This window comes from Endozoicomonas sp. 2B-B, assembly GCF_053470045.1.
Map to the genome: position 1 here is coordinate 2,914,647 of NZ_JBLZMU010000001.1, position 57,671 is coordinate 2,972,317.

Consider the following 57,671-nt stretch of genomic DNA (forward strand, 5'->3'; position numbering starts at 1 on the left):
CCCTTATCTTTATCGCGTTGAGTCTGGCTTCCGGGCTAAAGGACAGTTCAATAGTTTTGTTGTCATCTGACATTTTGGCCCCTATCATGGCCAGTGCCTTCAGAAAATAGTAATAACCTGTTCCCAGCTTGTTTGTTGAGTTATTGCTATTTTTTACCAGAGCCTTTCTGAATGCGGTAATGCGGTCTTCTACCTGTTGCAAAAATCTTTTCGGGTTTTCCTGCATAAATCTGACTTCCTGAATAATGTTGTTATCCAGCTGAAATAAATACTGGTTATGTAGTTGTTCATTGAATAGTCCTTTTGATGGTTGAATGCCTGGCTTCAGTTCTGTTGACTGTCTGGCTGCATTTACGGTTCTTTTTGCTTTTTCAGAGTTTGTAGCTGTTCCAGATGATAGCTGCGTTAAAGTGGATGGAGTGGGTGAAGCCTGAACCTTTTTGATTTGGATAAAATCTCTTGAAAGCAGAAAAGATCGGGCAAGAATCCAGTCTTTTATTAAATTGGATCTGGACTTTTTAATCGCTTTATTGCTTATTTTTTCATGATGCCGGTCAAATCTTTCCTTTTCTGTCTTGCTGTCTTTGCTTAACGAAGTTTTGAGATAGCTTTCCCAAAAACCCACTTTCCAAAAGGCTATGAATCTGGGTTGATGATTTTTGAGCAATTGTCCGGTGCGCTCAGTATCCATGAATGCCTTCAGGTCAGTCATGGCCAGCACATATGGGAAACACGATATATCAATGACCTGAGATTTTTTTTTCAAGGCTCCCTTGATTTGCAGGGCGTTGAGGCTGTACGACCAAAGTTCATTATGAATCTGACCGACTGCGGGTTCTTTTTTTTTCTCAAGTATCAGTATCAGTGACCCGATGGTTTGTTGCAGCTCCCGAGTCCTGGGATGAACTGCTTTCAGGGCTGTTAATATAGAGGGGGTATCCGGTTGTCTCAGGGCATTGACAATGTGCTTCACTTCTCTGCCTTTGTCTGAGAGTTCTGACTCTTTGGCTAAGCCTTGCTCAATCCTGGTCAGGGTGGTGACGTCTGTATCCTGATAGAGCTGCTCCAGAAATCCACCACTCAACAGGCCTTCAACCTTCACCTGATTGATGCTGGTTTGTCTGGAAGCCATGCTGCGTAACAGCCGGTTTACAGGTTCTATCTGGGGCCAGCCTGCCGGATGTTGGTTGTGTAATTGCATCGCGATTAATAATTGGTAGGCAAGCGGTATACCGGCAAGGGCCGCCGGTAACAGCAGCTCGAAAGCATTTTCATAGATCTGAAGTGCTTCCGGTTTTCCGGATGGGATTTTTTGGTTCAGAATGAACAACGCCTGAATCAGTTGTGCATAGGGAAAGTGGTTTTCATAAGCAGCCTGTTCTAACCCTGAGCGCTGTTGACTGTCCGGGGTATTTGCCATATTGATGGTGATGACCGGTTGCTCACCGGATGTATCTGCAGAAGCCCCTGAACAAGACAGTATTTGCAGGGTTTTTGTTTTTCCTTCCTTAAGTTGATTTTGCAGTGTATTGAATTCTATATCGGACGCAGGGTTTTCTTTAGAGGCTTCGTTTTCTTCAAAGCCTTCGCAATCTTGTGCCTTTGTTGCCCTATTCAGCTCACTCGGGAAGTTATAATCCATCTCCTTAAGCCAGTTTGATATTTCTATGGACTGAGACAAAGCCGTTTCGAAATCGATCGTATCGGAAATTGACTTTTTGGCGGAGGTTTCGTTTTTTTTCTTTTTTGAATGTTCAGCCAGGACTGGTGCCACTGGCTTACTGTCATGAGCTACTGTAGAGTGTTCATCGCTCGCATCATTTTCTGTCTTATTCTCTACATTAATAGTGCTTTCCTGTTCGTTGTCAGGTTGTGGCTTGATATAAGGCATCAGAAATTCGGGTAACCTGGATGATTTTGAGTAGCTGCTGAACACTGACTGCTGAATAATCTCCTCAACCTGTCGTTGAGTGTCACTTGCGAGCAAGATCTTTAATACATTTTGAGCATTTTGCGCCTGTCGCTTTGTTGCATTACTACCCGGGTAAGTTTGATCAAGTTGCGTGTCCTGAAGTAGTTTTTCAACTATAGCGGGCAGGCTTGGCATAAGCAGTTTGGAACCCTTGGCAAAAGGTTCTACACGGATGAAATCGAAGTACCCGTCAGGACCGGCAGAAATATTGATTGATATGATTCGCCACTCTTTTGCTTTGCAACGGCTCAACCCCATGGCCTTTTCATTGTTTTTATCAGGATAGCCGTTGATCTTTACGGTGTTCCTTAGCCGTCTGCGCTGCGATTTTTTTGGGTTTAAAACCATAGTGTGAATATTGCTGCGCCTAACGATGGTACCAGACAGATCGCTTCTTAGTTTACTCTCTATAGACTCCGAAATGGTTTCCAGATTTTTGATATCCCTGACTGCCAATTCAATATCATTGGTAACAGGTATCTTGCCAATTTCGGTGGGTTTAACCACTGATGAAAGATGTTGCGACCTGGCTAAACCCCCATAAACAAGAGCATCTCCAGTATCGGATAAAACACTTTCGATTTCTGCATAGGTTTTTTTAAAAACAGGTGCGAGCACCAACAGTGCAGGAATTACATAGCGGATATCCTGTTTTTTTACTAAAAATGCGCCCTCGAAACAGGCTTTTAAATGATTATCCAAAGATTTCATTTTGTTGTTTATCGTTGATGCCGAGAGATCTGGAGCTATAAAGGCGATATAGTTACTGGCAGAGTTTTCCCAGAAAAAAATCACGGCTCCAAGCAGGTTTTTGCTAATGTAAAAAGTTTCATCGATAGTCTCTGTATCATCGAACAGGTAACAAACAAGGCGTAATTTATTGTAAAAACTGAGTAGGTTATGTCCGTGTTCTCCCTCTATGAATCTATCGGGTGCAGTAAACGCTTGTTTTAGCTGTTTGCTGGCCGATTTTATGGACGCCTCTTTTAGCTGATCGCTGGTAGATTTTATGGCGTTGCAATGAAGACTTTCCCGGCATAATAAAATGTCTTTTTGCCATTGTGGAAACAACTCCCACAAAGCATTTTCAAACTCACTGTCTTGCAGCCATTGGTTTTCCTCTTCGTTTAATTGGGATCGGATCAGGAAGTGAGTGAACCACAGGTTGCTGTCACTGTGATGAAACAGTCTTACAGCGTGATTCTCGTGAAACAGGAACGTATGACAATCTTCAAGCCCTTTCAGAGGTTGTTGAGGCATGTGATCATGTTTTATATCATGGCTATAACAGCGATATTTCTGACCGTCAGGAACGATGGCCAGTATAGAGTTTTGCAGGGCTTTTGATGCCAGCACCAGGTGTTGTTGGTTTTTTGGATCAAAACCCCGGAGCATCTGGTTATATAATGCTTCACTTTCACTGTCAGGTGGTTGGCATTGACGGGCCAGGGTTTCAAAATTTTCACTGGTTGTGATATCGAGGTGCTCTGGAAGAAAATCCGAGCCATGGATTACTCTTCCAGGCCAAAGTCCGCAGTGTCTGTAAAAATGCAATAGATGTTTAAGCAAGGATGTTGAGTGCACTGCGTCTGCTGGTGTGACCGGATGGTTACCGCCCGGTGGTGGCTCGTTGTCGTCAATATTGTTCCTGCCGTCAGGGCTCGCAGTTCGTCTACTTTTGTTGCCACTTTGTTCGGCTTTTTGTGCAGAGGGATTACTCGGGCAGGACTGAGATTCAGGCGGTCCATTATTTCCCTGGACACCAGAAGCAGTCATTATGCCTGATACAAACCCTGTAGAAGAGAGTGACATATCTGGCTGATGAGGGATGGCAGGAGGATTAAAGCCGTCGAACACGTTGCTTGTTTCGGGCACCAAAGCCAATGGGTTTCCGTTTGTTTGATGGCTAAAAAAAGGTGATACACGACCGGAAAAGTATGAGTGGACAGGGTGGCCCGGAAACTCACGGTTTAAATAGGTCAATACATTGTTCAGTAACTCAGGCTGCCGTTTAACAAACTGGTAAAGTGAACCAGGGTCGCTCAGAATCTGCTCCCTTACCAGGGCACTGAGGCTTTTCGGGATGGGTGATGTGAACCCTGAGAGAATTCCCCGCCACTGATAGAGATTAAAGGGCGTATTGGTCACCGTGCTCATAAGCAGGGCAGCCAGGTTGAGATGCTCACTTTCTACCAGGGTGCCAATCTCTGGTCCATCCCAACCGGCGTAATGATCCTCGACATTATAAGGGGCATCAGCGAACCGCATCAGCAGCACCGGGTCACCTGCTCCCCAGAAATGGTATTTCCGATGTCTGTCGTTGCGGGCGATGAACAAAGAAGATCCCGACCAGGCCGGGTAGGTATCATTGCCGGGCGATACCTTTTCCAGTGCCCAGAGGTTAAAGTACTTCCCGGTCATGAGTGTCGGGCCAGGGTTTATTGCAGTCTCGGGAATGCCAGGTTGATAAACCCAGTTTTGATCTGACCACTGATAAAGCCAGTGATTATTTTGGCAAGCGTGTATTTTTTCTTTGTCAGCTGGCTTGCTTTTATTGGGTTCTCCAAACAACTTATCGTGGGAAGAGAGGCAGTGAATAGCCTGATTGACCCGCTTGATATAACTACTGTCCAAAGCGGTTTGCCCGTCAGCGCTGATACTGTCTTTTCCAGCCAGTTCGGGCAATAGCCAGGGTTTTGCGTGATTCAGCGGGAAATCAATAAGAACGCTCTGACACTTTTTATGTTCTGTAAGCGGATTGGTCTGGCAGATAATAGCCTGCAGGCGATTCTGCTGACTTTCTCGCCAGGGACGCAGGAAAAGGGTACTGGTATGGGTGTCGTTTAGTAGTTTCCAAAGCGACAGCCAGGCAGACAGAGAATCACCCTCGACGGCCTGAGTCTCTGACGATGATGTCGAGGGTGAGGCCGTAATCTGCCAGACAGGATGATTTTCGATACAAGTGGTTTGAATTGACAGTTGGCCTTTCAGCAAAGAGTGATCGATCATCACCGGATGAGGGTTGCAATCGGGGGCATCACCAAAAGCCCGGGACAGTGAGGGAAATCCGCGACTGAAAGAAGGGTAGGGTACGGTTGAAGGAGGAAGCAGCTTTGCTAACAGAAACCCGGGCAGATGACTCAACCATTGATTCTGGAAAAAAAGGGACAGCTTTTTGGGGCTGCCAACGTCGTGTATTACGTGATAATGGTTACCCAGCTTGAGGTGGAAATTATTGGCTTTAAATCCGGCGTAGAGACCCAAAAAGCGGATTTCTGGTGCCTTGTACCCGGGTTCGTTCTGGTGGCCGGAGGCATGACCTGTTTGTACGTTCATTGCAATCATGAACAGCAGCGAAACAATGAGAAGTTTTAACAGTCTTCTGTGACAAACAAGCATAGAATTGCCGTAGATCCCATTTGATAATTATTAATTTGTCAATCAGAGTTGACCTGTTAAATAACAGTTTTTATTAATACTGATTGAATGAATTGTTCTGGTCTCTATGGAGACTGAGGAAAAATAGCAGTGGGTTCATGATGTAGCAAGAATGGTCCCGCGTTCGGTTTGGCTGCTGGTTTCGAATCTTGTGATAACGTTTTTATGTTGCTGCTGAAGGTAGCGGCTCTGTTTCCGGAGGTGAGGCTGGCAACTTCGGGTTAAAGCAGCAGACTCAATAATTATACGACAAAAATCTATTTGCTAAATTGATATACGATTGAGAATCGTACGTCAGTTTGTTTCATGTTCATTGATGAATTCTTTTGGGCCGTCGAAGTTGAAATGAGTGGCAACCGTAGGGTGCCTAACACTAATATTTTTCAGAAGGTTTTCATCCTTTAAGGCGTTTATAGCTTTGGTGACAACAACAGGCGAATAGCTTCAGCCAATTAAACTGAGTTGGAACGCAGAGGGATGGAAAAAGTTGGTATTCAGATAGATGAGAATAAGGGGGCTGTTACTTAATGACTTAATATTCTGTCAAGGCTCTAAAATGCTCGAGATAATGGTGATCTTTCTTTAGGTCGTCTCCCAGAAAAGAGGCGATTTCAGCCGATATACAGTGAAATAAAGACAACCAGGAATTAAGATCTTTTTTGTATTTTTTAAATGCGGTGCACATAGCCTCCCGGTTATCATCGTACATAGCCGTTAGATCAGCGGTTGCAAGAAGTGCGAAAAAAGCCTTTTTTATTGGTTCATTTTCTTCAATCTTCTGTGTCATTATCCTATTCCAGAACGAATACCGTTCGTTGTTACGACTATCATTGAGGATCTCGTAAGCCCATAAATAATAGTGAATCAGGGCTGACTTTGTGCGATGTTTTTTCAAAAGAGCATTACTGATAGCCTCGTAATTTGGGTGAGACTCCAGTCTGGGCAGGTTATAAACGAATTCATCGAAACCGGTTTCAGGTTGTGGTGTTTCCTGTAGTTCTTCCAACAATGCTGTATAGTCAAGTCGGCGTAGCTTATAGCTTGCAGTACTCTCTGATAATTGATCACTATCAGAAACTGTTGCCGGTGTTTCCAGCAGATCTGATTTATCTAATAAAAAAGCTTTGACAAGGCTTAAATACTTTTTAATACTTTCTGGCCTGTCGCCATTTTCGATTTCACTGTCCAGCCAAATACCATATTGTTCTGGTCTTTTTTCAGTGGCAAATTGCCTGGTTCTCTCCATTGGTTCCAGAAGTATTCTTTCAATACTGTCAGGATCACTTATCCTTGGAAATAACGCTTCTTCAACTTCAGTGACATCATTGTTGAAGACAAACTGTAAGCTATGGTTTACGGGGAGAATTAAAAAGTGCTTTGCGATCAGTGTCGGCCAACCAGCTTGAGGCATCTGCAGAAGATTAAACCGTTCATTAGTAAAGATTCTGATGGCTGCTTCAACGGCAAAACGTACACCATATAGAGAGCTTGATAATAGCCCGGGCAAGATGTCCGTGACAATTTTACCCGCGTCTATAAAGATCTTATCCCCTGGTTTTTTGATCGATGCGTATTGAATAACAGGCTTATTGGTCAGATCTCTTTGCCAGGCTTCTGATGTCTCGTTCTGGTAATACTGGTAGTTGTCTAGCCGCATGTCCACCAGTGATTTCAGATAACCTCCATAGGGGAAGCCGAGATGACGTGCTTTTGCGAAATGCTCATGAGCAATGGTCAGTACTTTTTTGCGACCGGTCAATATTACCCGCTGGTCATCAGAACTTGTTTGTGCCTTCAGAAGCGTCAATCCAGCCAGGCAATGAAGCCAGCCTGACATCGCTGTAGATTGAGAATCCACTTTTCCCTCATATTTGTTTAACTGCTGTTTTAATTTTTGATAGCCAATTTTTCTGGCTTGCTCAATAGCAACAAGAAAAGTATTTTCGTCTCCATCTGTGAAATTTTTTACGCTGTCGCTGTTAAAGACAACATGGTCTATGACTTTTGATTGCATATTATGTGCAACAGCCTTGACTGGCTTATGCCATACATAGTTCCTAAAACATGTATGTAGTGTTTGCCAACCATCTGAGTCAACCTGAAGTTTTTTTGCCTTTTCTGCATTCCCACCGATAAGCTCGAGAATATACTGGTGAACCAGCAAAAGAATGTTGTAAATATACAATTTGGTATCTTGGGTAACCAGTTCGCGAGAAAAACCGATTAATTTTGTCAGAAGTTGTAAGTCATGACCGAAATGCATTGCGGTTAAAAGGGCCTGGGCATTGAAGGGTTGGGCTTTAAGACAAGAAAGGGTCGGCTCTGTTTCTGATGATACACTAACCAGATGAAAAGCAAGTTCTATAATATCTGCCATCATCTGATCATCAAAATTAGTATCTTTAGAGAGCTGCCTATGAGCCTTTTTCAGGTACTCGAAGAGTCCCGAGTGTGATTCAGAGCCAATTATAGAAAAAACAATGGTCAATGTGGATAAATCCAGGTAAACAAAATCAATCAATTCCGTTCGACCAGTAGCGAAGTACAGTACCAATCTTAATGTTGCTGCTCTACTCTCTGCCGTTTCCTTTACTGCTACCTTAACCGTCTCGTTTACCGTTTCGTCTATCGTTTCCTTAATTGCTTTCGCTTTCGCTTCCTTTAACCTTTCCAGAACCGTGATCGCTGCCGCTTTACCTGTCTCTGCCGCTTTATCTAACGCTGCCACTACCGCTGTCGTTTTATCTAACGCTGTCGCGTTCGAGTTCGTTTCTGCTGTCACTTTCTCTGTCGCTTCCGCCAGGGCTATCGCTTTCGCTTTGACGTTTGCTTTCGATTCCGCTATTGCTTCCGCTAACACTATAGCGTTTTCTGTTGAGTTCGAGTTCGAACACGAGCACGAGCTCGAGCACAAGTGCGAGTTTGCTTCTGCTATCGCTACCTCTATGGCTAATTCAGCTATGGCATCTGCTGCACTTGTCGTAGCTGCTTCTGCTGACACGGACTCAGTCGCTTTCGCTTGTTCATGCTGTACGTTTTGCAGATGCCGGGTATTGGTAAATTGCTGACCCATTCGATTCAAAACAACATCAACTGCGCCATCAGAGCCTTTTACCGGAAGCTGCTCCAGAAACTCTCTGAGTAGACGAATGGAAGGTGTTACCCTGCCCGGAATATTGACTTGCGGGTTTTTCAGGTAAGTCTCTGCATCAAAGGCCAGTTTCAGTTCGAAAGTCTTTGGAATCAGTATCAGCCACTTGAGTAACAGTCCGGACAGAACCGGTGCATATGTTTGCAATTCTAATAAAATCTCAATGGACTGTGACACCCCGGAGAATGCAGAGTAGAGGGCCTGCTTTGGTGTTTTAAGCTTTTCTTCCATACCATGTTCAAAAAACAGAGAGAGCATTGGAGCATAGGGGAAGTAATACTCTTTAGAGATTAAAATAGACTCTTTTATCTTTTTCGCGTTAAGTTTGACTCCCGGTCCAAAGGACAACTCAATAGTTTTGTTGTCATCTGACATTTTGGCCCCTATCAAGGCCAGTGCCTTCAAAAAGTGGTAATAACCTATTCCCAGCTTGTTTGTTGAATCATTGCCATTTTGTACCTGAGCTACGCTGAATGCTGTGATGTGCTCTTCTACCTGTTGCAAAAATAATTTCGGGCTTTTCTGCATAAATCTGACTTCCTGAATAATATTGTTATCCAGTTGAAGTAAATACCCGGTATGTACTTGTTCATTGTGTGGTCCTGTTGATGGTCGGATAACAGGCTTCATTTTTTTTGACTGCCTGGCCGCATTTACGGTTCTTTTTGCTTTTTCAGAATGTGTACCTGTTTTAGACGTTAGTTGCGCCGGAGTGGGGCAGGCAGGAGCCTCTTTGATTTGAATAAAGTCTCTTGAAAGCAGCAAAGAGCGGGCAAGAATCCAGTCTTCTATTAAATCGAGTCTGGACTTTTTAATCGCCTTGTTATTTATTTGGTTATGATGCTCGTCAAATATTTCCCTTTCAGTCTTGCTGTCTTTGCTTAACGAAGCCTTGAGATAGCTTTCCCAAAAACCCATTTTCCAAAAGGCTATGAATCTGGGTTGATGATATTTGAGCAGTTGTCCGGTTTGCTCAGTATCCATGAAGGCTTTCAGGTCAGTCATGGCCAGTACCTGTGGGAAATAAGATATATCCATGTGCTGAGGTTTTTTTTTCGAGGCGCCCTTAATTTGCAGGGCGTTGAGACTGTAAGACCAAAGTTCATTGTGAATCTGACCGACTGCGGGTTCTTTTTTTCTCTCCAGTATCAGTATCAGTGAGCCGATGGTTTGTTGCAGCTCCCGAGCCCTGGGTCGAACTGTTTTCAGGGCTGTTAATATGGACGCAGTATTTGGTTCTCTCAGGGCACTGACAATGTGCTTCACCTCTCTGCCTCTGTCTGAGAGGTCTGACTCTTTGGCTAACCCCTGCTCAATCCTGGTCAGGGTGATGGCGTCTGTATCCTGATAGAGCTGCTCTAGAAATCCACCGCTCAACAGGCCTTCAACCTTTATCCGGGTTAAGCTTGTCGCTCTGGAAGCCATGCTGCGTAGCAGCCGGTTGACAGGTTCCAGCTGGGGCCAGCCTGCCGGATGTTGGTTGCGCAATTGCATTCCGATTAATAATTGGTAGGCAAGCGGTATACCGGCAATGGCTGACGGTAACAGTAGCTCGAAAGCCTTCTCATAGATCTGCAGTATTTCTGATTTTCCAGATGGGCATTTCTGGTTCAGAATGAACAACGCCTGAACCAGTTGCGCATAGGGGAAGTGGTTCTCATAAGCCGCCTGCTCTAAGTCTTTGCGCGGTTGACTGCCCAGGGTATTGGCCAGGTTGATGGTGATGACCGGTTGGTCTGTGGATGTATCAGCAGATGCTCCGGAACAGGCCAGTATTTTCAGGGTTTTTGTTTTTCCGTCCTGCAGTTGTTTTTGCAGTGTATCGAATTCTGTATCGGGCGCAGGGTTTTCTGCAGGGGCTTTGCAATCTTGCGTCTTTATTGCCCTGTTCAGCTCGTCCGCAAAGCGATGATCCATCTCCTTAAGCCAGTTTGATATTTCTACGGACTGAGATAAGGCTGTTTCGAAATTGATCGTATTCGAGATTGACTTTTGGGCTGCGGTTTTATTCTTTCCTTTATTTGAGTGCTCAGCAGTATCAGGTGCCACTGCCTCGCTAATATGAGCAACTGTAGAGCGTTGATCATCAGGGCTTGCTTCTACTGTGATATCGTTTTTTTCCGGCACAGTGGCAATGTCGCTTATTTCTTGTTGTTTCTGTTCCTTCTCATGGGAATTGAAAGAAGAATCTTTTGTTATCGCCTCTGCACCTTCGGCATAATTAGCAGTAGAAACTGTTGCCTGTTCGTCAATATCACTATTGCTATCCAGTGCCTTGTCAGGTTCGGGCTTGATATAAGGAAGCAGAAATTCCGGTAACCCGGATGATTCTGAAGATCGGCTGAGCAGTGACTGTTGAATAATCGCCTGAACCTGTTGCCCAGTGTCACTCGCGAGTAAGATTTTTAATGCATTTTGAGCATTATGCATCCGTCGATTTGCATTAATACCCGGGTAGGTTTGATCAGGTTGCGTGTCCTGAAGCAGTTTTTCAACCAAAGCGGGCAGGCTTGGCATAAGCAGTTTGGAACCCCTGGCAAAAGGTTCTACTCGGGTGAAATCGAAATAGCCTTCAGGACCAGCAGAAATATCGATCGAGAAGATTCGCCATTTTTTTGCTTTGCAAGTGACGAACCCCATTGCCTTTTCATTGTTTTTACAGGGAGTGCAGCTGATCTTTACGTTATGCAGTAGCCGACTGTGCTGCAATTCTTTGGGGTTAGCTAAAATCATAGTATGAATGTAGCTGCGTGTTACGACGGTGCCAGCCAGTGCGCTGCTTAGCTGTTCCTCTAAAAAGGCCGAAATGGTTTCCAGACTTTTGATATTATCGACTGCCAAATCAATATTATTGGTAACAGGTAACTTGCCAAGTTCGGTAGGGCCAACCAATGACGAAAGATGTTGCCATCGTGCTAAACCACCATAAACAAGAACATTTCCAATATCGGATATAACTCTATCGACTTCTGTATAGGTTTTTCTAAAAACAGGTGCGAGCACCAATAGTGCAGGAATTACGTAGCGGATATCCTGTTTTTTTACTAAAAATGCGCTCTCGTAATAAGCTTTTACATGAATATCCAAAGATTGCATTTCGTTGTTTATTGCTGATGTGGAGAGATCGGGCGCTATAAAAGCGATATATTTACTGGCAGATTCTTCCCAGAAGAAAATCACCGCGCCAAGCACGTTTCTACTAATGTAAAACGTTCCATCGGGTTTCTCTGTAGCGTCGAACGGGTAACAAACCAAACCTAATTTATTATAAAACCTGAACAGGTTCTGTCCCTGTTTTCCCTGCATGAATTTATCGGGTGCAGTAAATGCCTGTTTTAGCACTCGGCTGGCAGATTTTATGGACCTCTCTTTTGGCTGTTCGCTGGTAGATTTTATGGCGTTGCACTGAAGACTTTCCCGGCATAACAAAATGTCTTTTTGCCATTGTGGAAACAGTTCCCATAATGCATTCTCAAAATCACTGTCTTGCAGCCATTCGTTTTCCTGCTTATTCAAGCAGGAGCTGATCAGGAAGTGGGTGAACCACAGGTTGTTGTCACTGAGATGAGACAGTTTTACAGCGTGATTTTCGTGAAACAGAAACGTAACGACATCTTCAAACTTGTCCAGTTGTTGAGGCGTACGATCATGGTAGTTGTGGGAGTGATATCCCTGACCATCAGAAACAAAAATCCGTATAGAATTTTCCAGTGCTTTTGATGCCAGAATCATGTGTCGTTGATTATTCGGATCAAAACGCCAGAACATCTGATTATATAATGTTTCACTATCGCAATCGGGTATTTGGCATTGATGGAACAGGGTTTCAAATTTTTTATTGGATGTGATACCAAGCTGTTCCGGAAGAAAATCCGATATATCACCTATTTTTTCAGGCCGGAGTCCAGCGCACCCGTAGAAATACAATAGATGGTTAAGCAAGGATTCTGAGGTTACTGCGTCTGCCAGTGTGACCGGGTGGCTGTCGTCCGGTGGTGGCGGCTCATTATCGTCAATATTATTCCTGCCGTCAGGGCTCGCAGTTCGTCTACTTTTGTTGCCACTTTGTTCCGCTTTTTGTGCAGAGTGATAACTCGGGCAGGATTGAGATTCAGGCGGTCCATTATTCCCCTGGACACCAGAAGCAGTCATTATGCCTGATACAAACCCTGTAGAGGGGAGTGACATATCTGGCTGATGAGGGATGGCAGGAGGATTAAAGCCGTCGAACGCGTTGCTTGTTTCGGGCACCAAAGCCAATGGGTTTCCGTTTGCTTGATGGCTAAAAAAAGGTGATACACGACCGGAAAAGTATGAGTGGACAGGGTGGCCCGGAAACTCACGGTTTAAATAGGTCAACACATTGTTCAGTAACTCAGGCCGCCGTTTAACAAACTGGTAAAGTGAACCAGGGTCGCTCAGAATCTGCTCCCTTACCAGGGCACTGAGGCTTTTCGGGATGGGTGATGTGAACCCTGAGAGAATTCCCCGCCACTGATAGAGATTAAAGGGCGTATTGGTCACCGTGCTCATAAGCAGGGCAGCCAGGTTGAGATGCTCACTTTCTACCAGGGTGCCAATCTCTGGTCCATCCCAACCGGCGTAATGATCCTCGACATTATAAGGGGCATCAGCGAACCGCATCAGCAGCACCGGGTCACCTGCTCCCCAGAAATGGTATTTCCGATGTCTGTCGTTGCGGGCGATGAACAAAGAAGATCTCGACCAGGCCGGGTAAGTATCATTGCCGGGCGATACCTTTTCCAGTGCCCAGAGGTTAAAGTACTTCCCGGTCATGAGTGTCGGGCCAGGGTTTATTGCAGTCTCGGGAATGCCAGGTTGATAAACCCAGTTTTGATCTGACCACTGATAAAGCCAGTGATTATTTTGGCAAGCGTGTATTTTTTCTTTGTCAGCTGGCTTGCTTTTATTGGGTTCTCCAAACAACTTATCGTGGGAAGAGAGGCAATCAATAGCCTGATTGACCGGCTTAATATAACTACTGTCCAAAGCGGTTTGCCCGTCAGCGCTGATACTGTCTTTTCTAGCCAGTTCGGGCAATAGCCAGGGTTTTGCGTGATTCAGCGGGAAATCAATAAGAACGCTCTGACACTTTTTATGCTCTGTAAGCGGATTGGTCTGGCAGATAATGGCCTGCAGGCGATTCTGCTGACTTTCTCGCCAGGGACGCAGGAAAAGGGTACTGGTATGGGTGTCGTTTAGTAGTTTCCAAAGCGACAGCCAGGCAGACAGAGAATCACCCTCGACGGCCTGAGTCTCTGACGATGATGTCGAGGGTGAAGCCGTAATCTGCCATACAGGATGATTTTCAATGCAAGTGGTTTGCACTGATAAGCGGCTTTTCAGCAAAGAGTGATCGATAATCACCGGATGAGGGTTGCAATCGGGGGCATCACCAAAAGCCCGGGACAGTGAGGGGAAGCCGCGACTGAAAGAAGGGTAGGGTACGGTTGAAGGAGGAAGCAGCTTTGCTAACAGAAACCCGGGCAGATGACTCAACCATTGATTCTGGAAAAAAAGGGACAGCTTTTTGGGGCTGCCAACGTCGTGTATTACGTGATAATGGTTACCCAGCTTGAGGTGGAAATTATTGGCTTTAAATCCGGCGTAGAGACCCAAAAAGCGGATTTCTGGTGCCTTGTGCCCGGGTTCATTCTGGTGGCCGGAGGTATGACCTGATTGTACGTTCATTTCAATTATGAATAGCAGGGCAATTAAGAGAAGTTTTAACAGTCTTCTGTGACAAACAAGCATAGAATTGCCGTAGATCCCATTTGATAATTATTAATTTGTCAATCAAAGTTGACCTGTTAAATAACAGTTTTTATTTTTACCGACTGTATTGTTTTGATATCCATGGAGTCTGAGAAAAAATAGCAGTGGGTTCAGGATGTAGCAAGAATGGTTCCGTGTTCGGATTGGCTGCTGGCTGCGAATCTTGTGATAACTTTTTTATGTTGCTGCAGTGAGCGGCTATGTCTACAGAGGCCAGACTGACAGCATCGGGTCAACGCAGTAAACTCAATCACTATGCGACAGAATCAACGGATCCGGTGCTTAATGATTTTATATTTTTTTGAGACTTCAAAATAAGTGGAATTGAAATCTGTATTTTGCGCCTCTTCCAGAATAGTGGCGATTTGGGCTGACATACAGTGATAAAAAGACAACCAGGAATTAAGGTCTTTTTTGTATGGTTTAAATGTGATGCTCATGGCCTCCCGGTTATCATCGTACATAACCGTCAGATCGGCGGTTGCCAGAAGTGCGAAAAAAGCCTCTCTCATTGGTTCATTTTCTTCAATCGCCTGTTTCATTATCGCGTTCCAGAACAGAACCTGTGCGTTGTAACGGCTATCAGTGATGGTATCGTAAGCCGACAAATAATAGTGAACCAGGGCAGAATTTGTGCGATGTTTTTCCAAAAGAGCATAACTTAAATCCATACAATTCGGGTGGGGTTGGTGCCAGGACAAGTTATAAAAGAATTCATCTAAATTGTTTTCAGAATGTGATGTTTCCTTCAACACTTCAAACAATTTTGTCCGGCTTAGCTTATAGCTGGCAATATCCTCCAACAATTTATCAATATCAGAAGCTGTTTTCCCAGATGATGTAGTCTGCACCTTTGATGTGTCCAATATAAAAGCTTTGACAAGACTTAAATACTTTTTAATATTTTCTGGCCTGTCACTATTTTCGATTTCACTGTCCAGCCAAATACAATATTGTTTTGGTCTTTCTTTAATTGTAAATTCCCTTTTTTTCTCCAGTGGCCTCAAAAGCATTCCTTCAATACTGCCTGGGTCAACTATCCTGGAAAATAACGCTTCTTCAACTTCAGGGCCATCATTGCTGAACACAAATTGGATGTTATGTTCAAAGGGGTTAATCAAAAAAAACTTTGCCATCAGTGCTGGCCAACCAGCCTGAGGAATATGCAGAAGATTAAACCGTTCATTAGTAAAGACTCTGATGGCTGCTTCAGTGGCAAAACGTACACCATGTAGAGAGCTTGCTAATAGCCCGGGCAAAATGTCCGTAACTATCTTACCTGCTTCAATAAAGATCTTTTCCCCGGGTTTTATGATCGATGAGTATTGAATAACAGGCTTATTGGCCAAGTCTGTTTGCCAGGCTTCTGATGTCTCGTCCTGATAATACTGATAGTCGTCTAGCCGCATAGCCACTAATGATTCCAGATAACCACCATAAGGGAAGCCGAGTTGACGTGCTTTCATGAAATGATCATAAGCACTGGCCAGTGCACTTTTGTGACCGGTCAACACAATAGTCTCTTTTAACTTTTTGGCGTTGAGTTTAATTTCCGGGCTAAAGGGCAACTCAATCGTTTCGTAATCCTCTGGTATTTTTGCCCCCATCAGTGTCAGTGCCTTTAGAAAATAGTAATAACCCATTCCCAGCTCGTTTGTCTGATTTTTATTTTTTAGTAAAGCCCTTCTGAATACAGAAATCTGCTTTTCCACCTGCGGCAAAAAAAATGCCGGGTTTTCCTGAATAAATTTGACTTCCAGAATAATCTTGTCATCCAGTTGAAACAAATTCTGGAGATGTTCTTCCCGATTGAATGGTCCTGCCGAGGGTCGGATACCTGGCTTCAGTGCTGTTGGTTGAGCGGCTGCGTTTGCGGTTTTTTTTGCTTTTTCAGGTTTTTTATCTGTTTCAGACGTTAGTTGTGCCGAAGTCGATGGAGTAGGGTGAGGCGGATCTTCTTTGATTTGAATAAAGTCTCTTGAAAGCAGCAAAGATCGGGCAAGAATCCAGTCTTCTATTAAATCGGGTCTGGACTTTTTAATCGCCTTATTATTTATTTGGTCATGATGCTCGTCAAATATTTCCTTTTCAGTCTTGCTGTCTTTGCTTAACGACGCTTTGAGATAGCTTTCCCAAAAGCCCATTTTCCAAAAGGCTATGAATCTGGGTTGATGATATTTGAGCAGTTGTCCGGTTTGCTCAGTATCCATGAATGCTTTCAGGTCAGTCATGGCCAGTACGTTTGGGAAATAAGATATATCCATGAACTGAGGTTTTTTTTTCGAGGCGCCCTTAATTTGCAGGGCGTTGAGGCTGTACGACCAAAGTTCACTGTGAATCTGACCGACTGCGGGTTCTTTTTTTCTCTCCAGTATCAGTATCAGCGACCCGATGGTTTGTTCCAGTTCCCGAGCCCCGAAGTGGATTGTCTTTAGTGCTGTTAGTGTGGAGGGGTTATCCGGTTCTCTCAGGGCATTGACAATGGCCTTTACTTGACTGCCTCTGTCTGAGAGGTCTGACTCTCTGGCTAACCCCTGCTCAATCCTGGTCAGGGTAGTGACGTCAGTATCCTGATAGAGCTGCTCCAGAAATCCACCTTTCAACAGGCCTTCAACCTTTATCTGGTTGAAGCTTGTCGCTCTGGTAGCCATGCTGCGTAACAGCCGGTTGACAGGTTCGATCTGGGGCCAGCCTGCCGGATGTTTGTTGTGTAATTGCATCCCGATTAATAATTGGTACGAAAGCGGTATACCGGCAATGGCTGCCGGTAACAGCAGCTCGAAGGTTTTTTCATAGATCTGAAGTACTTCTGGTTTTCCAGATGGGAGTTTCTGGTTCAAAATGAACAACGCCTGAACCAGTTGTGCATAGGGGAAGTGGCTCTCATAAGCGGCCTGTTCCAAGTCTCTGCGCTGCTGACTGCCCGGGGTATTAGTGAGATTGATGGTGATGACCGGTTGGTCACCGGATTTATCTGCAGAAGCTCCGGAGCAGGCCAGTATTTGCAGGGTTTTTGTTTTTCCGTCTTCCAGCTGATTTTGCAGTGTATTGAGTTCTGTATCTCGCGCAGGGCTTTCTTCAGGGGTTTCGCCTTCTCCTGTGGCATCGCAATGTTGCATCTTTATTGCCTTATTAAGCTCGTCCGGAAAGTTATAATCCATCTCTTTAAGCCAGTCTGATATTTCTACGGACTGTGACAATGCAGATTCGAAATTGATCTTATTCGGGATTGGCTTTTGTGCGGCGGTTTTATTCTTTCCCTTTTTTGACCCTTCAGCAGGATCAGGTGCCACCACCTTACTGTCATGAGCAACTGTAGAGTGTTGATCTCTGGCATCGTTTTCTGCCTTATTCTCTACCTTGATAGTGCTTTCCTGTTCATTGTAAGACTGCGGCTTAATATAAGGATGCAGAAATTCCGGTAACCTGGATAATTCTGAAGAACCGCTGAACACTGACTGTTGAATAATTGTCTGTACCTGTTGCTCAGCGTCACTTGATAGCAATATTTTCAATGCATTTCGGGCATTTTGCACCCGTCGATTTGCAACAATACCCGGGTAGGTTTGATCAGGTTGTGTGTCCTGAAGCAGTTGTTCAACCATAGCGGGCAGGCTTGGCATAAGCAGTTTGGAATTCCTGGCAAAAGGTTCTACACGCGTGAAATCGAAATACCCTTCAGGGCCAGCAGAAATATCGATCGATAAGATTCGCCATTTTTTTGTCTTGTAACGGACGTCCCCCAGTGTCTTTTCATTGTTTTTATCGTGAAGGCAGGTGATCTTTACGTTATGCAGTAGCCGTTTGCGCTGCAATTCTTTTGGGTTGGCTAGAGCCATAGCATGAATGTTGCCGCTTCTAACAATGGGGCCAGACAGGGTACTTTTTAGCTTTTTCTCTAAAGCGGCTGAAATGGTTTTCAGACTTTTGATATCCTCAACTGCCAAATCAATATCATTAATAACAGGGACCTTGCCAAGTTCGGTGGGCTTAACCAACAATGAAAGATGTTGCCACCTGGCTATACCCCCATAAACAAGAGCACCACCAATATCTGATATAACACTCCAGATTTCTGTATAGATGTTTCTAAAAACAGGTGCGAGCACCAATAGTGCAGGAATTACATAGCGGACATCCTGTTTTTTTACTAAAAAGGCGCCCTCGTAATAAGCTTTTACATGAATATCCAAAAATTGCATTTTGTAGTTTATTGTTGATGTCGAGAGATCCGGAGCTATAAGGGCGATATATTTACTGGCAGAATCTTCCCAGAAAAAAATCACTGCTCCAAGCAGGTTTTTGCTGATGTAAAATGTTCCGTCGGGGTTCCCTGTATCGTCGAACGGGTAACAAACAAGGCGTAATTTGTTGTAAAAACTGAATAGGTTGTGTCCGTATTCTCCCTGCATGAATTTATCGGGTGCAGTAAACGCCTGTTTTAGCAGCTTGCTGGCAGATTTTATAGTGTTGCACTGAAGACTTTCCCGGCATAATAAAATATCTTTTTGCCATTGTGGAAACAGCTCCCATAACGCATTTTCAAACTCACTGCCTCGCAGCCATTTGTTTTCCTGTTTGCTTAAGTGGGGGCGGTTCAGGAAGTGATTGAACCACAGGTCGTTGTCACCGTGACGGGACAGTCTTACCGCGTGATTCTCGCTAAAGAGGAACGTATGAATACCTTCAAACTCCTCCAGAGGCTGTTGAGGCGTATGAGCATGGTTTATATCATGGCTGTAGTAGCGATATTTCTGACCACCAGGCACGATGACCTTTATAGAATTTTGCAAGGCTTTTGATGCCAATTCCATGTGTTGTTGGTTTTTCGGATCAAAACCCTGGAGTATCTGGTCATATAATGTTTCACTGTCGCAGTCAGGTGGTTGGCATTCACTGACCAATGTTTCAAATCTTCCACTGGATTTAATATCAAGTTCTTCCTGAAGAAAATCGGACACACCAATCACTCTTCCGGGCCTGAGCTCGAAGCGCCGGTAAAAATACAATAGATGGTTAAGCAAGGATGCCGAAGATACTGCGTTTGCCAATGTGACCCGATGGCTGCCGCCCGGTGGTGGCTCATTGTCGTCAATATTGTTCTCACCATTTGATTTAGCACTTCGTTGACTTCTGTTGCTGCTTTGTTGCGCTTTTTGTTCAGAGGAAAAAGCCGGGCAGGATTGGAATTCAGGCAGTCCATTATTCCCCTGGACACCAGAAGCAGTCATTATGCCTGATGCAAACCCAATATAGGGGAGTGACATATCTGGTTGATGAGGGATGGCAGGAGGATGAAAACCGTCGAATGCGTTGCTTGTTTCGGGCACCAAAGCCAATGGTTTTCCGTTTGTTTGATGGCTAAAAAAAGGTGATACACGACCGGAAAAGTATGAGTGGACAGGGTGGCCCGGAAACTCACGGTTTAAATAGGTCAACACATTGTTCAGTAACTCAGGCCGCCGTTTAACAAACTGGTAAAGTGAACCAGGGTCGCTCAGAATCTGCTCCCTTACCAGGGCACTGAGGCTTTTCGGGATGGGTGATGTGAACCCTGAGAGAATTCCCCGCCACTGATAGAGATTAAAGGGCGTATTGGTCACCGTGCTCATAAGCAGGGCAGCCAGGTTGAGATGCTCACTTTCTACCAGGGTGCCAATCTCTGGTCCATCCCAACCGGCGTAATGATCCTCGACATTATAAGGGGCATCAGCGAACCGCATCAGCAGCACCGGGTCACCTGCTCCCCAGAAATGGTATTTCCGATGTCTGTCGTTGCGGGCGATGAACAAAGAAGATCCCGACCAGGCCGGGTAGGTATCATTGCCGGGCGATACCTTTTCCAGTGCCCAGAGGTTAAAGTACTTCCCGGTCATGAGTGCCGGGCCGGGGTTTATTGCAGTCTCGGGAATGCCAGGTTGATAAACCCAGTTTTGATCTGACCACTGATAAAGCCAGTGATTATTTTGGCAAGCGTGTATTTTTTCTTTGTCAGCTGGCTTGCTTTTATTGGGTTCTCCAAACAACTTATCGTGGGAAGAGAGGCAATCAATAGCCTGATTGACCGGCTTAATATAACTACTGTCCAAAGCGGTTTGCCCGTCAGCGCTGATACTGTCTTTTCTAGCCAGTTCGGGCAATAGCCAGGGTTTTGCGTGATTCAGCGGGAAATCAATAAGAACGCTCTGACACTTTTTATGCTCTGTAAGCGGATTGGTCTGGCAGATAATGGCCTGCAGGCGATTCTGCTGACTTTCTCGCCAGGGACGCAGGAAAAGGGTACTGGTATGGGTGTCGTTTAGTAGTTTCCAAAGCGACAGCCAGGCAGACAGAGAATCACCCTCGACGGCCTGAGTCTCTGACGATGATGTCGAGGGTGAGGCCGTAATCTGCCAGACAGGATGATTTTCGATACAAGTGGTTTGTATTGACAGTTGGCCTTTCAGCAAAGAGTGATCGATCATCACCGGATGAGGGTTGCAATCGGGGGCATCACCAAAAGCCCGGGACAGTGAGGGGAAGCCGCGACTGAAAGAAGGGTAGGGTACGGTTGAAGGTGGAAGCAGTTTTGCTAACAGAAACCCGGGCAGATGACTCAACCATTGATTCTGGAAAAAAAGGGACAGCTTTTTGGGGGTGCCAACGTCGTGTATTACGTGATAATGATTACTCAGCTTGAGGTGAAAGTTATTGGCTTTAAATCCTGCGTAGAGACCTAAAAAGCGGATTTCTGGCGCCTTGTACCCAGGTTCATTCTTGTAGCTGGAGGCATGACCTGAATGTACGTTCATTTCAATCGTGAATAGCAGCGCAATTAAGTGAAGTTTTAACAGTCTTCTGTGACAAACAGGCATAGAGCTGCCGTAGACCCCATTTGATAATTTGTTAATCAGAGTTGACCTGTTAAATAACAGCTTTTATTGATACTGATTGAATAAATTGTTCTGATCTCTACGGAGACTGAGAAAAAATAGCAGTGGGACCAAGATGTAGCAAGAGTGGCTTTGTATCTGCGTGAATAGCTTTTAATGGGGTTTATGTAATTCTGCCGAACGCTGGGTTGTAGATCCCTTATTTGACTGGTTAGAAAACTATCGCCGTTTATAGAAAATAATGAGCGTAAACTGAACCCAAGTCTTCAATTTACACATTTGGTCTTGGCTAAGTTGCTTTTATCTGTTGTTTGAACCAGTGTCCCGCAATTTTTTCAGAAAGCCGTTCACCTGTTAGCTCGGTAGCCTCTGTCAGCACTCGCCGCCAGCCCAGATAATGTTTCAAGTATTTGGTCGCAATCCCGTGAAAAACACCATGAATCCATCCTTTCAAGTGGCTGTCCGTTTTTTTATCATTACCTCCTTGTCTTGCTGGTCTTGGTAGCTCTGATCTCTGCCCTTTGAAGGACTCACGCAAAAATGTTTCATCCAGTTCAACAATATCACCCAGATCATTTCCTTGGTCATCCTCCAGCACGACAAGGAAGCGGTGTCGCCAGCGGAAAGAGGTGCGCAGAGTGACGCCACATTCAGATGCTGCCACTCGCAGGGTTGTGGAGTGGCTCATTCCATTCAGATAAGTCTGCCACTTTTCAGGATGTCGAAGCCGGGCTAACGGGGTTGCTGTTAATGCATTAAATGTTTTGTGGCATGACTTGCAACGGTAGCGCTGCTTGCCATCACTGCTACCCCAGCGTTTTATCTGATCACTTTCACAATGAGGGCACCTCGGGTGCTCAGAGAATTTCTGTTGAATGGTGGTGCTCAGGTTCGGTTGATGCGTCTTGGTCTCAACCTCTGGAGAAAGAGCTTTGTTAAGAATATTCTTCTGATGGCTGGTCAATGTCGAAATGGCATCAAGAAATGACTTGAAGGGAGCATATTGCATAACGGCATCCCTTACAGTAGGAGACCGTTGTATTATAGTTCAAACAACAGATAAGGCTAACTTAGCCTTTGGTCTTTCTGGTAATCTTACGGGTCAGGTACTGAATAAAGTAATATTGCTTTTTGGTTATCATAATGCTTTTGATGGAAATCTGCTTTTTGTGTCTCTCCCAGAATAAAGGCGGAATTGGCCGAGATCCTGTGAAAAAAGGCCAGCCAGGAGGCAAGATCTCTATTATACGTTTGAAATGCAATGTTCATGGCCTCCCGGTTTTTATCGTACATAACCGTTAAGTCGGACGTTGCCAGAACTGCCAGGAAAGCACGTTTCATTGGTTCATTTTCGTCAATCTTCTTTGTCATTATCTCATCCCAGAACAGATCCCGTTCGTTATCAAAGTGATCATTAAGGGTCTCGTAAGCCCATAAGTAATAATGAACCAGGGCTGACTTTGTGCGATGTTTCTTCAAAAGAGCATTACTTATAGCCTCATAATTTGGGTGAGATTCCAGCCGGGGAAGGTTATAAACGAACTCATCGAAATAGGTTTCAGGTTTTGGTGTTTCCCGCAGTACTTCAAACGATGTTGCATAATCATATCGGCTTAGCTCATAGCTTGCAGTATTTTCTGAGAGTTGTTCAACATCAGAAGCTGCTGCCTCTGATGATATATCCAGTGCGTCTGATTCACCCAATACAAAAGATTTGACAAGTCTTAAATACTTTTTAATATTTTCTGACCTGCCACCACTTTTGATTTCACCATCCAGCCAAATACCATAGTGTTTCGGTCTTTTTTTAATGGAAAAATGCTTTATTTTTTCCAGTGGTTTCAGAAGTATTCCTTCAATACTGTCTGGATCAATTATCCTGGGAAATAACGCTTTTTCAACTTCAGTGCCATCATTATTGAACACAAATTGGAGGTTATGGTTTACGGGGGTAATCAAAAATTGCTTTGTGATCAGTGCCGACCAACCAGCCTGAGGAATATGCAGAAGATTAAACCGTTCATTAGTAAATACTCTTATGGCTGCTTCGGCAGCAAAACTCACACCCATTAGAGAGCTTGATAACAATCCGGGCAATGTGTCCGTAACAATTTTGCCCGCTTCAATAAAGAGCTTTTCCCCTGGTTTTATGGTCGATGCGTATTGAATGACAAGCCCATTGGTCGAGTCTTTTTGCAGGGCTTCTGATGTTTCGGTCTGATAATGCTGGTAGTTGTTTAGCCGCATACTCACCAGTGATTCCAGATAACCACCATAAGGGAAGCCAAGTTGACGTGCTTTCCTGAAATGATCATGTGCACTGGGCAGAACTCTTTTGCGACTGGTTAATACTATCGGCTCTTGGAAAGATCTTAATTCTGCCTCCAGAAGCGTCAATCCAGCCAGGCAATGAAGCCAGCCTGACATCTGCAATGATTCGGAATCCATTTTATCTTCATACAGACTTAACTTCTGTTTTAATTTCTGATAGCCAGCTTGTTTGGCTTGTTCAATGGCAAGAAAAAAAGCAATTTCGTCTCCATCTGCGAACCTTTTCAAATTTTCACTGTTAAAGACAAAGTAGTCGATGAATTTTGATTGAACATTACGTGCAACAGCCTTTACTGGCTTATGCCATATAAAGAGCTTAAATATTTTGCGTAATTCTTCCCAATCACCTGAATCAATCTGGAGTTTTCGTGCATTTTCTGCATTTCCACCGATGAGCGTGATGATATGCTGATGTATCAGCGAAAGGGTGTTATAACAATACGACGTGTTATCCTCGGTAACCAGTTCACGAGAAAAACCAATTAACTTTGTCAGATGTTGTACATCATGACCAAAATGAAGGGATGTTAAGCGAGCCTGGTTAACGAAGGGGAGGGCTTTAAGATGGGGGAGAGTCGGCTCTGCTTCTGTTGATGCACCAACCAGATAAAAAGCAAGTTCTATAATATCTGCCAATGCCCGATTATGACGGTCAATATCTTTAGAGAGCGTCCTCTGAGCTTTTCTAAGGAATATGGGAATCTCCGGGTTTGCTTCAGAGCCGAATATAGAAAAGTTAATGATGTACAGGGATAAATCCAGGCAACCAAAATCCAACAGTTCCATTCGACCGGTTGCGAAGTACAATATCAATCTTATTGTTGCTTCCGCCCTCTCTGCCGCTTTCACTTTAGTTACCTCTTCAGCTGCCGCTGCCTCTTCAGCTGCCGCTATCGCTTTCTTTGTCGCTGCCTCTTCAGCTGCCGCTATCGCTTTCTTTGCTGCTGTCAGTTTTGCTTTTGCTTCCTGTGCTGCTTTTTGAGCTGCTTTTTTTGCTGTTAGTACTTGCACTTTCGCTGTTAAATCCACTGCCGATAAGATTTTTGCTTTCACTTCCTCTAACTCTTTCGCTTCCTTGAACGCTCTCGCTTTCGTTTGCTCTTCATTTACGGCTAATTCTGCCGCTGCATTAGCCTCTTTTGCGGCAAGCACAGCTGCAGTTGATTCCGGTTTTACTAACACTCGTTCATACTGTATGTTTGAAAAATGTCGGGTATTTTTAAATTTCTGGCTCATTCGATTCAAAACAAAATCAACTGCTCCATCAGAGCCTTTTATTGAAAGCTGCTCCAGAAACTCTCTGAGTACACTTATGGAAGGTGTTACCCTTCCCGGCATCTGGCTATGGGGGTTTTTCAGGTATGTGTCTGGATCAAAGGCCAGTTTCAGTTCGAAAGTCCTTGGAATCAGCACCAGCCACTTGAGTAACATTCCGGCCTGAACCGCTGAGTCTGAGTCCGATTCGAATAAAATCTCAATAGACTGAGATACCCCCGAGAATGCAGAGAGGTGAGCTTGCGTGACTGCGCTGGGGTTGCCTTCCATACCATGTTCAAAAAATAGCAAGAGTATCGGGGCATAAGGGAAAAAATGACTATTAGACAATACAATAGCCTCTTTTATCTTTTTGGCGTTGAGCTTGACTTCGGGACTAAAGGACAACTCAATAGTTTTGTTGTCATCCGACATTTTGGCCCCTAACATGGCCAGTGCTTTCAGAAAGTAGTAATAACCCATTCCAAGCTTGTTTGTTGTATGGTCATGATTTCTTAATAAAACTTTTCTGAATGCAGTAATGTGCTTTTCCACCTGTTGCAAAAAAACTTCCGGGTTCTCATGAATACATTTGACTTCCTGAATAATATTGTTATCCAGTTGCAACAAATACTGTGTATGTACTTGTTCATTGACTTGTTCTGTAGAGGGTCTGATGCCTGGCTTCAGCTCCGTTGGTCGTCTGGTGGCATTTATTGTTTTTTTTGCTTTTTCAGTATTTGTAACTGTTGCCGAAGTGAGTTGAGTTGAAGTGGCTGGTTTAGTGGTAGCCGGAACCGTCACCTCTTTGGTTTGAATGAAATCTCTTGACAGCAGCAAAGATCGAGCTAGAACCCAGTCTTTTATTAAATCAGATCTGGACTTTTCAATCGCTTTATTCCTTATTTTTTCATGATATTCGTAGAGCATTTCCTTTTCATTGTTTCTGTCCTTGCTCAATGAAGCTTTGAGATAGCCTTCCCAAAAGCTCATTTTCCAAAAAGCTATGAATTTGGGTTGATGACTTCTGAACGATTGTCCGGTACGCTCAGTGCCCATGAATACTTTCAGGTCAGTCATCGCCAGCACCTGCGGGAAACTCGTTATATCAATGAACTGAGTTTTTTTCCTGGAGGCTCCCTGAATCTGCAGGGTGTTGAGGGTGTAGATCCAAAGCTCACTATGTATCTGACCTGCCGCTGGTTCTTTTTTTCTATCCAGAATCAGTTTCAGTGAAGCGATGGTTTGTTGCAGTTCCCGAGACCCGGGACGAACAGCTTTCAGGGCTGTTAATGTGGAGGGTGTATCCGGTTCTCTCAGGGCATTGAGTATGGCCTTCACTTCTCTGCCTTTGCCTGAGAGTTCTGACTCTTTGGCTAAACCCTGCTCAATCTTTGACAGGGCGGCAACATCTGTATCCTGATAGAGCTGTTCGAGAAATCCACCATTCAACAGGCCTTCAATCTTTACCTGGTTCAAGCTTGTCTCTCTGGAAGTCATACTACGCAACAATCGATTTACAGGTTCTATCTGAGGCCAGCCCGCCGGATGGTGGCTGTGCAATTGCATTGGGATTAATAATTGATAGGCAAGTGGTATACCGGCAATAGCTGCCGGTAACAATAGCTCGAAGGCATGTTCATAGATCTGAAGTGCTTCTGATTTTCCAGAGGGTAATTTTTTGTTCAAAATGAACAACGCCTGAACCAGTTGGGCATAGGGGAAGTGGTCCTCGTAAGCCGCCTGCTCTAAACGCCTGCGTTGCTGACTGTCCGGGATATTAGTCAGATTGATGGTAATGACCGGCTGGTCTCCGGATGTATCAGCAGAAGCTCCGGAACTGGCCAGTATTTGCAGTGTTTTTGTCTTTCCTTCCTTCAGTTGTTTTTGTAGTGTATCGAGTTCTGTATCGAGCGCAGGATTTTCTGTAGTGGCTTTGTTTTCTTCAGTGGCATCGCAATTTTGTGTCTTTATTGCTCTATTCAACTCTCCTGAAAAGTTATAATCCACCTCCTTAAGCCAGTTTGATATTTCTACGGACCTGGACAATGCTGTTTCGAAATCGATCAGATTCGAGATTGGCTTTTGGGCGGTGGTTTCCTTCTTTCTTTTGTTTGAGCGTTCAGCATTATCAGGTGCTGTTGTCTTGCTGTTATGAACTACTGTAGCGCTTTGATTATCAGGGCTGGCTTCTACTTTGATATCGCCCTCGTCTGGCGTAGTTGCAGTGTCGCCTGCTTTTCGTTGAACCGTTTTTTTCAGCTTTTGTCTCTGTTTCTTTTTCTTCTTACGGGAATTTAAAGCCGAATCATGGGTTATCGATTCTGCACCTTTGACATTAGCAGTACTGGCAAATGCAGCATGTGCGGCAATAGTTGTCTGTCCTGGTGCATTGTCTTTCAGAGGCTCATCGACAGTGGGTGCTGTTGTTTTGGCTTTGGCAGCAACTAAAGGATGTTGATTATTCGTATCATTTTCTGCCTTATTCTCTACCTTAGTAGTGCTTTTCTGTTCATTGTCAGGTTTACGCCTGATATAAGGATGCAGAAATTCCGGTAACCTGGACGACTCTGAAAAACGGCTGAATACTGACTTTTGAATAATTGTCTGTATCTGTTGCTCAGTGTCACTTGATAGCAATATTTTTAATGCATTTTGAGCATTTTGCATCCGTCGCTTTGAATCAATACCCGGGTAGGTTTGATCAAGTTGTGTATCCTGCAACAGTTTTTCAACCATTGCGGGCAGGCTTTGCATAACCATTTTGGAGCCCGTGGCAAAAGGTTCTACACGTATGAAATCGAAATATCCTTCAGGACCGGCAGAAATATCGATCGATAAGATTCGCCATTTTTTTGCCTCGTAACTGGCGAACCGGATGGTATTTTCTTCATTTGTATCGGGAAAACAATTGATCTTTAAGGTGTGCAGGAGCCCTCCGTGCTGCAATTCTCCCGGGCTGGCTAGAACTAAGGTGTGAATGTTGTTGCGTCTAACAGCAGTGCCAGGCAGGACGCCTCTTAGCTTTTTCTCTATAGAAGCCGAAATGTTTTCCAGGCTTTTGATATCCGTGACTGCCAGGTCAATATCATTGGTAACAGGTACTTTGCCCAGTTCGGAGGGTTTAAGCGATGACGTAAGGTGTTGCCACCTGGCTAAACCACCGTAAACGAGAGCATCTTCAGTATCGGATATAATTTTTTCGGCTTCTGTATAAGTTTTTCTGAAAACAGCTTCAAGCACTATCAGTGCAGGAATTATATAGCGGATATCCTGTTTTTTTACTAAAAATGCGCCCTCGGAATAATCTTTTAAATGATTGCCCAAAGACTGTATTTTGTCGTTTATTGCTGATGTGGAGAGATCCGGCGCTATAAAGGAAATATATTTGCTGGCAGAGTCTTCCCAGAAAAAAATCACTGCTCCAAGCACGTTTTTGCTAATGTAAAACATTCCATCGGGGTTCTCTGTATCGTCGAAGGGGTAGCAAACAAGGCCTAATTTATTGTAAAACCTGAACTGGTTATTTTCGTGTCCTCCCCGCATGAATTCTGCAGGTGAAGTAAATGCTTGCTTTAGTGTTTTGCTGGCAAATTTTATGGATGGGTTTTCAAGACTTTCCCGGCATAATAAGACGTCTTTCTGCCATTGTGGAAACAGATCCCATAAAGCCTTTTCAACCCAATTGGCTGCCAGCCAGTCATTTTCCTCAGTATTTAAGCGGGAGTTGGTCAGGAAGTGGGTGAACCATAGTTTGTTGTCACTGTGAGAAGACAGTTTTACAGCGTGATTGTTGTGAAACAGGAAGATATGGCGATCTTCAAGCCTTTCCAGAAGCCGACGAGAAGTATGATCGTGGTTTTTGTCATGGTCATAGCAGCGATATTCCTGACCATCATGAACGATGACTTGTATCGAATTTTGCAAAGCTTTTGATGCCAGCATCATGTGTTGTTGGTCTTTCGGGTCAAAACCCCGGAGCATCTGGTTATATAATGTTTCACTTCCACAATCGGACGGTTTGCACAGACGGAGCAGGGTTTCAAATTTTTCCCTGGATGTGACACCAAGCTGTTCTGAAAGAAAGTCTGATCTATGAGTCACTCTTTCAGGCCGAAGCCCGGAGCGCCTGTACAAATAGAATAGATGTTTAAGCAAGGATGCTGAGGGTACTGCGTCTGCTGGTGTGACCGGATGCTTGCCGCCCGGTGGTGGCTCATTGTCGTCAATATTGTTCCTACCGACAGAGCTGGCAGTTCGTTTACTTTTGTTGCCACTTTGTTCGGCTTTTTGTGCAGAGGGATTACTCGGGGAGGACTGAGATTCAGGCGGTCCATTATTCCCCTGGACACCAGAAGCAGTCATTATGCCTGATGCAAACCCTATAGAGGGGAGTGACACATCTGGCTGATGAGGGATGGCAGGAGGATGAAAACCGTCGAATGCGTTGCTTGTTTGGGGCATCAAAGCCAGTGGGTTTCCGTCTGTTTGACGGGTAAAATAAGGTGATACACGACCGGAAAAGTGTGAGTGGACAGGGTGCCCCGGAAACTCCCGGTTTAAATAGGTCAGCACATTGTTCAGTAACTCAGGCCGCCGTTTAACAAACTGGTAAAGTGAACCGGGGTCGCTCTGAATCTGCTCCCTTACCCGGGCACTGAGGCTTTTGGGGATGGGTGATATGAACCCTGAGAGAATTCCCCGCCATTGATAGAGATTAAAGGGCGTACTGGTCACCGTGCTCATAAGCAGGGCGGCCAGGTTAAGGTGCTCACTTTCTACCAGGGTGCCAATTTCAGGTCCGTCCCAACCGGCGTAATGATCCTCGACATTATAAGGGGCATCAGCGAACCGCATCAGCAGCACCGGGTCACCTGCTCCCCAGAAATGGTATTTCCGATGTCTGTCGTTGCGGGCGATGAATAAAGAAGATCTTGACCAGGCTGGACAGGTATCATTGCCAGGCGATACTTTTTCCAGTGCCCAGAGGTTAAAGTACTTCCCGGTCATGAGCGCCGGGCTGGGTTCTACCGCAGTCTCGGGAATACCCGGTTGGTAAAGCCAGCTTTGATCCGACCATTGATAAAGCCAGTGATTATTCTGGCAGGCGTGAATTTTTTCTTTGTCAGTTGTCTTGCTTTTATTGGATTCTCCAAACAACTTATTGTGGGAAGAGAGACAGTGAATAGCCTGATTGACCCGCTTGATATAGCCACTGTCTAAAGCGGTTTGCCCGTCAGTGCTGATGATGTCTTTTTTAGCCAGTTCGGGCAATAGCCAGGGTTTTGCGTGGTTCAGCGGGAAGTCAATAAGAACGCTCTGACACTTTTTATGCTCTGTAAGCGGATTAGTCTGGCAGATAATAGCCTGCAGGCGATTCTGCTGACTTTCCCGCCAGGGGCGCAGGAAAAGGGTACTGGTATGGGTGTCGTTTAGTAGTTTCCAAAGCGACAGCCAGGCAGACAGAGAATCACCCTCGACGGCCTGAGTCTCTGACGATGATGTCGAGGGTGAAGCCGTAATCTGCCATACAGGATGATTTTCGATGCAAGTGGTTTGCACTGATAAGCGGCTTTTCAGCAAAGAGTGATCGATCATCACCGGATGAGGGTTGCAATCGGGGGCATCACCAAAAGCCCGGGACAGTGAGGGGAAGCCGCGACTGAAAGAAGGGTAGGGTATGATTGAAGGCGGAAGCAGTTTTGCAAACAGGAACCCGGGCAGATGACTCAACCATTGATTCCTGAAAAAAAGGGACAGTTTTTTGGGGGTGCCAACGTCGTGTATTACGTGATAATGGTTACCTAGCTTGAGGTGGAAATTATTGGCTTTAAATCCCGCGTAGAGACCCAAAAAGCGGATTTCTGGTGCCTTGTGCCCGGGTTCATTCTGGTAGCCGGAGGCATGACCTGATTGTACGTTCATTTCAATTATGAATAGCAGGGCAATTAAGAGAAGTTTTAACAGTCTTCTGTGACAAACAAGCATAGAATTGCCGTAGATCCGATTTGATAATTATTAATTTGTCAATCAAAGTTGACCTGTTAAATAACAGTTTTTATTTTTGCCGACTGTATTGTTTTGATATCCATGGAGTCTGAGAAAAAATAGCAGTGGGTTCAGGATGTAGCAAGGATGGCTCTGAATGTAGTTTGGGTGTTGGTTTTGAACCGGAGATATTCACCATCCCGGTCAGTCAACGCTGGTAGTTCTTGAAAAGTCGGAGAATAAATATCTCCGGTCAGTTTATAAGCTATGAACCTGATGGCTTTGTACCTGTGCGAATAGACTCTTAGAGGTGATACGTTAATCTGCCGGATGCCCGGTGCCGGGTTGTCGAACCGAAGCATTTGGCCTTATTGGTACTCTAACTGGTTAGGTACTTAATATATTAATCCGGTTTGAGGTAATATTTCTTTTTGTATTGAAAAACGCTTGAAATGGAAATCTGCTTTTTGCTTCTCTCCCAGAAGGAAGGCGGAAGTGGCTGTAATCGAGTGTAAAAAGGCCAACCAGGAAGCAATATCTATATTGTATCGTTTGAATGCGGTAATCATGGCTTCCCGCTTCTCTTCATACATAACAGTTAGATCGGCAGTTGCCAGAAGTGCAAGAAAAGCTCTTTTCATTGGTTCATTTTTTTCAATCTCCTGTGTCATTATCCCATCCCAGAACAGGTCTCGCTCGTTATCACTGTTATCATTGAGGGTCTCATAAGCCCATAAATAATAGTGAACCAAGGCTGACTTTGTGCGATGTTTCTTCAAAAGAGCATTGCTTATAGCCTCATAATTTGGGTGAGATTCCAGCTGGGGCAGGTTATAAACGAATTCATCAAAACCGGTTTCAGGATGTGGTGTTTCCTGAAGTGCTTCAAACAATTTTGTATAGTCATAACGGCTTAACTCATAGCTTGCAATATTCTCTGAGAGTTGATCACTATCAGAGGCTGTTGCCTCGGATACTGTATTCAGAACCTCTGGTTTATCCAATACAAAAGCCTTGACAAGACTTAAATACTTTTTAATATTTTCTGGCCTGTTGCTATTTTCGATTTCATTGTCCAGGAAAATACCATAATCTTTCAGTCTTTCATTAATGGTTACCTGCCTTGTTTCCTCCAGTCGTTTCATAAGTATTCCTTCAATACTGTCTGGGTCACTTATCATGGGAAATAACGCTTTTTCAGCTTCAGACTCACCATTGCTGAACAGAAACTGGAGGTGATGATTTACAGGGGTAACCAGAAGATGTCTTATGATCATTGCCGGCCAGCCAGCCTGTGGGATATGCAGAAGATTAAAGCGTTTGTCAGTAAATATTCTGATGGCTGTTTCAGCGGCAAAACGTACACCAAATATAGAGCTTGATAACAAGCCAGGCAAAACTTCCGTAACAATCTTATCCGCTTCAATAAAGATTTTTTCCTCCGGTCTTTTGGTCGATGCATATTCAGTAACAGGCTTGTTGATCGAGTCAGTTTGCCAGGCTTCGGATGTCTCGTCCTGATAATGCTGGTAGTGGTTTATTAGTCGCATAAGTACCAGTGATTCCAGATAACCAGCATATTGAAAGCCAATTTTACGTGACTTGAAGAAATGATCATAAGCAATGCGCAGGACTCTTTTGTCGCCGTTTAGTATTACCCGCTGGTGATCAGAACTTATTTCCGCCTCCAGAAGTGTCAAGCCAGCCAGGCAATGAAGCCAGCTTAAAATATCTACTGATTCAGGGTCATTTTTATCTTTATATTGGTTTATCCGTTGTGACAATTTCTGATAGCCAACTCTGCTGCTTTGCTCAATAGCAAAAATAAAAGCTCTTTCTTCCCCACTTTTGAACTCTTTAATCAAAGCAATGTCAAAAATAGCATAGTCGACGTTCTTTGGTGTAAAATAAGTATCACCCGTTTGGAATGGCTTATACCATATATGGTTTTCAAGCCATTTACGTGTTTTTTTCCAATCTTCTGAATCATTCTGCAGTTGTTTTACCTGTTCTGCATTGCCACCGAACTGCCTGATCGTGTACTCGTGAATCAGCAAATAAATATTGTACCATTGTAACTTATTCTCGGCAGCCAGTTCAGGGAATAAGCTAATTAATTTTTTTAGAAGCTGTATGTCATGGCCAAAATGATTAGCGGTTAAGTTGACTTGGGTATCGAGGGGAAGGGCTTCAAGATGAGGAAAAACGGGCTCTACTTCTTCAGATGAACCGATCAGATGAAAAGCAAGTTTAATGATGTCTGCAATTGCCCGCTTCTCTGGATTAATATCTTCAGCGAGTTGCGCCTTTTTTTTGGTGAGGAATGCGGATCCCAATGAGGTTGCGTAAAGAATGCCTGGCACAGTAAGACGCAAGATAACTGAGGATAAATCCAGACTATTAAAGTGAAGCAAGTCTATTCGATCAGTGGCAAAGTGCAGCACCAATTTTAATATTGCTTCCTTTTTCGCTTCCTCTTGCATTACTTTTTCTGCTTCCACTGCTTTCTCCGATGCCACTTCCAGTCTCAATATTGCCGCTGTTGACAGTTCCGATTGAGCTGCCACTGATGCTGCCGCTTTAGAACCATCTCCTACCTCTATTTCCATTCGCATTTCCACTTCTGCAATAGCCTCCGATGCCTCTTTTGCTGCTGCTTTCGCTACCACAAATGCCAACGCTGCTTCATTGATTTTGATTGTATCTGCACGCTTCTGTGCTTCCTCATGCGCTTTCATTGCCGCCGATTCCATTTGCGCTGCTTCCGTTGCCGCTAAACATGCCGCTACCGCCAGCACTTGTTCGTGCTGTCCTTTTGGCAGCTGTTGGATATTCAGAAACATCTCGCTTATTCGCTTCAAGGCAAGATCAACTGCGTCATCAGTGCTTTTTAGCGGAAGCTGATCCAAAAACTCTCTGATTACAAGTATGGAAGGTGTTATCCTGCCCGGAATCTTGCTTTGCGGGTTTTTCAGGTTAGTATCTGCAGCAAGGGCCAGTCTCAGTTCGAAAGGCTTTGGAATCAGCAGTAGCCACTTGAGTAAGATTCCGGCCAGAGCTGCTGAATCTGATTCCATTTCTAATAAAATCTCAATAGACTGTGACACTCCGGAGAATGCAGAGATACAGGCTTGTAATTTAACGTCAGGCTCTCCTTTAATAGCATAATCGAAAAACAGCATGAGCATCCTTGCATAAGGGAAGTAGAAATGTTGAGAGTGTATAATAGTTTCCTTTATGTTTTTGGCGTTGAGCCTGACTTCCGGGCTAAAGGACAATTCAATGGTTCTGTTATCACCTGACACTTTTGCCCTCATCAGTGCCAGTGCCTTTAGAAAATAGTAATATCCTATTCCCAGCTCGTTTGTTGGATTTTTGTTTTTTAGTAAAGACCTTCTGAATGCAGAGATCTGCTTTTCTACCTGTTGCAAAAAATTTTCCGGATTTTCCTGAATAAATCTGACTTCCTGAATAATATTGATATCCAGCTGTAATAAATACTGGATGTGAGCGTGTTCATTGAATTGGTCTTTTGATATTCTGATGCCTGGCTTTGGTCCTTTTGACGGTCTGGCTGAGTTTTTTGTTTTTCCAGAATTTGTGCCTGTTCCAGAAGTTACTTGCTTCGAAATGACTGGTGGAGTGGAGGAGATCGAAACCGGAACTTCTCTGGTTTGAACAAAGCTCCTTGAAAACAGAAAAGATCGGGCAAGAATCCAGTCGTTAATTAAATAGGGCCTGAATTTATCAGTCGCTTTATGGCCTATTTTGTCATGATACTCCTCAAATACTTCCCTTTCATTCTTCCTGTCTTTGCTCAACGAAGCTTTGAGATAGTCCTCCCAAAAACTCATTTTCCAAAAAGCTATGAATTTGGGTTGATTACTTCTGAACGATTGTCCGGTACGCTCAGCGCCCGTGAATACTTTCAGGTCAGTCATCGCCAGCACCTGCGGGAAACTCGTTATATCAATGAACTGAGTTTTTTTCCTGGAGGCTCCCTGGATCTGCAGGGTGTTGAGGGTGCAGGCCCAAAGCTCACTATGTATCTGACCTGCCGCTGGTTCTTTTTTTCTTTCCAGAATCAGTTTCAGTGAAGCGATGGTTTGTTGCAGTTCCCGGGTTCCGGGGCGGACAGCTTTCAGGGCTTTTAATGTAGAGGGGGTATCCGGTTCTCTCAGGGCATTGAGTATGGCCCTCACTTCTCTGCCTCTGCCTGAGAGGTCTGACGCTTTGGCGAAACCCTGCTCAATCTTTAACAGGGCGGTAACATCTGTATCCTGATAGAGCTGTTCCAGAAATCCACCATTCAACAAGCCTTTAATCTTTACCTGGTTCAAGCTTGTCTCTCTGGAAGTCATACTACGTAACAATCGGTTTACAGGTTCTATCTGGGGCCAGCCCGCCGGATGGTTGCTGTGCAATTGCATTGCGATTAATAATTGATAGGCAAGTGGTATACCGGCAATAGCTGCCGGTAACAATAGCTCGAAGGCATGTTCATAGATCTGAAGTGCTTCTGATTTTCCAGAGGGTAATTTTTTGTTCAAAATGAACAACGCCTGAACCAGTTGGGCATAGGGAAAGTGGTCCTCATAAGCTGCCTGTTTTAACTCTATGTGCTGCTCTCTACTCAGGATATTAGTCAGATTGATGGTGATGAAAGGTTGATATCCGGATGTATCAGCAGAAGCCCCGGTACAGGCCAGTATTTTCAAGATTTTTGCTTTTCCCTCCTGCAGTTGATTTTGCAGTGTATCCAGTTCTGTATTGGTGGCAGGTTTTTCTGCTGTGGCTTTGTTTTCATCAGAGGCTTCCCTTTCTTCAGTGGGACCACAATGTCGTGTCTTTATTGCCTTGTTTAGCTCTCCCGAAAAGTTATATTCCATCTCCTTAAGCCAGTTTGATATTTCTACGGACCAGGACAGTGCCGTTTCTAAGTCGATCAGATTCGAGATTGGCTTTTGGGCGACGGCTTCCTTCTTTCTTTTGTTTGAGAGTTCAGTAGTATCAGGGGCTGTTGTCTTGCTGTTATGAACTACTGTAGCGCTTTGATTATCAGGGCTGGCTTCTACTTTGATATCGCCCTCGTCTGTCGCAGTTGCAATGTTGCCTGCTTTTGGCTGAACCGTTTTTTTCAGCTTTTGTCTCTGTTTCTTTTTCTTCCTACGGGAATTTAAAGTCGGATCATGAGTTATCGATTCTGTACCTTTGACATTAGCAGTACTGGCAATTGCAGCATGTGCGGCAATAGTTGTCTGTCCCGGTACATTGTCTTTCAGAGGCTCATTGACAGCGGGAGTTGTTGTTTTGGTTTTGGCAGCAACTAAAGGATGTTGATTATTCGCATCATTCTCTGCCTTATTCTCTGCCTTATTCTCTGCCTTATTCTCTGCCTTATTCTCTGCCTTATTCTCTAACTCAATAGTGCTTTTCTGTTCATTTTCGGGTTCAGGCTTGATATACGGATGCAGAAATTCCGGTAACCCGGATGACTCTGAAGAGCTGCTGAATACCGACTTTTGAATCATTGTCTGTACCTGTTGCTCAGTGTCACTTGATAGCAATATTTTTAATGCATTTTGAGCATTTTTCATCCGTCGCTTTGAATCAATACCCGGGTAGGTTTGATCGAGTTGGGTATCCTGCAACAGTTTTTCAACCATTGTGGGCAGGTTTGGCATAGCCAGTCTGGAGCCTGTGGCAAAAGGTTCTACATGTATGAAATCGAAATACCCTTCAGGACCGGCAGAAATATCGATTGATAAGATTCGCCATTTTTTCGCCTCGTAACTGGCGAACCCGATGGTGTTTTCTTCGTTCGTATCGGGAAAGCAATTGATCTTTAAGGTGTGCAGTAGCCCTTGGCGCTGCAAGATCTTTGGGCTGTCTAAAACCGTACCGTAAATGTTGTTGCGTCTAACGGTAGTGCCAGGCAGGACACCTCTTAGCTTTGCCTCCATAGAAGCCGAAATGTTTTCCAGGCTTGTGGTATCTTTGACTGCCAGGTCAATATCATTGGTAACAGGTACCTTGCCCAGTTCAGTGGGTTTAACCGATGACCTGAGGTGCTGCCACCTGGCTAAACCACCGTAAACGAGAGCACCTTCAGTATCGGATATAATTTTTTCGGCTTCTGTATAGGTTTTTCTAAAAACAGGTGCGAGCACTATCAGTGCAGGAATTACATAGCGGATATCCTGTTTTTTTACTAAAAATGCACCCTCGGAATAATCTTTTAAATGAGTATCCAAAGACTGTATTTTGTCGTTTATTGCTGATGTGGAGAGATCCGGCGCTATAAAGGAAATATATTTGCTGGCAGAGTCTTCCCAGAAAAAAATCACTGCTCCAAGCACGTTTTTACTAATGTAAAACATTCCATCGGGGTTCTCTGTATCCTCGAAGGGGTAGCAAACAAGGCCTAATTTATTGTAAAACCTGAACTGGTTATTTTCGTGTCCTCCCCGCATGAATTCAGCAGGTGAAGTAAATGCCCGTTTTAGTGCTTCGCTGGCAAATTTTGTGGATGGGTTTTCAAGACTTTCCCGGCATAATAAGACGTCTTTCTGCCATTGTGGAAACAGATCCCATAAAGCCTTTTCAACCCAATTGGCTACCAGCCAGTCATTTTCCTCAGTATTTAAGCGGGAGTTGGTCAGGAAGTGAGTGAACCATAGTTTGTTGTCACTGTGAGAAGACAGTTTTACAGCGTGATTGTTGTGAAACAGGAAGATATAGCGATCTTCAAGCCTTTCCAGAAGCCGACGAGGAGCATGATCGTGGTTTTTATCATGGTCATAGCAGCGATATTCCTGACCATCATGAACGATGACTTTTATCGAATTTTGCAAAGCTTTTGATGCCAGCATCATGTGTTGTTGGTCTTTTGGGTCAAAACCCCGGAGCATTTGGTTATATAATGTTTCACTTCCACAATCGGGTGGTTGGCACAGACGGAGCAGGGTTTCAAATTTTTCCCTGGATGTGACACCAAGCTGTTCTGAAAGAAAGTCTGATCTTTGAGTCACTCTTTCAGGCCGAAGCCCGGAGCACCTGTACAAATACAATAGACGTTTAAGCAGGGAGGCTGAGTACACTGCGTCTGCTGGTGTGACCGGATGGTTGCCGTCCGGTGGTGGCGGCTCATTATCGTTATTTTTCCTGGCGTCCGATTTAGCACTTCGTTGACTTCTGTTGCCGCCTTGTTGCGCTTTTTGGTCAGAGCAAAAAGCTGGGCAGGCTTGGGCTACAGGCGGCTCACTACTCCCTTGAATACCAGAAACAGTCATTATGCCCGAAGCTAACTCTGTTGAAGGGAGTGATGCATCTGATTGATGAGGGGGGGCAAGGGTAGGAAAACGGTCGAACGCGTTGCTTGTTTCGGGCACCAAAGCCAATGGTTTTCCGTTTGTTTGATGGCTAAAAAAAGGTGATACACGACCGGAAAAGTATGAGTGGACAGGGTGGCCCGGAAACTCACGGTTTAAATAGGTCAACACATTGTTCAGTAACTCAGGCCGCCGTTTAACAAACTGGTAAAGTGAACCAGGGTCGCTCAGAATCTGCTCCCTTACCAGGGCACTGAGGCTTTTCGGGATGGGTGATGTGAACCCTGAGAGAATTCCCCGCCACTGATAGAGATTAAAGGGCGTATTGGTCACCGTGCTCATAAGCAGGGCAGCCAGGTTGAGATGCTCACTTTCTACCAGGGTGCCAATCTCTGGTCCATCCCAACCGGCGTAATGATCCTCGACATTATAAGGGGCATCAGCGAACCGCATCAGCAGCACCGGGTCACCTGCTCCCCAGAAATGGTATTTCCGATGTCTGTCGTTGCGGGTGATGAATAAAGAAGATCTCGACCAGGCCGGGTAGGTATCATTGCCGGGCGATACCTTTTCCAGTGCCCAGAGGTTAAAGTACTTCCCGGTCATGAGTGTCGGGCCAGGGTTTATTGCAGTCTCGGGAATGCCAGGTTGATAAACCCAGTTTTGATCTGACCACTGATAAAGCCAGTGATTATTTTGGCAAGCGTGTATTTTTTCTTTGTCAGCTGGCTTGCTTTTATTGGGTTCTCCAAACAACTTATCGTGGGAAGAGAGGCAATCAATAGCCTGATTGACCGGCTTAATATAACTACTGTCCAAAGCGGTTTGCCCGTCAGCGCTGATACTGTCTTTTCTAGCCAGTTCGGGCAATAGCCAGGGTTTTGCGTGATTCAGCGGGAAATCAATAAGAACGCTCTGACACTTTTTATGCTCTGTAAGCGGATTGGTCTGGCAGATAATGGCCTGCAGGCGATTCTGCTGACTTTCTCGCCAGGGACGCAGGAAAAGGGTACTGGTATGGGTGTCGTTTAGTAGTTTCCAAAGCGACAGCCAGGCAGACAGAGAATCACCCTCGACGGCCTGAGTCTCTGACGATGATGTCGAGGGTGAAGCCGTAATCTGCCATACAGGATGATTTTCAATGCAAGTGGTTTGCACTGATAAGCGGCTTTTCAGCAAAGAGTGATCGATAATCACCGGATGAGGGTTGCAATCGGGGGCATCACCAAAAGCCCGGGACAGTGAGGGGAAGCCGCGACTGAAAGAAGGGTAGGGTACGGTTGAAGGAGGAAGCAGCTTTGCTAACAGAAACCCGGGCAGATGACTCAACCATTGATTCTGGAAAAAAAGGGACAGCTTTTTGGGGCTGCCAACGTCGTGTATTACGTGATAATGGTTACCCAGCTTGAGGTGGAAATTATTGGCTTTAAATCCGGCGTAGAGACCCAAAAAGCGGATTTCTGGTGCCTTGTGCCCGGGTTCATTCTGGTGGCCGGAGGTATGACCTGATTGTACGTTCATTTCAATTATGAATAGCAGGGCAATTAAGAGAAGTTTTAACAGTCTTCTGTGACAAACAAGCATAGAATTGCCGTAGATCCCATTTGATAATTATTAATTTGTCAATCAAAGTTGACCTGTTAAATAACAGTTTTTATTTTTACCGACTGTATTGTTTTGATATCCATGGAGTCTGAGAAAAAATAGCAGTGGGTTCAGGATGTAGCAAGATTGGCTCTGTATGTAGTTTGGGTGTTGGTTTTGAACCGGTGATATTCACCATCCCGATCAGGAATAAATCGATTGATGTCAGAACGGCTAGTGAATGCCGGTAGTCATAGAAAAGCCGGAGGAGGATATTTTTTCTTTAACAGTTTGTAATCTATTAACCTGATGGCTTGATAAAATTATTTTTTTCAGGGCTGCGTGTTTTTCTAATGTTTACAAGTTTTGGAGATACATGGATTACCTTCTCAATATTCAAGTTCGTAAGGTCAAGGAAGTCATTATGATGGGTATCCTGAATAATGAGTCCCTGCGGAACGTTAAAACCAAGTTAATGACGGCATCAACGACATCAAAACCAGCTAACTTGATTTTTCCAGCCAGTCATCGGCTTTGATTGGCACTGGCTACATCTGAATAAGTACCACTTATTACTGGCATAAATTGGTTTCAGGTCAGGACTGATAAGAACAGTTTTCATGGTCTGGTTCATTACTTTTTGTGGTTCTCTATTTGAATAAAGAAAACTAATCAGCTCGATAGATGGGAAGTTCTTTTTGATCTGCTTAACAAAATTTTCAATGCAATTAGTAGCAGACGAAATGCAGGCATTGCGAAAAATAATGGCTAACTTGTCTGATCTCTAATGATCTCAGCTAAGGTTTCAAGGGCCCCCTCTGTGTCAGGCTAGATGTCGCCTCTTTTGATTCATGACTCTCAATAACTGAGAGCATTCAGAAAGAGGCTGTTATGGCTCGCTATTCCAAAGAAATGAAAGAGTCCATTATCCAGAAGATGATGCCGCCCAATAATGTTTCCGTGACTCAGCTTAAAAGAGAAACCGGCATTACTGATGCAACCCTGTATACTTGGCGCAAACAGGCAAAAGCGCAAGGTGTAGCCGTGCCCGGTGATGGTAAGAATCCTCAGCAGTGGAGTGCTGAAAACAAGTTCGCGGTTCTGATGGAAACCGCCAACATGAACACAACAGAGCTATCCGAATACTGTCGTAAGAAGGGCCTCTACTACGAAGACTTGCAGCAGTGGAAAGCTGATTTTATCGCAGGCAGCACAAAGCCTGCTGAATCCCGTCAGGTACAGGCCGCTGCCAGACGAGATGACAAGAAGCGCATCCTGAAACTGGAAAAAGAACTCAAACGCAAAGACAAAGCACTTGCTGAAACCGCAGCATTGTTGGTTCTAACAAAAAAGGCAAACGCGATCTGGGGGGAGCGCGAGGACGATTGATTCCTCTCCCTGATCGCAAGGAAGCCGTTGCTTTAATCCAGGAAGCTGTTTCACAGGGTGCACGTAAAGTGAAAGCCTGTGCTGCGCTCAACCTGTCGATACGCACGGTTCAGCGCTGGCAAACGGATGTGGAACAGGTACGGGAAGATCAGCGTCAATACGCAGACCGGCGAATACCTGCCAACCAACTGACCAAGAGTGAGCAGAACGAGATTCTGAAAGTCTGTAACAGCGAGCGATTTAAAAGTAAGTCGCCAAGCCAGATTGTACCGACACTGGCCGACGAAGGTGTTTATATGGCTTCTGAGTCAAGCTTTTATCGAGTGCTCAAGGCCTATAATCAACAGCATCACCGCGGTCGCAGTCGGAAGCCCGGAAAGCGGAAGCCAACATCGCATCGGGCCACGGGACCAAATCAGCTCTGGTCGTGGGATATAACCTTTTTAGGGTCACCCATCAGGGGTAAATATTATTACCTCTATTTGGTTCTGGACGTCTATAGCCGCATGATTGTGACCTGGGAAGTCCATGAGAGGGAGTCTTCTGATCTGGCTGCTCAGATGATCCGAAAAGCGTTCATGCAGCATAAGATCAGCCTTAAGGAACAACCGCTGGTCCTGCATTCGGATAATGGCAGTCCGATGAAGGGGGCGACCATGCTGAGTACTCTTCAGCAACTGGGTGTACAGACATCGTTCAGCAGGCCACGCGTGAGTAACGATAACTCATACTCAGAGTCAGGCTTCAGAACCATGAAATATCGTCCCGGGTATCCGAATCACTTCTCCAGTCTGGAGTCAGCCAGAAAGTGGGTGTACGGGTTCGTAAACTGGTACAACATGGAGCATAAGCACAGTGGCATCAAGTTCCAGACCCCCTACGACAGACACACAGGGAAGGCTCAGAAAAAGGTTCTGAATCGTGAAAGAGTTTACCGTAAAGCAAAAGAGCAACACCCTGAGCGATCAGAGAATCAGCAGCATTGTGATTTAGCTGCATAAGTTGAGGCGACATCTACCTTGAAAGTTACCGGGCCATTGGTCCTGTCTTTTTATTGTGAGCTGCGATACATGTTTTTGGAATATCAGAATTAACATCAGAGTCAAAAGTAACCAAAGGGATGCCCACTGAGTCTGCTTTTTCCAGAATGGGGTTGACGCATTGATGACACTTTTCAATTTAGGCAACAGTCAGTCGTTTAGCTTTGCAAAAATCCTGATGAAAATACCAAACGTTTCTTGAAACAACACCTTCGGGTGATGATCAATAATCGTAAACTCATGTACTGTGTCGGTTATCTTGTTTAGCAGACCAGCCGATAGTCCGGATTCTCAAAATCTGAGTCGGTGTCCGTTTGTGTAGACGTAGACAGAACAGAACACAAAAAAATTGTAAAGATCGATGGTACAGGACCTGACTGTCTGCAGCGCTTTCGAGAGCAAGAAGAAGCTGACACTGTTCGCGGCTGATATTGCCGGGCTGCTACCCTCTTATACCCTGATTTCTCAAGGGAAAAAGATCTTGAGCCGCCTCTTGGTATTTTTGTATGCGCATTCAAACTATTTGAATGGATTTTCTGTTTTATTGATAATGATCTTGATGTATAATCCACGGGATTCTTTCCATCCACTCAATACACTCGGATCGGTAACAGGTAATGCTGAGAATCGCCCAAGAAGCCCTCACTTTCGATGACGTCCTGCTTCTGCCCGGATATTCAGAAGTTCTCCCCAAAGATGTTTCTCTGACCACAAAACTGACTCGCGAAATCGAGCTGAAAACCCCCCTGATTTCGGCAGCCATGGATACCGTGACTGAAGCTCGTCTGGCCATTGCCATGGCTCAGGAGGGTGGGATTGGCATCATTCACAAGAATATGACTGTTGCTCAACAGGCCAATGAAGTTCGCAAGGTTAAAAAGCATGAAAGTGGTGTGGTCAAGGACCCTATTACGATTGACTCGGCAGCGTCGGTCAGAGATCTTCTTGAACTGACCGGTCGTCATAAGATATCCGGAGTTCCTGTCCTGGATGGCAGTGATCTGGTCGGTATTGTCACCAGCCGTGACGTTCGTTTTGTCTCCAATCTGGACAAGATTGTGGCTGATATCATGACCCCTAAAGAGAGACTGGTCACTGTGAAGGAAGGAACTGACCAGGAGGCCGTTCGCAAGCTGCTTCATAAACATCGTATCGAGAAAGTGCTGGTGGTTAATGAGGCGTTTAATCTGGTCGGTATGATGACCGTAAAAGATATCAAGAAAGCCCAGGACTACCCTAACGCCAGTAAAGATTCCCATGGTCAGCTGAGAGTGGGTGCGGCAGTTGGTACCGGACCTGAAACCCCGGAGCGAGTCGCTGCTCTGGTCGATGCTGGTGTTGACGTTGTGATCGTTGATACCGCTCACGGTCACTCCAAAGGGGTTATCGAGAGGGTTCGCTGGGTTAAGGAAACCTATCCACAGGTTCAGGTTGTTGGCGGTAATATTGCTACCGGTGCAGCAGCCAGGGCCCTGGCTGATGCAGGTGCCGATGGTGTGAAAGTGGGTATCGGTCCCGGCTCAATCTGTACTACTCGCATCGTGACCGGTATCGGTGTACCGCAGATTTCTGCGGTAGCCAACGTTGTGGCAGCCTTGGAAGGAACGGGTATTCCGGTGATTGCCGACGGCGGGATTCGCTTCTCCGGTGATCTGGCTAAAGCCATCGTAGCGGGTGCCAGTGCGGTCATGCTGGGAAGTATGCTGGCAGGTACCGAGGAAGCTCCCGGCGAAGTTGAACTGTATCAGGGCAGAAGTTACAAAGCCTATCGTGGCATGGGTTCCCTGGGTGCCATGGCTCAGGCTTCCGGCTCCAGTGATCGTTACTTCCAGAGTGCGGAAGCCGGTGCCGAGAAGCTGGTCCCGGAAGGTATTGAAGGTCGTGTACCCTACAAAGGGCCGCTGAATGCCATTGTCCATCAGATGGTAGGCGGTCTGCGTGCTGCAATGGGATACACCGGCTCGGCAGATATGAAGACCATGCGCACGGTGCCTGAGTTCGTTCGGGTGACCAATGCGGGTATGAAAGAGTCTCATGTCCATGATGTAACCATTACCAAAGAAGCACCCAATTACCGGGTGGGTTAATTTGATTATCCCTTGAACTGTTGGCTCTATCATCCGCAGTTTAATGAATGTCGTATCAGTAACAGGCCTTCATCCACCTCGAAGACCGCTTGTTGCTTGTCGTAGCAGTTATCTAATTTTGAGAAGACACATGTTAGAGGATATCCACGCCGAACGAATTCTGATTCTGGATTTTGGTTCCCAGTACACACAGCTGATCGCCCGACGTGTACGTGAGATAGGCGTTTATTGTGAGCTGCATCCCTATGATATGGATGAGCAGGCTATTGTCGAGTTTGCCCCCAGGGCGGTGATTCTTTCCGGTGGGCCTGAATCTGTGACCGGTGATGCTTCGCCTCGCGCGCCGAAGACTGTTTTTGATCTGGGGGTTCCTGTGTTGGGTATCTGCTATGGCATGCAGACTATGGCAGGGCAGATGGGTGGCAAGGTATCGACCTCAAATCTGCGTGAATTCGGTTATGCCAAAGTGAATCTGGAAAACAAGGTCAGACTGTTCGATGGCATTGAAGACCATGTGAATGAGCAGGGTCGTCTGAGTCTGGATGTCTGGATGAGTCACGGCGACAAGGTTTCCCAGCTGCCTGAAGGCTTTGTGGTAGCGGCTTCTACCGATTCCTGTCCTCTTGCAGCCATAGCCTGTGAAGAGAAGCAATACTACGGTGTCCAGTTTCACCCCGAAGTGACTCACACCAAACAGGGCGGTCGCATCCTGGAACGTTTTGTCATTGATATTGCCGGCTGCCAAAAGCTTTGGACTCCGGGACAAATTATTGAGGATGCCATTGCCCGCGTTCGGGAACAGGTGGGTGATAAAACCGTACTGCTGGGTCTTTCTGGCGGTGTTGATTCCAGTGTCGTGGCAGCGCTGTTGCACAAGGCTATCGGTGATCAGCTGGTTTGTGTCTTTGTCGATAATGGTCTGCTGCGTCTGAATGAAGGTGATCAGGTGATGGCCATGTTCGCTGAGAACATGGGGGTACGTGTTATTCGCGCTGATGCTGAAGAGCTTTTTCTGGACAAGCTAAGAGGTGTTCAGGACCCTGAGGCCAAGCGAAAAATTATCGGTAACACCTTTATTGAAGTCTTTGATCAGCAGGCTGCTGCCCTGGATAATGTCCAGTTCCTGGCTCAGGGCACTATCTATCCTGATGTAATCGAATCAGCAGGCGCCAAGTCTGGCAAGGCCCATGTCATCAAGTCACACCACAATGTGGGTGGTTTACCTGAAGATATGGCGATGGAGCTGGTTGAGCCTCTGCGTGAACTGTTCAAGGATGAGGTGCGCAAGATTGGTCTTGAGCTTGGACTGCCCTATGACATGGTTTATCGCCACCCATTCCCCGGCCCGGGTCTGGGCGTAAGGGTACTGGCAGAGGTCAGGAAAGAGTACTGCGATATTCTCCGTGAGGCAGATGCCATTTTTATTGAAGAACTGCATAAAGCCGACTGGTATCACAAGACCAGTCAGGCCTTTGCTGTCTTCCTGCCGGTTAAATCCGTAGGTGTGGTTGGTGACGGTCGTCGTTACGAGTATGTGGTGGCTTTACGCGCGGTAGAAACCATCGACTTTATGACGGCTCGTTGGGCCCACCTGCCTTATGAACTGTTGGAGAAGGTTTCCAGCCGGATCATCAACGAGATAGAGCATGTTTCCCGGGTGACTTACGACGTATCCAGCAAGCCACCTGCGACGATTGAGTGGGAATAGAATCGGGTATTGACTGGTTGAGTGAAATGGAACGGCTTGTCTAAGGATGAGCCGTTTTTTTTGAGTTGTTCCCACGCACCAGAGGATGCCGCAAAACTCTGGCTTTCACACTAAGTGTGTTATGCGAAACTGAGTCGGCAAGTAAGCTGTTACATGGCCAAATCAAACATTTGAGTAAATTGCAGAACCAAGAATATGAAAAAAATTGCAGTACTTTCTGATATTTGGCTCGTTCCCACGCTCCAGCGTGGGAATGCATATCAGACTGACAGTTCACTCGGAATTAAATATGGGTAGAAGTCGATACAAATTTACGGAGCCAGACCAACCTCATTTTATGACAATAACCGTTCTGCACTGGATCTCAGTTTTTACCAGACCTGAGACTGTCGCCATACTTCTCGACTCAATGAGGTACATGATGAGTCAGGGGATGAAAATACACGCTTATGTGATTCTTGAAAACCATCTTCACCTTCTAGCTCAAAGTCAAGAGCTGGATAGAGACATAGCAAAATTCAAAGCATATACAGCCAGACAACTGCTCAAATGGTTGACAGAGCGGAATGTAACAACATTACTGGATCAGCTGGCTTTCTACAAAAAAGCACACAAGGGCGACAGGGCCTATCAATTCTGGCAGGAAGGTGTACATCCTGAGTTAATCCAGAGTGAAAGCATGATGAAACAGAAAGTTGAATATATTCATCAAAACCCGGTGAAAAGAGGTTATGTCGATAGGGCGGAGTACTGGCGTTATTCCAGCGCAAGTAATTACGTCGGCGTCGAAGGTTTGTTGGAGGTGGATCGGTTATGGTGAGTCAGGTATGCATTCCCACGCTGGAGCGTGGGAACGAGTCACATTCCTCCAGCCCGGAGGTAGGTCTGCAAGAGACGTCAGGAAAGATAGTTCATGGGCTTGCTCTGCGCAAACAGAGATTTGTGACAAAAGAGATTTGTGACACCCACTCTAGAGAGGGAGCGAGTTGTACTAGCCAACCACAATCAACATCACAGTGAACATCAAGAAAAATGATAAGAATTGCAGAAACTAAAGACAGTTCTGATATCGCAGCACTTTCAATACAGATTTGGCTCGATACCTACGCAAAACGAGGGGTTAGAAAATCCATTTCTCAGTACGTATTGAGTGAGTTCACAGAGCAAAATATTGAGATCAAGCTCAGCTCTGAAAATGAAGTCTACTTTATAGCCATCGAAGATGATCATTTGGTAGAGTATCTCTCTCTGAACGTTTCTGCTAGATGCCCTGTTACAGGTAGCAAAAAACCTGAACTTGACAGGTTGTATATTCAGGAGAGCTTCACTGGAAAGGGTTTGGGCTCCAAGCTTCTGCAAGAAGCCTTAACATTTTGCAGCTCGGCTGGGCTCGAACAATTGTGGCTGACTGTATTTCATGAAAATACACGAGCACTGAAGTTTTATGAGAAACACGGGTTCAAAGAAATTGGCTTGACCTATTTTGAGCTTGAGAACGAAAAACATAAAAATTATGTTCTAAGCACATCAATTGCTGTATAGGTGGAATGCCTGACAGGCTAAATAACCGGAAAATATTTTTTGTAGAGAGCAAAAACTTCATTAGCTAAATCTCACAATTGTCAATCATCCAGCGATGTGCATAATTACCGCCCATCAGCAGGAGTGACGTGGCAGGATGCTGTCGCTACACTTCTGCCTGTGATCCTCTTAATAAACACCATAAGCCGGGTTCGTTTCAGGTTACAGAGCCTGTAAGAGAGCGGTTATGAGTGAAAGGGTGTTTCTCTGCAAATGGCAGAGGAATTTCCCACAATAATCAGCCTTGATCTCTGGAATCCATGGATCAAGACTAAAAGTAGAGGCGCACCGTTTATCAGTAATCCGTAGCAGGGTGACTCCGTATGTCCTGGATTGACCAGGACAGAGAGCCGGATGAAAGGAAAAGGTGCCGAAGCAGAGTCGTCGTCAAACTCATCTGCTGGTGGTACATCGAAGAGGTGTATCATTGTCACAGTTTTTTACTGTGGAGCGCTACTGGACAATCGTTTCTGAAGGACTTTGCCCAAAAGGCAGGTTGCTCAGCAACAGGCAGATACGGGCTCTATCCGGTCGTATTCTGCTTCAATCCATTGCCCTCCTGATCCTGTCTCGTGAATTAAGCTTAAAGTCGGCAGTCATGAATATTCTGCCCTCCGGACGTGTTCACCCAAAAGATCAGTATTTATGGAATTACTCAGTTACAGCACATCATCCTTGTCATTAGTCGCTCCGGCAGTGGCTATTATCCTGGCGATTCTGACTCGTCACGTCCTGTTTTCTCTTGGCGCAGGTATCCTTGCCGGTACGCTGCTGCTGACTGACTTCAGCGCCGGCAGAACGTTTTCTTACTTGCTCAACAGTTTTGCCGGGATATTTTGGGATAATGGTCTCAATACAGGCACTGTCTTTATTCTGCTCTTTCTGGTGATACTTGGCATCATTACCACCCTTATAGGTGTTTCTGGTGGCGCCAGAGCCTTTGGTGACTGGGCTCGTCAGAGAGTAAAATCCCGTCAGGGATCACAACTGGTGACTGTGTTGCTGGGTATCATTATCTTTATTGATGATTACTTCAACGCTCTGGCCGTTGGCAATATTGGTCGTCCCATGACAGATCGTCAGGGTGTCTCCAGAGCCAAGCTGGCTTATCTGATTGACTCAACGGCTGCACCGGTCTGTGTTATTACACCAGTTTCCAGCTGGGGTGCCTACATTATTGCCCTGATTGGCACTATTCTGGTGGCCCATGAAGTGACCGATATCACTGCTATTGGTGCTTTTGTCAGCATGGTGCCGATGAACCTCTACGCTGTCTTTGCTCTGGCGCTGGTGTTTTTTACTGCGGCCATGGATTTAAACATCGGTCCTATGCGGACCCATGAGCGCCGTGCTCGAGCCGGTGAACTGTATGACAGCCGAAAGGGGACTCCTCCCGGATCTTCTGAGGCCATCAGTAGCAGTGTAAAAGGAACGGTTGCCGATCTTGTGATTCCTGTTCTCTCTCTGGTGATCGCGACGACGGCTTCCCTGATTGCTACGGGCGCTTCTGCGCTCCTGGAAGCCGGTACGCCGTTCTCTATTCTGGGCGCTTTTGAAAACACCAATGTGGTCAATTCGCTTATCTATGGTGGTCTTGCTGGCCTTCTGGTCACGGCGCTCAGAATGCTCAGCCATAATCTCGATGCCTCCACCTGGGGAAAGGCGGTTTTAGAAGGTACACGCTCCATGCTGCCTGCCATTTACATTCTGGTACTGGCTTGGGTGCTGGTGGATATCATCAGCTCTCTGGAAACCGGCAAGTACCTGGCTCACCTGGTCAGCAGCTCGAAGATTGATACTGGCTATTTACCTTTGATTCTGTTTGTGGTCTCCGGCGCTATGGCTTTCTCAACCGGCACCAGCTGGGGCACTTTCGGCATTATGTTGCCCATAGCGGGAGATATGGCTGCTGCAGCAGATATTGCCATGATTCTGCCGATGTTGGCCGCTGTTCTGGCCGGTGCGGTGTTTGGCGATCACTGCTCACCGATTTCCGATACCACGATTTTGTCGTCTACAGGGGCCTCCTGTCACCACATTGATCATGTGATGACTCAGCTTCCTTATGCCCTCAGTATTGCTGTTGTGGCTATGCTGGGCTATCTGGTGATGGGGCTGACGGATTCTTCAATCATGGGCTTTTTTGCTTCCGGAGCTGGTTTTATTCTGCTTGTGCTTGTCTTTCGCAAGATGTCCGTCAGGCAGATGGCTAAATCTGAAGATCACCTGGTGGCAGAATAAGCTCAGACGGTGTTTACAGGTTATAAGTACTCAACCATACGAAATCATATTTTCTGACTTATTGTTCAGGCACTCGCGGCAACTGCTCCTGCGTTGCTCTAGCTCCTGCATCCATGCAGTCGTGATGCGTTGCAACTCTGGTCACATAGCTTGCTATGCTCCCGTCGTTGCGCCTTGCAGAGCACCTGCCCAATAAGCCAGAAATATTCGATTCCGTATGGCTGAGTACTTAATACCGGGAGATTTTTTCCGGTACCTGCCGAAACAGTATTTCATAGTAAACTGTAATTAATACCCCATCAGAAGGCATGGATGCCTTCACCCGGAGCAGGGAAGCTATGAGTTTCGACAATCTTATGAAAGCCGTTGCCCGCAATAATCAGCTGGGTGAACTGGACTTTCGCGATAACCGCTATTATCTCACCATCGACAGCCGCATTGAGTTCACCTGTTTTCAGGCCAATGGGCGATTCTTTATCCATGGCGTCATTGCCCAGCTGCCACCCGGCGAAAAAGATCGGGAAAATATCCTCCGAAATCTGATGGCCAAAACTGTGGGTCTGGCGACTACCCAGCGGGTTATTTTGTCCATAGAGCCTGAGAAAGATGCATTAGCTTTACATTACTCCTGCCCGCTTCAGGGGATGGATGACAACCTCGTTGAGGAAGCTCTGGCTGAGTTTGCCAATAACTTTGAGTATTACCTCAAAGAAATCAGTCAGGAGCAGACTGTTGTGCCGACCATGCCAACGATGATCATGCCATGATGGATCAGGTTTCTAATCATTCCTTATTTGGCTGTCTTGTAACCTGGGCAGAAAACTCAAACGATGGGTATAACGGACTTCGTAAGGCCAATGAAGCTTTTTTGAAGGCGGTGATCCGATACAGCTGTTTTAACGAACTGCATCTGTTTCTTCATGAAGGGCAGATTTCTGCTTTCAGGCAAGACTGGAAAGAATACCTGCGCCAGTACGGGGCGGGTAAAAACATCACTATTCTGCCGGTTCACGATCTGCCTTCCTGTTTTCAGAGACATGCTTATACCGTTTTTCATTGCGGCGATCCCTATATATCAGACCTCGCCACTCTGCGAGAAAGACATGCGTCCAGTTTATTCCCTATCACTGGCAGGGCTCACAGTCTCAGTGATGATGCCCGTTTATCCCGGGTCAGGGATTTGATCTTCTCTTCCGTTAAACCTTGTGACTCCATCCTCTGCAGTTCCACAGCTCAGAAAACCGTGATGAAGCGTCTGATCTCTTCGGCCAGTGCCAGTGTCAGTGATACTGTGGGCAGGGCTGTTCCTTATCGTGGGCAGGTGAGTCTTATTCCGCTGGGTATTGAGCCGGCCAGACAAGAGGCTGTCTCTTCCAGAGAAGGTAATGTGCTTCAGATACTCTGTCTTGGCAGGCTGTCAGCAGCCGATAAAATGGACCTTCATCCATTATTACTGGCATTGAATGATCTGTTTGAGGAAGGAACCGTTTCCCGGTTTCAGTTGGTGATTGCAGGGGCTGGTGATGCCTCCGGCGAATATGTTCGCTCATTACTGGCTCAGGCCTATGAGTTTAATCTTGAAGATTGTATTCGCTTTGAACTCACCGTTGATGATGAGAAGCGGGAGCAGTTGCTGGCTGAAGCGGATGTGTTTGTTTCTCTTGCAGATAATGTTCAGGAGAGCTTTGGGCTGGCTCCGTTAGAAGCAATGAGGGCAGGTATTCCGGTGATTCTTTCAGACTGGAATGGCTATCGAGACTTGATTGTTTCCGGGCAGGAAGGTTTTCTGATCAAAACCACCTCGGCTGACCATGATGCTATTTCCCGTTCTCTCAGCCTTGTCAGCAAAACTCAGGCTCAGTTGATTCAGGCTCAGGGAGTCGCTGTAGATATAGAAGCGTTGAAAACAGCCTTGTCGACATTATTAATGGATGAATCTACCCGGAAAGAAATGTCCGATGCGGCCATCCGGAGGGTGAATGAAACCTTCAGCTGGCCTTTGCTGATTGATCAGTATCACCGGCTGGTAGACGATTTGAGGCTGGAAGCATCAAGAATACGACATCATCAGGGTAGGGCAGTGGGTATGCCCTACCAGGACGTGTTTGGGCATTATGCGTCTGTGGCTCTGCAGGAAACGGACTTCCTTGTAGCCACCGACAGAGGTCTCCGGGTTCTGTTGATGTCGGAGAGAGGTTTCTTTTTCAATCAGCTGAATCATCTCCTTGATAAAAACGAAATAAGAGAGGTGATCAGTAAACTGGTGACACCTCAAAGCGTCAGCAACATGCAGAAGCTGTTTCCTGAAAGGCAGACCTTATTATTTCTATTATCCTGGATGTTGAAGTATCAGCTGGTCTCTTTTTCCGATGAGGCAGAGGGGCGCAAGCCCTCTTTCGCCGGATTACCGGACTGGTTCAAGGTTGAAGATCCCTGCCCGGTGTGTGGCCTGGTCTTTCCCGAGCAGCTGAGATCCAAATGGATCAAGCCCGTTATCACTCAATACGTCCAACTCATTCAGAGTTATGTGAATGACATTGATAGTTCTGAAAAGGGTTCCGAAAATAGCTTGATTCAATCCATTGCCCAGGCAGTCATTGAATGGATGGATGACAGGTTGCTGCAGGCCATAGGCTGGTTTGCAGAAGATCATACACTGACCAGTTACGGTGAAGTGCTAAAGCTGCTGGAATCCAAAGGGGTGGAGGCACTGATTGAAGCTTATCCTCACTGGTATCGAAACATTCAGAAGGAGTTTTTCCAGCAAGTCAGAGTGATTCGTACACTGCTGAGTCGGGTAAAGCAGGACTTGTCAGAGATCAATCATTACTTTTTTTCAGGAAACCCTCAGCTTAAAGAGAGCCCTCAGTTTAAAGAGAGCCGTAAGCTGGCTTCTGGTCTGATTTCTATCCGTCATTTGCAATCAGACGCTGGATCGCCCGTTTACCAGTTGACGTTTAACAATGGTGAGCATCTGGTATACAAACTCAGGGATCTTGCCATTGACCAGTTATTACTGGGTGATAAGCGGAGCATGGCCCAGTCACTGAATGGCTGGTTGCAGGACTCGGAAGCTCTGGGTGTATTCAGGATACTGAATAAGTCTTCCTACGGTTATGTTGAGTTTATTGCTCCGGAAACTCTTTCTGAGTGTAATGATCCGGCAACTTACCATCGTCGCATGGGGGTGGCAGGCGGCTTCTGTCTTATGTCGGGTCTGGCAGATATTCACAGCAAAAATCTTCATATCAATGGTAACAAGCCTTACCTTATTGATGCTGAGACAGCACTGCACAGTGCTGTGATTATGCAATTGCAGGCAGAGTTGCAAAATCCCGAGCTGGGTTTTTTAAGAGGCATTCGGGATTCCAGCCTGGGCCTGACCGGTTTGATGAAAATCTGGGAAAATTTCCATACCTGTCAGACTCATTACCGTTCCGTTAAACTGGAAAATGGTGAGCTGGTGGCGGAACAACCGCAAAAAATCACCCCTTTTCTGGATCATCTGCTGATGGAAGAGGGTCGACACTCTCTGGATAATCATCATCCACCAGTGGCCTCTCAATATAGCAAGGCGTTTGTGGAAGGCTTTAGAAGTTCAGTGTCTGCTATTTCTCAACATTCACAGCAGTGGTGTGATTACCTGAAGTCGATGGCGGGCTGTGAGGTGAGGTATCAACCGCGCTGGAATCTGAATGATGCTCGCAAACAGTTTCGTGACCTTCATGTCGCTAGAGAGTTGCAGGATATTTCCAGAGAGCGCCGCAGAGGATATTTTCTGCGACTGGCAAGACGCATCACGCTGGCCGCCGAGCTCAGTCAGCGCTGGCTTGATGTTCCGTGGCAGGAACCGGTCAGTGCTCTGGCTGAGTCGGTGACCGATGGGTGGCTGGCTCTGGAGCAGCGTGAATTTGTCAGAAAGCTTGGAGAGCTCGGGGTATTTGTCCAGCGATACGATGGAACTTTGGAAGAAATAAGTCGTCATTACTTCTCTGCAAATACCATAGAAAAACAGTCAGAGTTGATTGCCAGCCTGACGGATCACAAGCTCAGGGATCGATTCCTGAATGCCTGTCAGCAGATGATTGAAGGTTGGTTTGAGCAACATATCAATGCGGGAGAAGGAATGCCTGAAGAGCTCAGGCATGGGGTTTTGGAAGCGTTGGCTGACAGGGAGAGAAAGACTTAACCCTTTCTGATGTTCTCCAATAGCTCTTTGGCCATGATGGTGGTCTCTTGGTCACCTTCTTTGTTGGCTGTGGTCAGGTAATCTTCACTTTCCTTATTCCTTCCTTCCATCATCAGAGCCATACCGATAAAGGCTTTAACCGTCGGGTTGTCAGGATCTTTTGGGATGGCTTCCTTATGAAGAATCTCGAGGGCTTCCTGATTCATCTTTTTATTAATGAAGGTCAGGGCAAAGCCCAGAGTAGGCAGGATGCTCTCAGGTCTGGCTTTCTCCAGAGCGCTGAAAATACCGAAAGCATGTTTTGACATACCCACGCTGGAGGCCATAAAGCCTACATCTGCCAGGGTTTTGATTATTTTTTCATCGGTCATGTTTCAGGCCTCTTGCTGTTTACCCGGCTTACAACTTCTGGATAATACTCTGGAGTGTGTCTTTGATGGATTTGATGATGCTGGATCTCAAACCCTCAATAATCATGTATTTATTGAACTCAACCTGAAACTCCACCATGTCTTTGGTATTGTTCGGGTCCATGCTCGATATTTTGCTTTTCAGAGCCTGATCAAGATTTTCAGCCGTTTTACCAAATACGTTCTGTACATGATCGAAGTTTAAATGGTTGGCTCGCTGCTCTGCCATGATCCCTCTCCCTGTTGGACGTAGCTGTCAGAAGGTGTTTAATCAGCGCGTTTCTTGTGATGAGTATTCCAGGTCTTGTCAACGACTTCAGCAGCGGCGATCAGGGCAGTGATCATCTTGTCGTTGATTTCAAACTCACCAGGAGAAAGCCCTTTGTCCCGTTCCGACTTCAGGCGAAAGGCTTCATCCACTAATTCCTTCAGCACCTGCTCCTTGAGTTCACCGTCAGCGTCTTGAATCAGGCGATCTTCGAGGTCGGAGAGATGGACTTTCTCATTGTCGGTTTGTGGGTCCTTCACTGTTGCCTCCAAGACGATATTTGATCCGATCTGTGCCTTTTGATAATAAAAGATAGTCAAGATTAATATCTTCAATTATATACCCGTTGGCCAGTTTTGCGCCGATCAGGTATTTGGCACCATCTTCCATGGTTACAAAGGGCACCCTTCCCATACTCACTGACCGAATCTTCAGAGAAGGGGCCAGTGGGGTGTTTAATACTTTGGCAGGTGCTCCAGCTGTTTTGGTAGCGAGTTTCAGCTGGGGCTGATTGCCATACTGTTTTCTGAATCGTGTGACCACATCGTTCAGGTTATATACTTGTTCATCGTCCAAGAGGTGGCCTTCTAAAGTGATTTGATTAGGTTTTTGTATCAAATGTATGCGGGGGCTAAGGCCTTTCTCCCTGAGCATGGACTTGAGCGTGTTAAGACGACCTGCCTGATTTTCTACCTGATCGACAATGGAAACCAGTCCGTGAACCTCCTGTTTCAGGGCGGCAGTTATTTTCTGCAGCTCTTCTGAGGTGGGAACATAACCGGTCATAACCAGTGAGCCAGGAGAGTTATCCAGCTCCAGACTGAGAGACGTATGCCCCTGATTCTTTAAAAGTACATCGGCGTTAGCCCTTAATTCACTCATGACCACCAGCTGTGAGCTGAAAGGAATCCCCTGCTCACGAAGTTCACGCTGGATTGTCTGTTTATCACTCATTGTCAGGGTGTAGCCAGAGATCAGGATGCTCTGGTCAGGAAGCTCTTTCAGTTTGATGTTTTTCTGGTTCAGTCGATTGCGGATCTCTTTGGCCTGATCAAGATGGCTTGTTTCAGCAGGCGCTTCGTCAGAGCCTCCTGAAAGTAAAACTATAAGAAGCAGGAAAAGTGCAAACATGCCTGCCGGGATTCCTATCAGCCATTTCCGGTCAATATTTTTCAGGGGGTTCTCAAACTCCTCTGAGTCGTCTTCAGCCTCTTCGTCATTTGCCTGAGAGTCATTAATGCCATCCAGATCATTGCTGAGGTTATTGAGGTCATCGCTGTTGAACTCTTCATCCTCATCGTCCGTCAGGATGTCTGGAGCATCAGGGAATTCATCATCTTCATCTTGCTCAGGGCCTCTGTTCTGATGTTCTTCCGGTTCTGGCTCAGGTCTCTGAAGCTCAGGCAGTGGTTGATCGGGCCAGTCGGCATCTACAGGGCCCAGAGAAAAAAACAGTTGACTGGAGGTTATGATGTCAAAATGATTGGCGTTCAGCTCTGAGCCCCTGGGCAGGCCGTTACTGTAGAGTAATCCGTCTTTAGACTGGCTGGATATTTTTATCTGACCCTGAGGGCTGATGTTTATTATCAGTTCCAGATCATTGAGCGATTCATCGGTCAGGACCAGATCAGACTGATCGCTTTTACCCAGAGAGTGGCTTCCGGGTTCAAGTGGAATTTCAGCCCCCTGGTGATTGCCAGAGAGTATTTTGAGGTAAAACTCGATCATGGCCGTCTACCCGAAATGCTTTCCTTAGCTAATGGTTCCGTATGGGCTAATGGTTATTTTCACTTTCCCAGAGCCTATCTCATTTCATCGTTCTTAAGTTTAAAAAGTGAAATGGTTTTTTTGGGCTATCTTTCCCCTGATAAAGATTTTATAAACTTTGATTTTCAGGTGATTTAAATCCTAGGTTAAGTGAAACTACCTGTCTTTTCCAGAGTTCTTTATTTGGTCTACATCTTCGAACAAAGTGCTGATAAGGTTAGTATCAACCACGAAAAGCTGGTAAAACTCCCTTAGCGGCTATATGAGTGCAGGTGCATTTTTAGCGTATTTACCCTACAAATGCACCAAAGCGGCTGTAAGAGCAAAGAGCCTATGGGGCTGGTAGTTGACGGTTGACGACAGAAGTCGGCCAGACCCAAAAGTGCGAACACTCTTATATAAATGGTGATGTATGCGGCAGCAGGCGAACGATCACTTGTGTGCGCCAGAAGTCGTCGCATGATAACAAGAAGAGAGCAGGTACTTATGGAAGCATCTTTCTGGAGCGATAAGCGTCCGGCTGGCGTTGCTGAAACTATTGATCCCGATCGCTACCCCAATCTTTTGGCGATTATAGAGGAGCTTCTTGAAAAAAATGCCTCCCGACCGGCATTTACAGGTATTGGGTATACTCTGACTTACGGTGATCTGGACCGCTACAGTCAGCAGTTTGCCAACTATCTTCGTGAGCACACATCCCTGAAGCCTGGCGACAGAATTGCCATCCAGATGCCGAATCTGCTTCAGTATCCTATAGCCGTCTACGGAGCCATCAGAGCAGGTCTTGTCATAGTTAATACCAACCCTCTTTACACCGATCGGGAAATGTTGCATCAGTTCAATGATTCCGGTGCCAAAGCTTTGGTGTTTATGGACAACTTTGGCCATCTGGTTGAAGAGGTTGTAGAAAAAACCGGCATTGAGCACCTGATTGTAACCCGCGTGGCCGACATGCTGCCATTTGCAAAACGTACCCTGATTAACTTTGCTGCAAAACATGTCAAGAAGATGGTGGAACCTTTTAATCTGCCAAAGGCGGTGTCTTTCAGGGATGCACTGGCAAAAGGCGAAGCCTGTCAGGCTGTACCTCTTGAAAATCCTCCTGCACCTGAGGACCCTGCTGTTTTCCAGTACACGGGCGGAACCACAGGGGTTGCGAAGGGGGCGGTACTGACTCAACGCAACCTGATTGCCAATATGCTTCAGGCTGCGTCAGCTCTGTCACAGCTGGATGAAAGTGGTCAGCCGGTTCAGCAGCTCGGCAATGAAATTCT

At 45.7% G+C, this 57,671-nt stretch carries 21 protein-coding genes and 1 riboswitch (2 of these 22 cut by a window edge); of the genes, 11 read left to right on the plus strand and 10 right to left on the minus strand.

The window, feature by feature from the left end; genetic code table 11:
* From ACOMHB_RS11525 to ACOMHB_RS11550, 6 genes are all read right to left on the minus strand, one after another.
* Positions 1-5,308, minus strand: the 5' portion of a protein-coding gene (locus ACOMHB_RS11525) for a hypothetical protein (RefSeq protein WP_448216712.1). It extends 2,882 nt beyond the left edge of the window; 5,308 of the gene's 8,190 nt are visible here — the first part of the coding sequence; it begins with the start codon at positions 5,306-5,308; its stop codon lies beyond the left edge, outside the window.
* Between the two features lie 634 nt (positions 5,309-5,942).
* On the minus strand, positions 5,943-14,273 hold the full coding sequence (locus ACOMHB_RS11530; RefSeq protein WP_448216713.1) for a hypothetical protein: 8,331 nt from the start codon (positions 14,271-14,273) through the stop codon (positions 5,943-5,945).
* A gap of 350 nt (positions 14,274-14,623) precedes the next feature.
* Positions 14,624-21,148 (minus strand): hypothetical protein, encoded by a 6,525-nt coding sequence (locus ACOMHB_RS11535; protein WP_448216714.1) that lies wholly within the window; start codon positions 21,146-21,148, stop codon positions 14,624-14,626.
* A gap of 370 nt (positions 21,149-21,518) precedes the next feature.
* Positions 21,519-22,238: a transposase gene (locus ACOMHB_RS11540; protein WP_448216715.1), complete on the minus strand. Its 720-nt coding sequence runs from the start codon at positions 22,236-22,238 to the stop codon at positions 21,519-21,521.
* Between the two features lie 86 nt (positions 22,239-22,324).
* On the minus strand, positions 22,325-30,739 hold the full coding sequence (locus tag ACOMHB_RS11545; protein WP_448216716.1) for a hypothetical protein: 8,415 nt from the start codon (positions 30,737-30,739) through the stop codon (positions 22,325-22,327).
* 458 nt (positions 30,740-31,197) lie between these two features.
* A complete protein-coding gene (locus ACOMHB_RS11550) occupies positions 31,198-39,654 on the minus strand; it encodes a cell envelope integrity protein TolA (RefSeq protein ID WP_448216717.1) in 8,457 nt (2,818 codons plus the stop codon).
* Between the two features lie 439 nt (positions 39,655-40,093).
* Here ACOMHB_RS11550 and ACOMHB_RS11555 point away from each other — a divergent pair, with 439 nt between their 5' ends.
* The 10 genes from ACOMHB_RS11555 (at position 40,094) to ACOMHB_RS11600 (ending at position 53,952) form a co-directional block, all read left to right on the plus strand.
* A complete protein-coding gene (locus ACOMHB_RS11555) occupies positions 40,094-40,255 on the plus strand; it encodes a hypothetical protein (protein ID WP_422137765.1) in 162 nt (53 codons plus the stop codon).
* Between the two features lie 353 nt (positions 40,256-40,608).
* Positions 40,609-41,106 carry a transposase gene (locus ACOMHB_RS11560; RefSeq protein WP_448216718.1) on the plus strand — a complete coding sequence of 166 codons (498 nt, stop codon included), beginning with the start codon at positions 40,609-40,611 and terminating at the stop codon, positions 41,104-41,106.
* On the plus strand, positions 41,103-42,107 hold the full coding sequence (locus ACOMHB_RS11565) for an IS3 family transposase (RefSeq protein WP_448216719.1): 1,005 nt from the start codon (positions 41,103-41,105) through the stop codon (positions 42,105-42,107). Before ACOMHB_RS11560 ends, ACOMHB_RS11565 begins: the two co-directional genes overlap by 4 nt.
* 656 nt (positions 42,108-42,763) lie before the next feature.
* Positions 42,764-44,233 (plus strand): IMP dehydrogenase, encoded by a 1,470-nt coding sequence (gene guaB / locus ACOMHB_RS11570; protein WP_448216720.1) that lies wholly within the window; start codon positions 42,764-42,766, stop codon positions 44,231-44,233.
* Positions 44,234-44,363: 130 nt separating this feature from the next.
* The gene (gene guaA, locus ACOMHB_RS11575; protein ID WP_448216721.1) at positions 44,364-45,941 is read left to right on the plus strand and encodes a glutamine-hydrolyzing GMP synthase; all 1,578 of its coding nucleotides are present in this window, start codon (positions 44,364-44,366) and stop codon (positions 45,939-45,941) included.
* Between the two features lie 289 nt (positions 45,942-46,230).
* Positions 46,231-46,761 (plus strand): REP-associated tyrosine transposase, encoded by a 531-nt coding sequence (locus ACOMHB_RS11580; protein ID WP_422413704.1) that lies wholly within the window; start codon positions 46,231-46,233, stop codon positions 46,759-46,761.
* Between the two features lie 212 nt (positions 46,762-46,973).
* Positions 46,974-47,483: a GNAT family N-acetyltransferase gene (locus ACOMHB_RS11585; protein WP_448216722.1), complete on the plus strand. Its 510-nt coding sequence runs from the start codon at positions 46,974-46,976 to the stop codon at positions 47,481-47,483.
* A 309-nt stretch (positions 47,484-47,792) separates the two neighbouring features.
* Positions 47,793-47,986, plus strand: a riboswitch (Lysine riboswitch).
* A 181-nt stretch (positions 47,987-48,167) separates the two neighbouring features.
* The gene (locus ACOMHB_RS11590) at positions 48,168-49,763 is read left to right on the plus strand and encodes a Na+/H+ antiporter NhaC family protein (protein WP_448216723.1); all 1,596 of its coding nucleotides are present in this window, start codon (positions 48,168-48,170) and stop codon (positions 49,761-49,763) included.
* 338 nt (positions 49,764-50,101) lie between these two features.
* On the plus strand, positions 50,102-50,530 hold the full coding sequence (locus ACOMHB_RS11595; RefSeq protein WP_448216724.1) for a CesT family type III secretion system chaperone: 429 nt from the start codon (positions 50,102-50,104) through the stop codon (positions 50,528-50,530).
* Positions 50,527-53,952, plus strand: a complete 3,426-nt coding sequence (locus ACOMHB_RS11600) for a DUF4135 domain-containing protein (RefSeq protein WP_448216725.1) — start codon at positions 50,527-50,529, stop codon at positions 53,950-53,952. The genes ACOMHB_RS11595 and ACOMHB_RS11600 overlap by 4 nt, the downstream gene beginning before the upstream one ends.
* Here the strand turns inward: ACOMHB_RS11600 and ACOMHB_RS11605 are convergent.
* Genes ACOMHB_RS11605 through sctD form a run of 4 tightly spaced genes read right to left on the minus strand, consistent with a single transcriptional unit; the run spans position 53,949 to position 56,358 of the window.
* Positions 53,949-54,323 (minus strand): tetratricopeptide repeat protein, encoded by a 375-nt coding sequence (locus ACOMHB_RS11605; protein WP_422133422.1) that lies wholly within the window; start codon positions 54,321-54,323, stop codon positions 53,949-53,951. The two genes, ACOMHB_RS11600 and ACOMHB_RS11605, sit on opposite strands and share 4 nt — an antisense overlap.
* Positions 54,324-54,351: 28 nt before the next feature.
* The gene (sctF, locus tag ACOMHB_RS11610) at positions 54,352-54,591 is read right to left on the minus strand and encodes a type III secretion system needle filament subunit SctF (RefSeq protein ID WP_422133423.1); all 240 of its coding nucleotides are present in this window, start codon (positions 54,589-54,591) and stop codon (positions 54,352-54,354) included.
* 38 nt (positions 54,592-54,629) lie between these two features.
* Positions 54,630-54,890, minus strand: coding sequence for a hypothetical protein (locus ACOMHB_RS11615; RefSeq protein ID WP_448216726.1), 261 nt, complete (start codon positions 54,888-54,890; stop codon positions 54,630-54,632).
* Positions 54,865-56,358 (minus strand): type III secretion system inner membrane ring subunit SctD, encoded by a 1,494-nt coding sequence (sctD, locus tag ACOMHB_RS11620; RefSeq protein ID WP_448216727.1) that lies wholly within the window; start codon positions 56,356-56,358, stop codon positions 54,865-54,867. Before sctD ends, ACOMHB_RS11615 begins: the two co-directional genes overlap by 26 nt.
* Positions 56,359-56,856: 498 nt before the next feature.
* Between sctD and ACOMHB_RS11625 the strand changes: the two genes are divergently transcribed.
* Positions 56,857-57,671, plus strand: the start of a protein-coding gene (locus tag ACOMHB_RS11625) for an AMP-binding protein (RefSeq protein ID WP_448216728.1). It continues 922 nt past the right edge of the window; only the first 815 of its 1,737 coding nucleotides appear in the window; it begins with the start codon at positions 56,857-56,859; its stop codon lies beyond the right edge, outside the window.

Excerpts from the sequence above, each read along its gene's own strand:
- ACOMHB_RS11530 (WP_448216713.1), bottom strand. The coding sequence starts at position 14,273 with ATGAACGTACAATCAGGTCATACCTCCGGCCACCAGAATGAACCCGGG.
- ACOMHB_RS11535 (WP_448216714.1), bottom strand. The coding sequence starts at position 21,148 with ATGAACGTACATTCAGGTCATGCCTCCAGCTACAAGAATGAACCTGGG.
- ACOMHB_RS11540 (WP_448216715.1), bottom strand. The coding sequence starts at position 22,238 with ATGCAATATGCTCCCTTCAAGTCATTTCTTGATGCCATTTCGACATTG.
- ACOMHB_RS11545 (WP_448216716.1), bottom strand. The coding sequence starts at position 30,739 with ATGAACGTACAATCAGGTCATGCCTCCGGCTACCAGAATGAACCCGGG.
- ACOMHB_RS11550 (WP_448216717.1), bottom strand. The coding sequence starts at position 39,654 with ATGAACGTACAATCAGGTCATACCTCCGGCCACCAGAATGAACCCGGG.
- ACOMHB_RS11555 (WP_422137765.1), top strand. The coding sequence starts at position 40,094 with ATGGATTACCTTCTCAATATTCAAGTTCGTAAGGTCAAGGAAGTCATT.
- ACOMHB_RS11560 (WP_448216718.1), top strand. The coding sequence starts at position 40,609 with ATGGCTCGCTATTCCAAAGAAATGAAAGAGTCCATTATCCAGAAGATG.
- guaB (WP_448216720.1), top strand. The coding sequence starts at position 42,764 with ATGCTGAGAATCGCCCAAGAAGCCCTCACTTTCGATGACGTCCTGCTT.
- guaA (WP_448216721.1), top strand. The coding sequence starts at position 44,364 with ATGTTAGAGGATATCCACGCCGAACGAATTCTGATTCTGGATTTTGGT.
- ACOMHB_RS11580 (WP_422413704.1), top strand. The coding sequence starts at position 46,231 with ATGGGTAGAAGTCGATACAAATTTACGGAGCCAGACCAACCTCATTTT.
- ACOMHB_RS11585 (WP_448216722.1), top strand. The coding sequence starts at position 46,974 with ATGATAAGAATTGCAGAAACTAAAGACAGTTCTGATATCGCAGCACTT.
- ACOMHB_RS11590 (WP_448216723.1), top strand. The coding sequence starts at position 48,168 with ATGGAATTACTCAGTTACAGCACATCATCCTTGTCATTAGTCGCTCCG.
- ACOMHB_RS11595 (WP_448216724.1), top strand. The coding sequence starts at position 50,102 with ATGAGTTTCGACAATCTTATGAAAGCCGTTGCCCGCAATAATCAGCTG.
- ACOMHB_RS11600 (WP_448216725.1), top strand. The coding sequence starts at position 50,527 with ATGATGGATCAGGTTTCTAATCATTCCTTATTTGGCTGTCTTGTAACC.
- ACOMHB_RS11605 (WP_422133422.1), bottom strand. The coding sequence starts at position 54,323 with ATGACCGATGAAAAAATAATCAAAACCCTGGCAGATGTAGGCTTTATG.
- sctF (WP_422133423.1), bottom strand. The coding sequence starts at position 54,591 with ATGGCAGAGCAGCGAGCCAACCATTTAAACTTCGATCATGTACAGAAC.
- sctD (WP_448216727.1), bottom strand. The coding sequence starts at position 56,358 with ATGATCGAGTTTTACCTCAAAATACTCTCTGGCAATCACCAGGGGGCT.